Genomic DNA, 57,671 nt, shown 5'->3' on the forward strand with positions numbered 1-57,671 from the left:
GCGCGTATGCAGAGCGATATCGCTGATGTAAATAACTGCGTCACCGGCAGACGTTAAATAATAAGGTACAACCGAACCAAAAGGGTAGCCGGGCATTGATGTTGAATGCGTTCCCAATACACCGCTATGATGGGTCCGGCTTAGCTGTTTTGCTTGAAATGCAATATCTTGCATACTCATGGTTAACTCCGTTCTTGTTTATCGGTTTTCGCTATATTTTCGCTATAGTTAATGTGTGACGAAAACTTGTTTTTGTTCGTTTTTAATTAGGTTTAACTGGGTGTGATAGCACCGAGATAGCATATCGGTAGTGAGCACTTGCGTTGGTGCTCCGTCGGCTAAGCAACGCTTTTCACCCAGTAAAATAAGTCTGTTGCAGTAAGGCGAAATTAAATTCAGATCGTGACTTACGCAAATAATGCAAAGCCCTTTTTCTCGTAACGCGACCAGTTGCTGCATGACCAGTTTCTGGTGACGTAAATCCAGCGCTGAGGTGGGTTCATCTAACAGCAAAAGCTTGCCTTCCAACGTCTCATTCTGATCACTTGGCAATATTTGAAGAACTGCCTTGGCTAAAAAAACCCTTTGCCTTTCTCCGCCAGATAAGGTTTGAATATTTCGAGTAAGTAAGTGCGTAATGTCGAACTGCTCGGCTACAAGATTAATCAGACGACTTTTGTGTTCTAGCGATTCAATATGCTGATACCGCGCCAAATGAAGTAGCTCGTCGGCGATAAATCCAAATGGCGTTGCAGCGCTTTGTGCCATCACTGCACGCTGCTTTGCTAACTGGTTTGCGCTTAGCGAGCTAATCTCTTGCCCGTCAAGGGTTAGCGTTCCACCAGATGGCGTTTCTACACCACTGAGCATACTTAGAAGCGTAGATTTGCCACATCCGTTTTCACCCGCTATCGCTGTAAATTCGCCAGTGTTAAATGACAACGATATTTGCTCTAGCAAGCGCTTTTTACCTCTGGCAATGACAACATTTTTTAATGTAAGCAACTCAGTGTTTAACCGTTTATCGTTATCGCTTTGCTCTAAGCTTTCAATTTTCATAGCAGCTACACCCCACCACTAAATATACGGCGTTGTTGCCACAGTAAGTAAAGGAAAAATGGCGCCCCTACTGCTGATGTAACAATACCAATAGGTATTTCCATAGGCACAAATAAGGTACGAGCCAATGTATCGGCAACCATTAATAGCAACGCGCCCATTAGTGCGCAGGCAGGTATTAGCACCCGGTGGTTTACACCAAAAATTGCCCTGCACATGTGGGGCACCACCAAACCTACAAAGCCAATAATGCCGCACAGCGCCGTCGCTAGTGCCACAGAGAACGCCACCAGCCATAAAACCCCGTGTTTGTATCGGGTAACATTAAGCCCCATATAGGCCGCCTCTTTTTCACCAAGCGCAAGTAAATTAAGCGCATTACGTGACTTCATAAGACCAGTAAAAGCAACAAGCCCAGCTAGCGCAATAAGACCACAAAGCGTCCAGCTTGCTCCGGCAAGGCTACCCATGGTCCAGTAGCTTATTTGGCGAAGTGCATCATCGCTTGCTACATAACTAATAGCCCCTATCACAGTTCCGGTTAAGGCGTTAATGGCAACCCCTGCCAAAATAAGCGCGGCTACTGAAACGCCTTGCGGCCCATTTGAAAACCGAAGCACTGTCCATACAGAAAGTAGTGCACCACCAAAGGCCCACATGGCTACCCATATAGACTCAAGCGCAGGGATGAGGGGAGGTACTATGGTCATACTAAGAGCTGCGGCTGCGGCTGCGCCACCTGCAATACCAATTAAACCAGGGTCGGCAAGAGGATTACGCACTAGCCCCTGCATTGCACAGCCAGATACGGCTAGAAGCGCGCCAATCAGCATTGTCATGATCACCCTCGGCAGCCTTATTTCAGACAACACATACCAATGGGTGCTATTTGCCGCGGTATTTCCGCCGCTAATGAAGTATCTAAGTTGCTGTTCAATATCAATTGGTAAACTGCCGCGGGTTAACCCCACATAAGCACAGAGCAACAGCAATACAACCAATATTCCTATGCCAATACGTTTTCGCTGCGCGCGGGCATTAATAAGCTGAAGTACCACAGACATAGACGCACTATCGCCTAGCTTATCAGCTAGGTTATCACTGTGCTTAGCTGCCGAAGATAACTGCATTATTGACTCGTACTACTGTTAGCCGCGTTTTGCGCTTGCTTAATTTCAATAGCTTTTTCTGCATACTCTGCAACATGCTGAAGCGCTACATCAAAGCGCGGAGAAAGGCCCAAACTTATGCTGCTATCCATGGCTTCAACCAGGCAATGGATACCAGCAAAGGTGGCTGCCAACGCATGGTGCGTACAAAGGGCGTCCTTCGCGCTTTTCCCACGTAGCATGTGCCCAGCGGCAATCACAATATCAGGATTTTGCATCAGCACAGACTCTGCGCTCATCACTTTGTAACCTTCCACTGCTGCACCTATATTAACGATACCCAGCGTATCGAATAGCGCTTGGGGCACAGTATTTTTACCCGCAACCGTTATTCCTCTGTCATTATTCGCCACCACAAAAAGCGCTTTAATTGGCGTATTGAACGCTAAGGTTTTATCTGCGAACTGCGCTTTTTGTTGCTCTACCTTCTTTTCAATATCGTGAACAAGGTTAATGGCGTTATCACTTGCCGATAGTTTTTCGCCAATATCCAGTACTAGGCGCTTAAGGCCACTTAAGTTTTTGTCTACGTTAAAGGTAGTAACCTCTACGCCAGCATGGGCTATTTGTTCAAGCGCAACACTTGGGCCTGTCGCCTCAGCTCCTAGCAGCATTGTGGGCTGTTGGGCCAATACTCCTTCAGTGCTAAGCTGTCGAAAGTACCCAAGCTTAGTTAAACTTGCCGCTTCTTTTGGGTACATACTGGTACTGTCAGTAGCAATTACCCAATCGCCTCGTCCTAACGCGAAAACAATTTCGGTGATACTGCCGCCAGCGGTAACAATTCTAGGAGATGTAGTTTGCGGTTCAACTAAAGGGGCGCTAAACGCCCCTCCCGCAAACAAACTCCACCCCGCCATCACAGTACACATCGCTTTTACGGCAATAGATGAAAGTGAAAGAGCCTTTTGCAACATTGTTTACTCTCCACTTACCGGGTCGGCGCGGAAACTGTACGCACCTGATGTTCCCTCTTCATCGTAATAGCTGGTAATTTGAAGCTTGTAGGTAGTGTCGCCAGACTGAATTAAATAAACCCCAAACTGTGAGTAAAGTAAGTGGCTGGTACTGTCGTAGAAATACCAGTTGTTCGTAGCCATAGCGTACTCGCTAACGGTCTCTTCACTGAAGCCATAAAACTGTGCCGCTTCGGTATCCACTCCATCATAAGTTTCAGCGTCGGTGCGAAGTACGGTTGCATCATCAGCAATAGAAAGGGTAAATTCCCCCGCCCCGTCCGCACACGGAATTGATAAGTCCCAACCGTCCGCTTGTGTAACTACTTGCTGCATATCGAAGTCAATGTAAACGGCGTCGCTACAACCCACTGCATCAACGGTAAGTGCAACTTCTTCAGCAAAGGTGCTTTGCCCGTCAAGAACGCTTTGATGCATAACGCCAAGGGTTATTTCGCCAATACCGCGCCCTTCAGTGACAATGTCGGTAACGTGGAATTTTGTGTAGTTGCTGTCAGAGGACACAATGTAATACGTCTCTTCATTTGGCGTTACTACGTGAGTAGTAAAGTCGTAGTTGTAAAAGGTATCGCCGATTACTTGGGTTTCTGTATCTGTGCTGAACGCTTCAGCTTCTGGTATATCGCTTTGAGTAACAGCTAAGTAGTCGTCTAGTTCGCTATCAGCCGTAGCATTTAAGAACAAGTCAGACACTGGTGCGCCCGTATCATCATAAAAGTCGCTGTTATTTCCGGTAAAGTAAAGGCTAACAGCGGTTTCCTGGTTTGTATTCAAAAACACATTGGTACGCTTAAAGCCAATATCCCACGTGGTATCCGTTGCGGCTTCTTCTTCAGTAAGCGTAAGTTTTGTTTGTGTATCTAAGTCAAAATAAACGGCAACAGGCTCGGATGTAGACCCTGTACTAAAAGGCCCGTAAATTGTTGCCTCTTCGTTTTCGCCGTTACTGCTTCCGTCATCTGAATCTCCACTGCCATCGGTTACTTGATCAGGCGTTTCAACTGAGGTGTCATCGCTACTTGAACCACCACAAGCAGTTAAACCGAATGTCATGGCAAGCAATAGCGCCAAATACGTTTTGTTCATGTGTTTTCCTTTTTTAAAGTTCGCCGAATTAGCCAGCGGTTTTTAGTTGTTGGTTTGGGATCTGCCGTTAGGTATTTTTTGTTTTGATCTCAAACGCTGTTTTCTATGTCGGTGCTTTCGTTTAATGGTTATTTCAATACTGAAAACTCACGCCCAGATACAACCGCCTGGCAGTAATCGGCCTTGCGTCGAAAGTCCCCGCTAGAAGTGCGTCGGTTGAGCGATGCTCATCGGTGAGGTTTTCAAGCCCGAGGCGCGCTTGCCACTGAGGCGTGAACTGGTGCTGTACAACTGCGTTTAGCGTGGTAAAGCTGTCTTTGAAAACTGATGTATAGCCACTGGAAGGAGATACATTTCCCTCATGCACTCCGTAAAGCTGAAGGCTGGTGTCGGTTTGGCTAAACTGATAAGTAACGGATGCTTTAACTAAGTGCGTAGGGCGTTCAGGCAAGCGCTGAGAATTACCATCTTCAGCAATTAAATAACTGTAATTCAGTTGCCACTGCCAATTATCATTCTGCACGCTGGCGCTTAAATCTGCACCGTATAGGGTCGCTTCATCGAGGTTTTGATAAACTGAAATATCTAAACCTGCTTCTTGCGATGCGTCCACATCTACCGCTGTGGTGATAAAGTCATCAGCTTTAGTGTAATGAAGGTTAATATCAAGGTGATATAACCAGTCACTTTGGATCGGTTCTACTCGAAGGTTAGCGCCTAAGTTAGCATTCAACGCGGTTTCAGGGGTAAGTGCGTCGTTGCCAAGCACCATATAACCCAAGTTACTGTGGTCAAATATGTAATAGCGTTCCTTAAGGTTAGGCACGCGATAACTACTGCCAGCCCCTGCGCGAAGTTGCCATGAAGTACTGTCAGCACTAATTGACTGGCTTGCACTTGCTTTAAGTGCAGTGTGCCAACCAAAGTCAGAATCGTTTTGTATTCTTGCGCCAGCTAAAAGCTGGGTGTCGTTTTTCTGCCAGTTTCCTTGTAAATAAAGCTCGGCACTTTCACGACTTACATCGTCAACTTCAACCGTGCCCGTGCTGAGGTTTTGCTGGTCCAGCGTGTCGCCATGTAAAACAAGGCCGCCTACCCACTCGATATCTTCGGTAGAATAAATTTTCTGCGCTTCTAGTTCCGCTAGCTGAATATCGGTTTGACGCAACCCGTTGCTGTTACCACTCTCTTCATCATGTGAAAGATAGCGCGTGTTGATATGCCAATCGTATTGCTGCTCAACGCGAACATCGTGCTGCCACTGAGTAACGTTAGAAAGATAACTAATAATGGTGGCTTGGCCGGGTATTGATGATTGAGGTTTGTCTTTTTTCTCGTCCAGCCATTGCCCTTTATATTGCACGCTAACGCTATTTATCAACGTTGATAAAGACATTTGCACAAAAGATTTGTCTACCGCGCCACCATCTTGTGATGTAGTTTCGCCGTCGTAATCAAAACCCGGGTTAGTAATGTTCTGAGCCGTGATGCCAAGCTGCCAATCGCTTACTGCTTTCGCTGCAGTGACCCTAGACGTGTGCCCGAATTCATCACCGTCAATTGCATCATCGGTAAAATAAGATGCCTCGTAGTCTGCTGAAAGCTGCGAGCCTTCTACCCTTTCGGTGATAATATTGATAACACCACCCATGGCTGAGCTGCCGTAAAGCACAGAAGCAGCACCTCGTACAATTTCAATTTGCTTAATATTGGCAACACTAATTTGGTCAAGATCGACCGAGGAACCTGTAGGTGAAATGATGGGCTGGCCGTTAACTAACACCAATACGTGATCGCCATTGAAGCCATTTAGCTGAACGTTGTACCCGTCTTTTTGACTGCGTCTAACCACAACACCGGGCATCACCTCAAGCACTTGGCGTAAGGTTCCTTTGCTTAATCGAGCAATCTCTTCTTTATCAACTACGTCAACCTTCACTGGTGAAGAAGCCAGTAATTTCGGCGTCCTAGTACCAGTCACCACAACTCGCTCTAGGTCATCTTCGGCTAAAACTGAAAGAGCCAAAGGAAGTGTGGCGGCTATGACAAGTGAAGGTAAAACGTAGGCTCGTTTCATTTATTTTTCTTTTTAACGCAAATGATAATGATTTGCGTTTGATCTTATTTATTTAGAAACGTTTTGCAAGAAGAAAAATGGATATTCAGTATAAATACCCCACATGGCCATTTATGTTTAAACGCTTTTTGCAATAAAAACAGAATGATAGGCAATGATAAAATTTTCAGCCTTGTGCGACAAAAACAGTGGAAAGATGTGGAGTAAACAACATGGAGAAGTGAAAGAAGGAATACCAAAAAGCTGAACTGAAAGAAAAGTTGCCTATTCCTTTCTATTTTTAAAAATAGTATTCCCCTACTAAAGGATAAATTGGAATAAAGAAAATACCACTACACAAGTTGTGTAGTGGTATGTAATTTGTAGCTAGTTAGTCGAGTCGCTTACGTAAAACACATTGTCTGGTATTTCATTTCCAATACCTGTGTTGTTACGAATAACATCAGCTAGCGTCACCCCCTCAATCATGTCTAGCTCTTCATCTGTTAGATAATTTTGGTACCAAAATCTGTCACCATCTCGAAGTGCTTCAAACTGCTCGGTAATCATTGCGCGAAACAAAGGGCCTAACTGGGAACCTTCTTCCGCCACAGGGTCTTCAGCAAGACCGCCCGTGAACAAGTCAATATCGTCAATACTGTCGTAGGTCGCCTCTAGCGCAAGTTGTAACTCAGTATTTGAGGTTACTTCACTAAAGGACTGTCTAGGCTCCAAACCGAATTGGGCACGCATTTCATTGTAAGAAGGTACGCCATGATCTCGCCCTCGTTGAATGTTTAGTGCAACTAGGTCTAGTCCGCCTTGCCCCGGCAAACCGAATAGAAAGTTACGCAGCTCACTGGTTACTTTCACGTCGATGGCTTGGTGCAACTGACTTGCGAGGCCTCTTAAAATAGGCTCAATACTTTGCTCATCGGTAAGAATGCTGGGCGCAGTAAAGAACACTTCTCTTACCGATAAATTCCCTTCGTCAATCGTATTTCCTTGTGCATTAAGTCGCAAAATTTGGTCGTTTATTAGCGAATGACCATGACGAAACGCAGCCACAGAAAATGCATTATAAAGCCCAGGGTCCACTGTGTTGTCATAGCCTTGATAGCGAGACAATGCGTTGTCGCCTATCAGTGCAGGCAAGTATTCGTTGTAAGTAATAGACTGTATTTCAGCTATAACCAGTCGCCGTGCTGCTTGGAAAATTTCTTCACCAGATGCACCTGGCGACTGTTCTTCCAATATAGCCGCAAGTCGATTGTGCTCCCTTACCCACAGAGTGTGCATAACAGTAAGTCCAACCTGCTCATTGGCACGCACTTCACCACCTAGAAACAGCTCGTCGTCTTCCACACCAAACGCGTTACCATTGGTTTGCCCGCTGGTATTGAAAGGCAGTAAGTTACCCTCGCTTGTGTCTAAGTAAGGGCTGTTTTCCCCTACTCTTATCGCCAACGCACGTTCTTCGTCAGACCCATAGACCATGCTTCCATCGATCCACGCAGTGAGCTCATTTTCTTGCTCTCGCGGATTTCGGGTAGATGTGCCCGTATCATGGTCGAAAATAGCTCTTGAGAACAGGATAGTTGCGGTTCCCGTACTTCGAGGGTCAAAAAGCGCATCTCCAACAGGCACCGGAATATCGGCCACTTCTTCTAAGCCATCCGTTAGACCAAAATCATGATCGATAAATTGCCCCCACTGCCAAACAAAATCAGATGTACCGAAAGTGTTTGGGATAACTTCGCCCGTATCTTGATGATGTATATTATTGGAAATCAAACGAGCACTAGGACGATTAGTGCCTGACATTGAAGCAACGCCATCTTCGTAATCAGGATCAACCCAGCGTTTTAATTGAGTAAATGCTGCTCCCCAAAGTGGATTGGCATTATTATTTAAAGAGCCATCAATTGTTCTCACTTCTCTGTTATCAACAAAGTCGCTGTCGTTGTCCCTGTCGTTATTTACTCGTTCACGTCGTTCATTGGCGTCTTCGTCGATACCTTGTGACGAGGCTCTACGGTCGTTCACCACAACGGTTACATCGTCTGAGGCCGTAACCCCTTCACTATCTGTTGCGGTAAGCCGAAACACTAGGGTTTCGTCATCTGAGGTAGACGGTGCTCGAAAACTCGCATTAAGTGAGCTTGCATCTTCGATATCAACCGACTCTCCTGATATTTGCTCCCACTGAACGCTAACGCTACCTTGTGTATCGCTAGCATTACCCTGAAGCACTACCATAGACCTTTCATCTATTGTTTGCCTCTCCCCTGCTTCTACTACAGGGGGTGTATTAACATTGTTTTCATCAGAACTACAGGCACTGATGGCAATAACAACTGCTGTCAGTGACATTCTTACTTTTTTCATATTCAACGCCTTCTTTCACTTCTACAAGAAGTAACTAGGTTTACGAGAACAGATTAAAACGTACTTAATCATGAACTCACTGCTTAGTAATAACTCACTACAACGTGCTAATAGAGCAACACGCGGAGAAACTACTTATAATTTCGACATGGAAAAGCAGCCGTTATCATTAGGTTTAATAGATATCGCTGAACGCAAAACAAGATTAGGAATAATTCAAATAATATAAAAAACTGATAAGCAACGATTTTTGCACAAAACCGTCAGAAAAAAGTTGGCAAGTTTATTGAAGTATTTAGTTGAAAATAACGTTTTTGATAACGCTATACCTTGGAAATTTAGCTTTCACGCTAGAAAACAACGAGATTTTGACACTATGCGCCTACCTACTAAACAACTTATCAATAAAATCGAAAATTTGTCTAATGGCCTAACGCCAGAGCAGTTATCAAGCTTTTTAGATATTATTGACGCTATGACGGCGCTGGTTGAGGAAGCTGGCGAATTTAAGGAAAGTAATAAGGGCAACAAAAAAGTTGAGTCAGCGCCAGTGCCTGTACTTTCTAGCGTTGTTCACTAAATGTTTTCAGTAATGTCCAAACAAGCTATTAGTTGATAAATACTGCCCATTGCAATACTTTAGCGCGCGTCCTACTTAGAAAAAGAGAAACGCGTGCTATACCTTGTTGCAGTTACAGTCCTATGGGCATTATCCTTTTCGCTTATCGGTGAATTTTTGGCGGGCTCGGTAGATAGCTACTTTGCTGTACTAACCCGCATAATTCTTGCTGCAGCGGTGTTCCTTCCGTTTCTAAAAGTATCATTGTTAAACGCAAAGCAAAAAGCGGCGTTGGCGGCTTTAGGTGCTGTGCAGCTGGGGTTAATGTACATTTTCTTCTACCACGCGTTTTTGTATTTAACCGTGCCAGAAGTGTTGCTTTTCACCATTTTTACGCCACTTTATGTCGTTATGTTAAACGACGCCCTGTTTAAGCGGTTTACCCCGTTTTATTTATTGTGCGCACTTATCGCCACCGCTGGGGCAGCAATAATTCGTTTTGATGGCGTGACTGATAATTATTGGTTTGGTTTTGCCATTGTTCAAGGTGCTAACCTTTCCTTTGCGCTAGGGCAAGTGGGTTATAAAAAGCTGACCTCGACTTTTACAGCTCAAGTACCCTATCACAACGTATTCGCGTGGTTTTATTTAGGCGCGTTAGTTGTAGCCTTGCCTGCATTTTTCCTATTCGGCAACACAAGCCAGCTCCCGCAGAATACTGAGCAGTGGGGAGTGCTGCTGTGGTTGGGTATTGTCGCATCGGGGCTTGGCTATTACTTTTGGAATCAAGGCGCGCTAAAAGTCTCTGGTGGTACGTTAGCCATAATGAATAACGCACTGATTCCGGCAGGGCTGATAGTTAATTTAGTGCTTTGGCAAAAAGACACCGATTTTACTCGCCTGTTTCTTGGTGGTGCCATCATCGCTGTTGCGCTTTGGATGTCTCATCAATACGCCAAAAAACAGGGGCGAGCATAAGCCTTACCAAAGCCCACGCTACGCAGGGCTATACTCACTTATCATGGTGTAGTCTTTACGCGGCCCAATCACCTGCCATGTAGAGCGCCACACAGGCCACGCTGTGAAGTCATAGCGCACTACATAATTGTCATCGCCGCATAAGTGCTCAGCGTTTGGGTTGGTCGCACTGAAAGAATGAAAATAACGTTCATCGTCGAACAACACTTCAAATAAACCAGTTTGAGGCTGCTGCCAGAAATACCGACGTTCTGCAGGCATTACACTGCCGTTAGGCGCCGTTACCTCACCTTTTTCGTTATACGCTAAGCTGCACATTTCCTTTTTTGCGCCGACGTTGTCTTCGTGTTTTTTGCCTTTGTATTTTTTGACTATGTCGTCTTTGCCGGTGTGACCGTTACCTACGTAGCCTTCACCTATGTAGCCTTTGTCTTCAAGCCAGCTAAATTCAGCTTTGCCAGAAAAGGTAAATACATCGCCATTTCGCTGGAGAATTTTGCGCGATAGCGTCCATCGTCCAGCAAAATCGTCCAAGGTATTAGGAGAATTAATTGTCATTGCGCCTCCCTTACCAAAAATAGGTTACAGTGGCTGAATATTGGTCGCCTCGGCCCGGCGTTCCTGGGATTTCTTCAAAGCGCTCATCCCACAAATTATCCACGGCCAATACTAGGTTTAACCCTTCAATTTGAGCCGGTGAATACGTAAGGGCAACATGCGAGAAGAATGCTGAGTCGCTGCCGTTTCTAAGCGCATTGGCTTCTTGTTTTCGCCACTCGTTGTCAATGCGAACTTCAACCGTATCGGTTGCAAACCACACCAACCCAAGGGTTGCGCGATGCGGCGGATAGTTAAGCGCGTAAAAGCTCGCGTCTACCTCATCAATTCGATAGTCTTCAGACTTATCTAAATAGGTATAGCTTGCTACCACATCTGCGCTATCAAAGCGTTTAATGGCAATTAACTCAATACCCAGGGTTTCAATATCAACTGGGTTTGCACTGCGTGCTGAAGTAGCGTCGAAGCTATACGTCCAATCTGTCAGACTCGTTATCCCAGCGATAGAATACGGCGGTATCAACTTTGAAAGAGGATTTATCAAATGACGCCCCAAACTCTAGGTTTTTGCTGACTTCTCGCTGTAACTGGTTGTTACTTCTAAACAGACCGCTTGTGGTGCTGCCGCCTACAGCAGTGTAGCCAGCCACCTGCGTCGCCTCTGCATACGAAAGATAGAGTGTACGCGAGGTGTTGCTCCCTGTTTGGGTAAGCCAACTAATATCGCCCACAAAAGACAGTCGGTCGTCGTCGCGATTTGTATCGTCAAACGCCCCACCTAAACGAACGGTAAGTGACTCATTGCTGTTCAACTGAGTTCGATACTCGGGCACTAGGCTTATTTTGTAGTAGTCGCGAGAGGTGAAATTGTTCTCTAGCGTGGTTGATGTGATGTCGTCTGCAGTAAGCTGTGCTGCATAGTTGATACCAAATTCTTGCGATACATTATGAGTACCCGAAAACGCGAATGACTTCACTTGGGTTTCGTGAAATGCCTGAAACGATTCAGGATTTTCACGTGAGAAAACGTAATGGTCGTCATTCTCTCTGTAGTAGGCAGAAACTTCAAAGTTATTTTCTATACCCTTTTCGCCATAGCGCTGTTTATGATTTAGCATAACCAAACGAGTTTGAATGTCTTCTGTTTCGTTGACGTCGAAAGGCGTGTACAAGTTAGGCCAGCCAAAGAACTTTTGCTGGAAGCCATAAAACAAATCAGTTTGTGAATCGTCACTTGCTAGTTGGATACGCCCTGACGCGCGTTCGAAATTATGATCGCCATTGGCAATAGTGCCATCACTTTCAGAACGAGAATACTCGCCTTCAACCCCAACAGACCAACCGGCTTTCAAACCAAGTAAGCCATCAAGCGAGTGCTTTACTGCACCGTGTACACGCTGCAGATTGAAGTTGTTATTACCTACTCCCACTGACACACTGCCTGCTGTTTGGATAGGACGCCAACCGTAAGACACCGTACCTACAGAGCTATTTACGCCGTAAAGTGCATTATCGACGCCCGTAAAAATACTCGGTTTCGTCAACATTTCTGGCGCAATAGGAATTTCAGCGAAATAGTGCCCCGTTTGCGGGTCAATAAGCGTCGCGCTTCCTATGCGAAACCCCGTGTTTTCGAATATACCGCCGCGAATAGTGACATCAGCCTGCGCTTCTGCCATGTTCCTCGATTGCAAATCGACACGCGGGTCGTACTCTAAATTTGAAATAGGTGAATTAAACGTGCCTACTGGCTTGTCATTCGCCGTCGCCGCCCCTTCAATCGTAATTTTCTCCACGCCTTTTTCGTTACTGTTCACGCCAGCGTTAGCGCTTGAAGTATCAACACTTTCAGCGGCCATGACAGAAAAAGGTAGAGTACAAAAGAGTAATGAGAGGGTTGTATGACGCATTTAGGGTCCTAGTTCAAATTTACGGGTAGCCAGCAAGGAGGCGTAACAAAGACGCGAAGTGTATAGCATTGGCAGGCAGAGGAAAACGCCAGATAGTTGAGTTTGGACCAGTATATTCACTTTGCAACAACGCTTTGTAATAACGCTTTGCGCGTTTTCACCTTCCGAATGAAGCGCCCGATATGCAATTAGTCTTCAAGAATCATTAATCTCACCTTTTGGTTCCTAAGCCCTCTTGCGGAAAGAAACGAGATAACATAACATTCGCGACCTCTGAAAAACCTGCCAAAGACACGTAATACCTTGCTTATGCTTGATCTTAAAACACCGTTTATATTTTCTTTAGTTGCATTATCAGTAAGCGCCGCTGCGCAAAGTGATGAAAGCTCCCTTCAAGGTGCTCATGATGAACTTGAACACATTGAGGTAAAAAGACACTTTCAGCCATACCGTGGTAATGTACCGCTAATCGACACCCCACAAGCAATCGACCGAATTACTGCTGATACCTTAGCGAATGAAGGGATCACGCGCTTCATCGATGCGCTAGATTTTGCGCCCACCATTGTTAGACAAAACAACTCTGGCGGCATGTTCGATAGCTTTGCGATCCGAGGTTTTTCTGGCGATGAAAATAACCCATCGGGTTATTTAATAAACGGCTTCAACGTGCGTGGCTATAGCGGTAATAGAAGCACGGTTAACGTTCAAACCATAGAAGTAATGAAGGGTCCGGGATCAGCCTTATATGGTCAAGGGGAACCTGGCGGTACCATTAACGTTATTACCAAAAAACCTCAGTTTGAAGAGCAAGGCTACATTCAAGGCACGGTAGGTAATTTTGATAAAAAACAAGTAGAGTTCGATTACACGAACGGCATTAATTCAGACATGGCGTATCGCGTTAACGGTTCATACGAAGACTCTGATACTTATCGCGATAACGTGTTTTTCAAGAATTTGAACCTTAACCCTTCATTTATTTGGAACATTTCTGATCACACCAGCTTAAGCTACCAGATGGAAATATTGGATCAGGAAAAGCCGCTTGATCGCGGTGTGTTCATATTAAATAACGACTTTGACGCCGTAGATGCCGAAGACTTTTATGGTGATGTTAGAGACGGAGCCCATGAAGTTAAAGCCTTCGGACATCAGCTTAGTGTTAAATCACGAGTTGAATCACAACTGGCATTTACTCAGTGGCTTCGCCTACAGAGACTCTTCTTTTGAAGGGCAGTCTTCAGATACTGAACTGTCAGAAGGTCGTCAGCTTTTGTATACCGACCCATCTATACTTTCAAGGCAACGCAGAACCCGTGACTATCAAGCGCAAGACTTATCACTACGCTTTGAATTAAGTGGCGTGGTAGACGTGGCAGGCTTCGTAAATAACGTCTTGTTTGGTTTGGACTATTACAACTACCACATCGACACAGACTATCGTCGTTGGCGCACTGCGTGGGGTGCGGGTGATACCACTTACAGCATCAACCCTGAAAATCCAGACTACACTATTTTCAGACCTGACGTTACGCCCACTACACTCACGGCTGAAAAGCAAAAAGGGTTAGGTTTCTACGCACAAGATGTTATAGAACTTAGCGAAGCAACCAAGCTTTTAGTTGGCTTTCGCGTGGACAAATTCGAGCAAGACATTCTTAATAAGTTAAGCAATGAAGGGCAAGAACAAGACCAAACGGAAGTGACACCGCGCTTTGGCTTCGTGTATGAAATCAATGATTCTGTAAGCCTTTACACTAGCTATGCAGAAGGTTTCAGACCCAACCCCGGACTTGACTCTGACCGCAACGCGTTTGACCCTGAAGAGACCACCTCTTTTGAGGTAGGAGCTAAGTGGGAAAACATTGCTGATATGTTTTCTGGTAGCGTCGCTATTTTTGATGCTGAAAAGACCAACATGCTTACCGCTGAACCTAACACTGGCTTTTCAGCTACACTCGGTGAAGTTGAAAGCCAAGGGGTAGAATTTCAGTTAACGACTGACCTTACTTCAGACATTCGCCTTGATATGGCCTACGCGTACATAGATGCTAAAACCGCAAACGAAGTCAATAACTTGGATTGGGGCGTGCCTATTCCTAAAGGGTCGCGCTTAATCAATATTGCCAAGCATTCGGGGTATATCTCGCTTAACCATTTCACCAGCGTATTTGAAAAAGAAGCGTTCTTTGGTGTGACCATGCGTTACGTGGGCGATCGCTTAGGACAAACCACCGATCCAACATTCATTTTGCCGTCTTATACCCTTGTGAACTTAGCAGGGTCAGTGAATATCAGCGATGCGCTTTCTATGAGATTTGACGTGAATAATCTGTTCGACAGAGATTATTTTGAGAACTCATACCATCAGCTTTGGACCATGCCGGGCTCACTAACTAACTATACGGTGAGCGTTAAGTACCAGTTCTAGTAATAAAATCAAACAAGCCGGTGGCTTCGATGTTCCGGCTTGTTGGGTATACATTTCTATTCGCCGTTTTGCACTGGCATTTTCCCTGAGTCACGGTTTTCCCACCCGTGCCCGTTGAACGGATCTACACCTAGCTGCTGCATAATGTAGGGGAAGTCAACGTTAACCCAGTTATCTACAATTTTACCGTCTACCACTTTCCAGAAATCCATATAGCGAATTTCGACTTTTTTACCAGTAGGCTCTATTCCCATAAAAGTCCCAGTGTGAACCGCTTCTTGGCGACCAAACGCAGCGCACCACTCACCTTGTGTGACGCGAGCTTCATCTATACAAACTTTATCAGAAAACGCAGCCTGAAACGGTCGCTGCCAGTTGTCTTGAAACTCTTTTAACCCTTGTTTGAAGCCGCAACCTGCATTGCCCATCCAGCGAAAGTTCTCACTGAAGAAACGGCCCATATTGTCGATATCATGATCATTTAATCCATCGACCATAGCGTCAATGGTATCAATGGTTTCTTGCGTTTTTGACAAGTCGTTGTCTTTTGTAAGAATGCCTTGTTCTGGACGTGAACCTTTCATCTCATATCTCCCAAGAAAGTGTTGAGTACTGCATGTTAGAAGCTCTGTTTAAAAAGTGCATATATAGGTTTTTGAAACAGAGCGTAAAGTAGAGATTTAGCGCTAAGAACCAAAACTGGGCTCATCACCCTAGTGATTGCCCAGTTTGTTCAGCGTTTAAAATAGCGCACTGCGCTACACGTGTTAGTCGAACTTGTACTGTAAGCTTACGCCGTATGTACGCGGGTTATTCCAGTTTGCCTGAATGGAGTTGATAGGCAGCCCATTAAGCACTTGAGACTGAACCACTGCACGAGTAAGCACTTCTTCATCTGTCAGGTTATTTGCAAAGAAATCGACGTTTAAGTTTTCATTTACTTCCCAAGAAATGCGAGCCGTTACCATGGCGTGAGCATCTACTTTTGTTTCAGGAATATTGATATCAAACGCGTAGTGATCGTCAACAAAGTTCACATGAAGATAAGGCGTTAAGTAACCGCCATTTGGCAATGAGTACTCATACCTTGCGCTTAGGCCCAGCGTATAATCTGGCGACATAGCTGGAGAGTAACCCGCAAAGCTAAACTGGCTATTTGGATCGTTTATATCCTGACGGCCATCAACATTGCCTAACCCAAGTAGAGGCTGAAGTTGAGAATTACCTACAGCAAAGTCGTCAGCGAACTCGGCATTAAGAAGTGCCAAGGTTGCATTTAACGTTAACTCGCTTAGTGGGCGCCATTCCAAATCAGCTTCTAACCCGTAGGTGTCAACCTGACCACCATTTTCATAGTATTCAAAGGTTGTACTAACGCCAGTAGAAACGCACTGTGCCACGGTTAAGTCAGTTGTTGTGTCGTTACACGAAACTGCAAACAGCTGCGCTTTCACGTCATCGTATTGGTTTGCAAAAGCAGAAACGTTAAACCGAACGGTGTTATCGAATAAAAAGCTCTTCAAGCCAATTTCGTAAGAAATAACTTCTTCATTGTCGTATAGCGGATCGGCACCACGCGCTACCACCCTCGCGTCGTTAGCACCACCAGTACGATAACCTGTTGCTGCACTGGCATAGACCATCATGTCTTTTGCAACATCTAGCTCGTAAGCTAACTTCCACAATACCGCTGAGTCGTCCCAATCGGGAATTGAATCGCCTGTAAATGTCTTCTCGTCTTTGTTGTAGCGAAGGCCAACCAACAAGCGGTTGCTGTCGTTAAGTTGATAACGAGCTTGGCCAAATACTGCTACAGAGTCGACTTCATGCGGGTCGTGATTTGGATTTCCCCACGAAGGAACCGTAATAGAATCTGGCTCACCGTTACCGGTTGTATCCTCACGCCACAGCCATTCCCAATCCGCTTCTTGCGAGAACAAATAAACGCCTGCTATCCAAGAAAACGGGCTATCGCTTTCGACAGACGACAACTGTAGTTCGGTAGAAAACGCTTTTTGATCGTCCTGACGTCCAAAGCCACCAACAAAGTCTAAGCCACCATCACTGTAGTCGTTATCGTAGAATTGCTCGCCTGACAGTTCAGAATAATTGGTGGTCCACTTTGCATTTGCCCAGTCCATCGCCCAGTCTAGCGTCAAGGTTGCCGACCACGCTTCTTGGTTATCGAAAGACACCGCATTTCTGTATACATCGTATGGGCCTTCATCATCTCGCTCAGCATCAGCTGGCTGATAAATGTGGCCAGGCGTTACCGTAGCAACAGGGTTGTAAACGCCCGACCCCGGCGAGGTTTCAGAAATTTGATAACCCGCAATTTGTTGGTAACCCCAAATCGCTTCTGAGTTTGCGTCTTTCTTACTGTAATCAAGGCGAAGCAATGCAGTAACATCGTCTGAGAATTCGTATTTAGTCGTGTTACGTAAGTAGAATTGATTCTTTTCGCGTAAATCGTCTGACGAGCCCGGCAAGAAATGGTTTTCGATCATGCCGTCATGACGGTCGTGGCTCATGACAAAGCGCGTAGCGGCCTTATCACTTAGCGGCAGGTTTAAAATAGCTTCATAGGCCGAACGGTCATAGCTACCATGAGTAAGTTTCACAGAACCACTGGTATAGCCAAGTTCAGGCTGCTTTGAAATAACGTTGATACTACCTGCAAATGTATTTCTTCCATACAATGTTCCCTGCGGCCCGCGCAGTACTTCAATGCGCTCAATATCAACGTAAGCCCCTAAGCCACCGGTGGTCGTTGGCACATAAATACCATCCTGGAAAATACCAACAACTTGTTCAGCAATACCTGTACCGGCCACGCCGACTTCGTTGGTACGAGCACCACGCATAGCGGGACGAACTTCACCACCCGAGCTGCCTATTCTTAATCCGGGAACAACGTTTTCAAGACCACTAATATTTTCAATGCCGTTACGCAAAATATCATCTGCACCTAACGCGCTCACAGAAGACGATACTTCCTGCAAATCTTGAGATTGTCGGTTTGCTGTTACTTCAATACGTTCAACACCCGCTGCTTTAGCTTCGCTGTCAGGGGTTTCTTGTTGGGCGCTAGCGCAAAAACTAACGCTGATTAGAAGTGCACTTTGAATAGCGCGGGAGAGGTATGTTGTATGGTACTTTCGTTGGTCTTGCTTCATCGTGATAGTTCCCGGATTAATAAAACCTTATCTGCAGTAACCTGTTAGTGCCCTGCGTTTATCAAGCCTTTGATGACCCTGCCTGTGACAACATCATACTAGGTTGTTTAATTCTTGGTCTAAACAAACATACAACCCAATTTACTTCGAAGTCAATAAAAATGTTCAAAGATTGTTAATTCATGAATTTTAATTTTTTGTTTAAATATACCAAAAACAAATAAGCTCATGTATTTAATAACTTTATTAACCAATAAAGGGCTTTATCAATGACAATAAAAATAAGATTCCGAAGTATATATTAAGACTTCAAGTCAAAAATGACTGGTAGGATCTGCATAGAAAAATGGCACTTTAAAATATAGAAACCGAATGCTGATGCATGAGTTAAGCATTAGTGGAAATAGATAAGAAAGTGCACTTAAGATAGTTTGGCTTATCAGAAAGCCCACCTAGCAAAAACGGACGTTTTGCTAGGTAGCTTCATGGGAAAATGACGTCAGTCAGTACACCTATTTCAGGTATAAAGCCTTTAATGTTGTTAGCTTAACTGTAGGTGGTAGTGCGCGATAAGATATCTAACCCTTGTTGTTTTAACCAATAAGGCACATCCATCAGCACCCAGTTTTCCAGTAATTTATCCCCTTTGCGATAGTACACATCAACCACTCGCATGTCAGCACGTATACCCGACGCCGGCATGCCGAACAAGCCGCCGCCTGCGGTATTCGATAGGTTCGGCCAACCAAAGAAACAGGCAAAACTGCCTTCACTAAAGCGCGCCACATGACCATTAAAAACTTTATCTTTCAAACCTTTACGAAAAGGAAATTGATGTTGCTGCTGGTAACGCTCGATGGTGTATGTAGCCCCTATTCCCGCTGGCCCGTACCACACCATATCTTCGCTCCAGCATTTGGCGAGAAGCTCTGGAGGACAGTTGTCGTTACCCGATTTATTTAAAGAATCTAGGTCTTTTACCATTTCCTCAACCAGCTCAATGGTCTTTTTAGACTCCTTAGGATCTTGCTCTTCAAACAGTAAACCGTTGTGATCACATGGCCCTGGATAAACAAACGTATGGCCTGTTTCTACGGGCAAAGGATTAAGCCCAACTTGCTGCATTAGTGCAATTAAGTCGAAGAAAATAGCGTGGCTAACTATCTTATTTTCACGTACTTCAAAAAACTCGGCATACCGTAAAAAAGCCAGTTTCCCCGTACTTCTAATACCAAGAAACGGCTTGTCGAACAGTCCAGCAAAGTGACCCATCGACATAACCCACTTGCCTTCGCCGGCGCTGTTATCTCCCGCCATGAATACGTCCTCACGGCGCTTCATACGCGTAAAACTCTGTTTTAACGGCTCCCACAACTCTTTCACTAATTCTGCTGGAGTCGAACATTTATCAAACGGATAGCAGGCATAAATCTTTGCATTTTCATCAACATACGATTTCACTACGCCTTTAACATCACTTGCCTCACCTTTGTCAAAAGCGGCTTGATAGGATCTGACAACGGCTTTTTCGCTATTAAAACTCATGACTTACGCCTCTTTGTTTAAAAAATTGTTAATACTGGCCTGAAATAATTAATGACTTCGAAGTCATTATGTATTAGGTTGAATATTATTGTAAATAGAAAGCGCGCTTATTAAGCAGGCAGAGTAAAGAATATGACTGAAAATTTTGGCGTTTTAAACTGGTCTATCTTAGGCGGGTACATCATTGCGAACCTGTTGCTGGGTTTGGTGATTGGTAAAAATATAAAAAATTCCGACGATTTTTATCTCGGTCAAAAACAAACTCCGTGGTGGGCAATAGGTATTTCGGTTATTGCCACTTACGTTAGCGCTATGACGTTTCTTGGGGCACCAGCCTGGGCTTATTCAGAGGGGCTATCCGTTATAGCACTTCATTTGAACTACCCTCTCGTCATCATGGCTGTAATCATATTCTTTTTCCCATTCTTCTATAACGCGGGTGTCGCGTCCATTTACGATTACCAAGAACGGCGTTTCGGCAAGCGTGCCCGCGCCATGGTATCCAGCATTTTTATGCTAAGCCAAATCATGAGCTCAGCAGCTATTCTTTATGCTACCTCTCTTGTTTTGTCGTTCATTACTGGCGTACCTGTAGTGTGGTCTATAGTTATAGTTACTGCCATAGCGCTTATCTACACCATGATGGGCGGCATTACTGCCGTAATTTGGACTGACGTTATTCAGTCAGTGATCTTATTTGTGGGCGCGGGCATTATTATGTACGCCCTGCTTGAAAGCGGCGACACTACGCTATCTTCATCAATGAGCGAGCTTAAAGCTCAGGGTAAATTAAACCCACTTAATTGGGACTTCGACTTTACTGAAGAAACTACAGTGTGGAGCGGCATTATTGCTATGACGCTGTACCACATCACCGTTTACGGCACCAACCAAATGATGGTGCAGCGAACGCTGGCTGCCAAGAATATTGGTGACGCCAAAAAATCTTATTTATTAATGGGTTTCTGCGCGTTCTTCATCTACTTCTTCTTCATTGTACTTGGCGTGTTGTTTTACGATTTTTATCAAGGCAAAACCTTCGAAAACAGCAACACAATTATTTTGCAGTTCGCAACCGATTACGGCTTGCCGGGTTTAATGGGCATTATTGCAGCCGCGGTTATGGCCGCATCCATGTCTAGCCTAGATTCCTCATTTAACTCGCTATCGACAGTGGCAACTATCGATTTCTACATTAAATACTTCAAGAAAGACGCGTCAGATGCCCATTACCTTAAGGCTTCGCGTATTTTTACCTTGTTCTTCGCCGTACTTATTATTTTTCCAGCAATTGGCTACCACCTATTCAGCGAAGGCTCAATTTTAGAAATTTTGTCTAAAGTAGGCTCCTATTTTGTAGGTGCGCAAATGGGCATGTTCTTCTTAGGGTTCTTTTCTAAGCAGACAACCGAAAATGGCCTGATCATTGGCACATTGAGCGGCTTTATTGTTGTGACCTTGGTGGCCTTGAATACAGATATTGCGTGGCCCTGGTACTGCATCATAGGTGCAAGCGCTAATATTGTGGTGTCTATGATTGCTAGTCGCCTTATTGATGGCGTTCAAACCGAATACAACGCTTATACCATTAAAGGGCAGCAGCAACACTTCGCGCGCGAAGGTCTCGATGAGAAAGAGCAAGGATGGTATCGCGTACCCGGCCGCGTAGACCCAATCAACTACATATTGTTTGGGTTCTTCTTACTCACACTCGTGTTCTTATTTTCAATTCAATTTATGTTTTAAAAGCCAAACTCAGCGCTTTTGAGGGAGATTCTATGAGCGAAACATCCATAGCAAAAACGGTGTATTGGCAGCCTCTGCATGACATGCTGGACCCTGCACGAAGTAAAACGCAAACCTTGGCGGGTTTCGATGAAGAGTTTGTCGACTTAGCAGACTATATTTTGCGCATAACCCATCGTATTTGGGAGCAGAAAAACATTGGTGCTTGCTACGATTATTATGCTGACTACTGCCCAGTACATACGCTTGGCGGTTATGCCGACAGTGTTGATGTGGTAGTTCAAAACACGTTAAAAACCATTGCCGCCTTCCCTGACAGGTCGCTTATAGGTGAAGACGTTATTTACCGTGAAGAAGCCAACGAGGTGTATTATTCGTCGCACCGTATCACCAGTATTATGACCAATAAAGGCCCCTCTGAATTTGGCGCGCCAACAGGCAAAACCGGGCGTGTCACCACCATTGCAGACTGCATGTGCAGAGACAATAAGATTTTTTACGAATGGCTAATGCGAGACAATAGCTTTCTTATCGCTCAGCTTGGTATTGAGCTAGACGATGCTGCAGCGTTTCAAGCCAAGTTTCCTGTTTCGAGCACGTTTACCCAATGGCTAAATGAAGAGTACGCGCGAACATGTGCTAACGAGGCGTCGCGCTGGGAAGCATTGCCAGAGCAAGACAAGCCGTGGGGCGACTTTGCCAAATCATGGGCCGACCAAATCTTCAATAAGCGCATGTTCAATAAGCTGTCTGACTTTTACAGACCCAATGCGTCAGTGCAGTGGCCGGGCGGACGCCAAGCCACTGGCAATGCAGCTATTGGCGGCATGTTCATTAAGTACCTGGCCAGTTGCCCAGACGCCAACATGGTAGTGGATCATATTTGCGTTACCCATTACGACGACAATCGCGTGAACATTGCGCTTAGATGGGGCTTGGCGGGTCATTACAATGCAACACAAAGCAAATATGCGCAGTTTAATCAGCAACCCCATTATATTTTAGGGGCAACTCACTTTGAGATTGAAGACGGTGTTATAGCCAAGGAATTTACGGTGTTTGACGAAGTAGCGGCATTAGCAAACCTTATGCGCAAACTACCACAAGCGACGGAGGCATAAGCATGTTAAGCACAATTCAGCAGTTGCTAGAAAAACAAGACACACAATCACTTACCGCTGCCTTGCTTCATTCAAGCCGCTGGCTTTTAGGAGAAAGGCTGCACTACGGGCCAATTCAGCAACGGGGTTTAATGGCTAATTGGCTTGATATTACAACGCATTTTGAGACCGTTGAGTTATGCGCGAAGGTGCAAAGTGGTGATGTTGAAGCAGGTGTATTTTGTCTTTCATCAGCATCGACCAGCACCTACTTTATTGCACAATGCGAACATCGCAATGGCGCTATCAAGCAATTGCTTCAATGGGTAGACAGTGCTTCGCTTGCGAGGCGCTACAATACAAAAGAAGCCTCTGGCGATGACAACTCGATGTCGCTACCTTTTTGGCCCGAGCCAGACCCATTACAGTTGAGCGAGTTTGACCCTCAACTTCATCTTAAGACAACCCATGCGGGCATTAACGATGTGGTTGCAAGTAACACTAGCGATAAAAGCAAGGCGCTACTATCGCAATGGTGGCAAGTGTGGCAAGGCTTCGACACGGCAGGTATCAAAGAGCTATACAGTGACGCTACCCATATTAGCGTAAATAGCCAAATGTTAAACAAAGAAGGTTTTCCTTCTGTCTCGTCTTGGCTGACTTTACTTGAAAGCAAATTACACCGCCGCTACTGTCAGCTGGAACAAGTAATAGCGGATGAAAGTAACGCGCTAGTCAGATGGCGAATAGATGCAGACCTGAAGACTGATAACGGCCTAATACGCGTGCGCCTGCCCATAGCAACCATGCTTACGTTTAACGAGAATAAGATTACTACTGAGTACTGGGTAGTTGATTCTATCGCGTTTGAAAAACGCTTTGGTGCTCCCCTTCCCTTCTAACCACCCTTTTTAAGCTAACGTATCAGCTTCCAGTCACTAAAATTTGATACGTTAGAATTTTGCGCCTCTCCGTGTGTAGAGGCGTTTTTTTTGGCTTTCTATTAGTGGTGGTTGGGAGGTTAGTTTGTTTTTTCTGAGCCTTTTCACGGAATAGTGAGCTTTTTTAACTAGTTGGTAAAAATCCGTTACAGATAAATTATTCGGACTCTAGGAGTGTAATTTGCTAGCGATGTATATGTAAAAACAACTGACCAAATCTTCTGAGCAACTACGTGAAATAGCGGTTATCTGGACAAAAACTCTATAAGTTTTGTTTGATATTCGTCGATACCATCAGGAGAGTGAGTAATTAGAAACTCAAACACTTCAAACTCTGTTTTAAGCTTATTATGCGCATATTGTTTCAGTAGAGATTTTCCCCGTTTTTTTGGAGAATTCCCTCTAACATTTAATTCTTTATCATAAATTTCGTCATGATGAGCATCCCAATAAAGTCCGAGCTCATGCTCTAAATCTTGGTAAGGCAAAAATAGTACATTTTTTAAATCCACGAGATTACCGACATTCAGTTGATCGCCGTCTAACGCACATAAGACATTTTCAGGACTAGAAAAAAACTCCTGAGCCTCGTTTCTATGTCGTATATCAACTGTATTTTGAGCCCCACCGAAATGAATCACGATGTATTTGGAAAAAATCTGCTCGCCCGTTCTATGGATAAGATACTTTATGAAATTTGCTGATAACTCATCTTCTGCAAGAATATAGCGATCCCAGTTCTTGTGAAATCCAAACAAAATGCTCTTTGCATAATTGTGTGATATCTCCCTTGTAGAAACTTTCCCCGCTAAGTTTTCCATATAGTGCAACTCCCCCTCGTGGAGCGTCTCCATTAAGGCGAGAGAATGGGTCGTGAATATAACATTTACCTCATAAAGCTCGCATAGCCTCCTGAGCTCTTCGATAAGTTTGACTTGCGCTGATGCGTCAAGTGCAATATCAATTTCATCTATAACGATGCATTTACGCTTTTCTTGAATGTATCTGTACAAGTTTATTAAGAAATACTCTCCAGAGCTGAGGTAGTCTTCTCTGATATAAAAACGTTCTACTGGATCTCGCAAAATGGCGTAAAAAGTTTTGCTTTTGATGCTGACTTTTTTGAGATTGTTGAATCGATCATCGCCATATACTCGATTGAGAAATTGAATAAGCTCTTCTGGTTCTTCAAAATCACCATTTGCCATTTTTGAGCGAATATCCGAGTCGTACTTAACAAGCTCCTGAAAGTGACTAAAGCGTTTCCCATGTGGGATTGGGAGCTCAACACCAAACAATTGCCTTATGTCTTTGTCAATAAGCTGCTTAGAGTCGATCGCTTTCAGTTTTTTGTTGAACAAAAAACTATATGTCTTATTTCCTACTTTGTAGGAAATATGACTTGATTCATCAAATATGTAAGGAGCGCCTGTCTGTTGGAATGTATCGTTGATAGGTAGGTTACGAATTGCTCTAACGAGAGTAGTTTTACCGCACCCGTTCTTACCCACCAAACATTGAAGTTGATTTAGCGAAAGATCGACTTCAAAAAAACAGTGCTGTATATGTTGTACGTTCTCTATTAAGACTGAGAGTAGCATTTTGTTACTTTGCCGACTTATGCAAAAACATTTCTATGATCGTGTTGCCGTACTTCTGGCGTAGTTTCAATAGATACTCTGGAGCCATTGCATTTGCTCCAATTAAGCGTCCAGACAACATCGAGATAACATTTTCGCGAGTAAGAACCTTATTATTCTTAGCTCTTTTGTTTTTGAGTACTACTCCGTAGCCTAAGAACTTGTCGTCGTTGGTTAAGTAGTGATGAAGCAATGTTTCAATTTCAATCTTATCGGCTCTATCAATCGAAATCTGTCCATTGGGTAAAACTACTAGTCCTAGCAGTTTTACCTTCTGTCCTTGCTGTAGGTAACGCGTTTTGGCTTCATTTAGCTTGATTTCCGCACCGAGGAACTCTTGCAACAGCCCACCAACCCTAGCTGCAAGCATTCTTAAAACCTCATCATTGTTCGCAGACAAAATGATGTCATCAGCATACCTAGTGTAACTAACATCTAATTCATTCGATTGTATTAATAACTCTTTATCAAAATTTAACAGGCACATATTGCTGATGGCGGGAGACGTAGGAAACCCCAATGGAAGGCAATTTTTATATGAGACAATATTTAAAATGACGTCTGCGTATTCATGGATATCTGCAATGGGAACACTCCCTAACCCGTTACGTATCGACTTACTCACTAGGGGTTTTGTTATACTGCCAAAGAAATTAGCTATATCCGTCTGAAAGAAAAATCTGTTCTTAGAGTGAGGTAATACTGCATCACGAACATTTACGCCCTTTCGATATGAAAAAACCACTTCATTAGCAATATTTCCATAGTCAAACACGTTTTTTGCCAAAAAATGGAGTATACGTTTGAGTCGTTTAGATGGTTGAACAATCTCGCGCTCTTTTACCTGGGTAACTGCAATATTGTTATCGACGGAAAGGTTAAGAAAGTCATCAAACAAGAGAGAGTTATGAAAATTGGAAACAAACACTTCTTGAAACGTCCTATAGCTTTCGTTTGTGTTTGTTTTCATTGCGATAAGCAGTCCTGAAGAGCAATCAAACCATCTTTAAGCCATGATAAAGGAGAAGGGAGCGGATCGCCTCGCCAAATCTCGAATAAACGTTAGTTTGATTCATGAGGTTTACTACTTAACACTGAGGTAACTTAAAAACATTTAAATCACCCCAGTGAAGAGTAACTGAATCATAGCCGGTAGTGACCTCGAATTTTTTGACTGAAGTTACTTCTAGTCACGAGGTATGAACTTAGTATATGGTTTTGAGTTGTTTTTTTCAAATCTCACGAGCCGGTTTGAAGCTAAAAAGAACAGCTCTGCTACCCCTCTTGAGCTCCGTTTAGCTAGTAACTTTTAACCCTAGATGTCATTCCAAACGATGCATCCGCTGATGAACCAAGTGTATTTCTTCCTGACTGACATGCATATAAATATGCGTTGAGCTTAAGCCGTCAGACAAAACATCACATATACGTACCAGATAACTGAATCGTTTTCTAACATAAATGTTGCTGGTGCATGCCTAGATAAGTAAACACGACATGCCATAAAAAAGGCAGCCAAAAGGCTGCCCCAATCAAAAAAAAAGTATAACTCCGTCTTTTTACGCCTTATCAAACGTCTCTCGCAGTGCTTTGGCGCCACTTAACATAAAACCGTGGTCAGAACCTAATAAGAACAGAGAAACGCCTTTTTCTTTCCAGTAGGCGAGCTCTCCTAAATTACCCACGAACATGCCCGTTGCCTTTCCTGCCTTGTGGCTTACTTCAACTAAGTGTTCAACCGCTTGTTTAACTTTTGGGGCGTCTGCACTGGTTTCGCCAAGTGCTACGGTTAAATCCATTCGACCTATAAACAAGCAATCGACACCGTCAACGTGTGCAATGGCTTCTATGTTGTCGATTGCGTCTAAATCTTCAAGCTGGGCAACAATACTAACCTTTTTGCCCGCTTCTAAGTTTTCACTTAATGGCTTTGTTGTGTAGCCTGCAAACCGGCTTGAACCTGCATAGCCTCTTCCACCTGCACCGTAGTGGCAATGCCTGACGATAGCACTTAGCTGTTCCGCCGTTTTCACATGTGGCACAACTACACCGTCTGCGCCCATATCCAGCACATTTAGCAGTGTTTCTGGGGCATCGTTTGGTGTTCTTACTAGAACAGGCATGTTCCCTGCCCTAGCCGCAAGAATACAGGTGTCTAAATCCTGTCTTGAAAATGGTGCATGCTCAGCATCTAAACACAATACGTCCATGCTAGCGTGCGCCAATACTTCAATTACATTGTAGTGAGGCGTTTTTATGAACGTACCCAAAAGGCTTTGCTTGTTTTTAAGCGCTTGTTTAAGCATGTGCTGCACCTCCGAAAAAGTTATACAAATGCAGGTTCACTTTTGCGCTTTGCTCAAGCATTGCGAAATGCCCCGCGTCTTCAATCAGCACCAATTCACTATTCGCTGCCAGGTTATGAATTCTTTGCTGTTCTGAAGGCGGACAAAGCACATCCTTGCAACCGCCAATTATCAGCATTGGATGTGCGCAATTAGCTAACAGTTCGCTAGCATCCGGGCGTGTTGCAAGAATTTCGAGCTGGGCTTTATAGCGCTCTATTCCTGTATCCTGCGCCATCTGAGCAATTAAATTCATTAAAGCTTCATTGGGCTTATGCAGATAGACGGCGCTAAATTTATCGTGAATAAGCGTGTCTAGGCCATGCGAAACGGCATAGTTTAAATGCTCGCTTCTGGCTGATCGCCCTTGGGGTTTGTCTGCATGCGCATTGCTGTCTAGCAATGCTATTTTTTCAATTTGCTCGGGAACGCGCGCTAAAAGTTCAAACGCCACCATACCGCCCATTGAAAAGGCGCAAATGCTGAATGGCTCGCCTTCATCAAAAAGGCGTAACGCGTGACTGGCAAGATCGCTCAGGTTGTCATGCTGGTCATACTCTAAGGTAATGCACTGATGACCAGCATTGGTTAAGGTCGTTATTTGGTTGGTAAAAACGTTTCCGTTACAAAGGGTTCCGGGTATAAATAATAGTTTACTCATTATCTCTTGGCGCAGCGGCCACTGAGTTTCCTTCAATGAGCTTGCCCGGCCAGTAACGTGTCTCTGGCGGTATATCAGGGCTCTCAATTAAGTTAACCAGGGTTTCTACTGCTGCTTTTGTCATAAAATAGGTTGGCTGACTTACGGTAGTCAGACTGGTAGCTGTGCCACGAAGAAGCACTGATACCATCAAACCCAACAACTGAAATATCTTCAGGTACCCGCAAATTCAGGTTTTCCCGTATTTCGTCAATGGCACCAATTGCCATTGTGTCGTTGGCACAAATAATTGCAGTAGGAAGCGCATTTTTCTCGGCATAAGCACTTAAGCACTCTCTCGCCGAGTCATAGCTGTAGTCGCCATAAACCACGTTGGTGTCGGTAAACCCATGAGATAATAAGGCATTCCTTGCTCCACTTAACCTTGCGCGGGCCACATCAGAATCTTTTGGGCCAGCCATAATTAAGAAGTGCTGGTGATGATGGTTAACTAGAATATCCACCAACATGCGAAGGCCTTGGTCATGGTTACAACATACCGAGCTTACACTGTGATCAGGAAGCTCACGGTTATACAACACCACTGGAATATTGTGTTTAGCAAACTGCGTGACACTGTCGGGTTCGAAGTGCGCTGTAAGCGCAACTACGCCGTCGACCTGGTACGCTAATATTTGCTCAATAACCGTTTCTAGCTGTTCTGCGTCATCAAGTGTGAATAACAGCACCCGCTTGTTTTTCTCAGCGATGTGTTTATTTAGCTGTGCCAACACTTCGGGGAAGTTCACATTAGCTCGCGATGAAATAATTACCGCAATCATGCCCGTGCTTTGGTTTATCAACATGCGTGCAATGGCGTTAGGTTTGTAGCCTAACTCTTCTGCGGCTTTTAGCACTTTTTCACGGGTTTTCTTAGATACGCTAACGCCCGGGCGATATACCCGCGACACTGCCGACTGAGAGACTCCTGCTGCATGGGCAACGTCATATGACGTCACCCTATTTTTTTTATTCAATTATTTTTTTCCGTAACGACGTAATCGAATGTCAGCCTGTTCTTTGTGACCTGCAAAACCTTCAATTGCACATAAACGTGAACAATACTCGCCAACCATCACTGAGGCTTCTTCCGTAACACGCTGGTATGTACAGGTTTTTAAGAATTTACCAACCCATAGACCTCCAGTATAACGACCTGCGCCCTTCGTGGGTAGAGTGTGGTTTGTACCAATACATTTGTCGCCGTAAGACACATTGGTTTCAGGGCCTAAAAACAGTGCACCGAAGTTACGCATGTTCTTTTGAAAGTACGGCACGTCTTTCGTCATAATTTGAACGTGCTCAAATGCTAGGTCGTTAGCGACCTCTAACATTTCATCATAGGTGTCGCATACAATGACTTCACCGTAATCTCGCCATGCGACAGAGGCCACATCTGCAGTAGGTAAAATAGTTAACTGGCGCTCTACTTCGGCCATAGTATCTTTACCCAGTTGCTCGCTGTTGGTAAGCAACACGGCTGGAGAATTAAGCCCATGCTCAGCCTGCCCTAGCAAATCCGCCGCACATAATTCGCCATCAACACTGTCGTCAGCAATAACTAACGTTTCTGTTGGACCCGCAAAAAGATCAATACCGATGCGCCCGAACAATTGGCGTTTTGCTTCGGCCACAAAGGCATTGCCCGGCCCAACAATCATACTTACCGGTTCAATAGTATCAGTGCCCACAGCCATAGCGGCAATCGCCTGCACACCACCAAAGGTATATATTTCATCAGCACCGGCTAAGTCCATGGCTACAATTACCGCTGGTGCGGGTTTACCCTGAAACGGAGGAGTAGCAGCAATAACCCGTTTCACACCAGCCACCTTTGCCGTAACAATGCTCATGTGTGCTGAAGCCACCAGCGGATACTTACCACCGGGTACATAACAACCCACACTATCTACCGGAATATTTTTGTGGCCAAGCACTACACCGGGCAGCGTTTCAACTTCAACGTCTTTCATTGACTCACGCTGAATGGTCGCAAAGTTTCGAACTTGTTCCTGCGCCCATTTGATATCGCTAATCTCTTGTTCGGTTAACTGCTCATAACATGCGTCTATTTCTTCACGACTCAACCTAAAAGACTCCGGAGTCCATTTGTCAAACTGACCAGAATATTGCGAAACAGCTTCGTCTCCGCGTTTTTCAATATCGCTAATTATATTTTCAACAATCTCTTTAACTTTCTGATTATCAATTGCTTTTTCTTCAGCCTGCTTGCCTTGCTTCAAGTACTTGATCACGGTCTATTCCTCTACAAAGGTGAATGAGATGTTACATTAATCGAACAAATATTTATCTTGATCTTCACCAAAAATTACATAAGAATGACTTCGAATGCAATTATTATTTTGAGGTGACATGTGGCTTTCTCTCATGACCTATTAAAAGACAAGACAATTTTGGTTACAGGTGCGGGTAAAGGCATTGGTAAAGCATGTGCTTTATTGGCTGACGCATGTGGTGCAAATGTTATTGCTGTGGCGCGTACCGAAAGTGACCTTGTGGCGCTTAAGAACGAGAGTTCAGAACGGCTAAGCTTTTGGGTGGGAGATGTTCAAGAAAAGGCGCTTTATGAGAAGATCCAAGCACTTCCCCTCCTCCATGGGTTAATCAATAACGCCGGAACGAACCGTGTTGCGCCAATGCAAGAACAGAGCGATGAAAATATTGACGATATTTTGAATTTAAATATTCGCTCAGCATACAAAGTTGCGCAGGCGGCCATTACGCCAATGCTTAAAAGTCAGGCACCATCTATTGTTCACATGTCATCGCAAATGGGCTTTGTCGGCTCTCCTGGCCGCACGCTTTATTGCTTAAGTAAACACGCAATTGAAGGCTTAACGAAAGCCATGGCTGTGGAACTGGCGCCGAATAATATTCGCGTCAATAGCGTAGCGCCAACATTTATTAAAACACCAATGACTGAGCCCATGCTTGAAGAGCCAGCGTTTGCTGAAATGGTGATGAACAACATTCCCTTACAACGCTTAGGCAGCGTCGAAGACGTTGCTAACGCGTGCATATTTCTACTTAGTGAATTGTCTATGACCACCACGGGTAGTTGTCTTAAAGTCGATGGCGGTTGGACCGCCCATTAAATACGAGGTATCACTGTGTCAGTATTATCCGAGCGTTTAGTCCGCTATGAAGAATTAATCCCATGCCGCAACGCGTTTATCGATACGCGCTCGCCAGGCAGTGATCAAAAAGAGAACTTCACCATAATTGGTCCAGGTGTCGCCGAAAACCCTGACCAACATGTTCACATTGCTATTCCGCACGGCTTTAACATTGGCGGAGCTCGTCAGCCTCCCGGCTGCCTTAACTCGCAGCATAGCCACCTAACCGAAGAGGTATTTGTTGTGTCTCAAGGTAGCTGGCACTTTACTACGGGTGTTGAAGGCAACGATGCCGTAGTGCGTATGGAAGAAGGCGACATTATTTCTATTCCTATGGATTTGTTTCGCGGTTTTGAAAATGTAGGCGACGGCACGGGATACCTTTACGCAGTATTGGGACAAGACGATCCAGGTCGTGTACTTTGGGCTCCTCAAGTTTTTGATATGGCCAGCGACTACGGGCTTGTCTTGCTCGAAAACGGTGGTTTAGTTGATACTACTCTGGGACAAAAAATTCCTGAAGGCGTTGCGCCTATGCCAAAAACATCGGCAGAACAAATAGCGCAACACCGCGTAATTGATGATGAAGCGTTAGAGCAGTGCGTGGTGCGTTTAGCTGATTTCCCGTTTAGCAACAATACGGCATTAACTCAAGGAACCGACGTATTAGAAGCGCCGCTTATCGGCCCTGCAAGTGCCGATGAAAAGCTTGGTGAAACAAAGCTAAACTGGTCTCATGGATTCTGCGTTCGCGCCCTTAAATTCAAGCCGGGAGCTTTCATTACTACGCATAAACGCTTCGACGAAGAAGTAGTATATGTACAAGACGGTAGCATCAAAATGCTTGTTGACGGCGAAGCGCTCATTCTTAATAAAGGCGATACATTTACCACACCTATTGGCGCAGCCCGCAGTTTTGCCCAGCAAGGTGATGAGGAAGCATTAATTTATGTGACCCGACGTGGTGACACAGCCAAAGCCCCAGAATTTATTGATTAGAGGCAAATGCGATGTCTACTTTTTCAAATATAGCATTGAAAAAAGCGTTTCTTCCTTTTCGAGAAGCACAGTACGACTTTAACCTCGAAAAGCTAAAAGCACTGGGCGATACCCTCTTTTCACGGGATGCCGCCATTAAGTTTTGTGTGCCTTTTGATGACATGACAGGCCACCGCGAAATGCTAGATAAGGTGTATGCGCCACTGCTGGAGTCTGTCCCCGATCTTGAGCGCCGCGATACCATAATTATGGTTGGCGAGGACGACAAACAATTGCGCTGGTTAGGTTGCTGTGGTTATTACACTGGGCGTCTTGAAAAGCCTTGGTTAGACATCCCTGCGACTGGCGATCAAATTCATATGCGCTTTCATGAATTTTATCGTTTTGAAGGCGACACCATAGTGGAAGTTCAAGCCATTTGGGACTTGCCTGAAGTCATGATGCAGGCAAAGTGCTGGCCGTTTAGTCCAAGCTTAGGTACCGAGTGGCATGTGCCAGGGCCAACAACCCAAGACGGAATACACTTGTTTGAAGAAGACAAGTCGCTTACCGCACAGAGCCATCAGCTTGTACTTGATATGCTAAATAGTTTAGGGAAATTCGCCGAAGGCGGTGTTGCTGCCATGAACCTAGACAAATACTGGCATCCTAAATCAAACTGGTATGGCCCATCTGGTATTGGTACAGGGCGCGGTATTCAAGGCTTTCGCAATACCCATCAGGAAGCGTTTTTAAACGGTATGCCTAACCGCGTGGGCGACCCCGCAAACGGCCATTTGTTCTCCGAAAATAATTATGTGGGGTTCACTGGCTGGCCTGGCATGAGCATGACCATTTCAGGCGATGGCTGGCTTGGCATTGTGCCAAACGATAAGCCCATCACTATGCGCAGCTTAGATTTTTGGCGCAATGAGAACGGCATGATACGCGAGAACTGGGTGCTAATAGACTTACTTCACGTTTACCGTCAGCTTGGTGTTGATGTATTCGCCCGAGTTAAACAGTTGACCCGTAACAAGTATCGATAACTCCCGTTAAAGATGCTTTTTGCCCCGTATTACTACTAAGTAATACGGGGCTTTTTTATGGTGTTACCTCAATCCTATAAACTCTCTAAATCAAACGCGCCTTGCTTTGAGAGCTTTTCGTTCAATGGTTTCACTTCTTCGCCAAACAAGGTTTCTAGCTGCACTTTGTATTGCTGCCACTTATCCTCTAAGTCTTCTAACCGTTTTAGTGCACCAGCTTGTGCAGGCGCACCGGTTCTGTCGAAGTTATCCATTAAAAAGCGAACTTGTCTGTCGAGCATATTCGGCCAGTTAATGTCGTCTTCGAAAGTTTGATGTTTTGGCTGAATGACCAACGCTTCCCAGTCGTCGATTGCACTAACAATGCGCTCGATTGAAGCCGACACATCGCTTGCCAGCATAACGTTATCTTCAGACACACCGTTTAATTGCGCTCTAACATCACGGGCTTTTTGCAGGTGTGCAAACAAATCATTCAATAAGGTTTCTGTAGCCTGAATGCTCTTTTCAACTACTTGAAGCTGCGCTTTATCTGCTTCTTCTCTTGGGTCTGGAAGTACTTTAAACGCGCGAGTTTGTGCAAGTTCACCTACTGTGATTTTCGCTTTGTAGTCTCCAGGCATAACACGGGCGCCTTTCCAACCACCAAACAGTTTTACGTTCTCAATACAGTTCAACGGCTCACGTCGAAGGTCCCATACAAATTCGTTGTAACCTGCTTTTGATGCAGGGTGTATAAATTTGATAGGGCTACGAACGTCTTCGTTACCCTTCGCGCATTTTTCAAATGCACTGGGTGCAGATGACAGTGTGCGAACCAGCTCGTTATCGGCATTAAATATATCGATGCGCAGCGTTTGCTCTTCTTCTAGTGCGTCTTTCAGGTAATAACGGAAGGTAGCGCCACGCGGTGGATTCTTCGCTTGAGGCTGGTCAGTCATGCCACCGCCAGATAGCAAGCGAATACCATCTATGGGTTCAAACTGAAACAGTGCTTCGTTATCTAACGACTTATGCACTTCACGTAGCGGGCTAATGTCGTCTAATATCCAAAAGCCTCGTCCTTGGGTTGCTACAACGAGATCATCACCTTTAACCTGCATATCGGTAATTGCCACAGGCGGCAGGTTTAAGTCTAGTTCTTGCCAGTGTTTACCGTCGTCGAAACTAATAAACATGCCGCTTTCTGTACCCGCGAACAGCATACCTTCGCGCTCTGTATCTTCGCGCACTACGCGAACAAAGGCGTCCTCTGGTAGGCCTTCATCAATACGCTTCCAGCGCTTGCCGTAGTTGTCGGTTTTGTAAATATAAGGCGTATAGTCATTTAATTTATAACCCGCAACTGCCACATAAGCTCGGCCTTGTGCGTGAGGGCTAAGTTCTATGGCATTGACCTGCGCTTCTTTTTTGTGAGGAGTAATATCTTTCCAGTTTTCACCCTCATCGCGGGTAATATGTAGCTTGCCGTCATCGGCCCCCACCCAGAGTTCACCTTTGTTAACCGCTGATTCTGCAATATAGAAAACCGTATTGTAGTATTCAGCACCAGCTTGTTCATTGGTGATCGGCCCGCCGTTCAGCCCTTGCTTTTCAGGCTCATTTCGAGTCAAATCCGGGCTTATTTCCTGCCAGTTCACACCGCGATCTGTTGTTTTTAAGATCATCTGCGTGCCATAGTACACGGTGTCAGGATCATGCTTTGACACTACCACTGGGGCATTCCAGTTGGTGCGGTACTTTTGGTCACGTGCATTTCTGCCAAACACATATTCAGGGTAAGGCATGATGGGCCGCGTTAGCCCAGTATCGCGGTTGTATTCGGTTAATGTACCGTTGATGGTAGTGGCGTAAATAAGGGTTGGATCGTCAGGGTTGAACGCAATATGCGCGCTTTCACCACCACCCACAGCAAATTGATCTTCAATTCCTACACCGTCACCCCAAGTTTCAGACGGGGTTGCCATGGTTGTGTTATCTTGCTGCCCGCCATAAACATAGTAAGGGTTTAAGTTGTCAGTAATAACGCGGTAAAACTGCGCCGTTGGCTGATTGTAAATGCTTGACCAGGATTCACCGCCGTCGAAGGTAACGGTTGCGCCACCGTCGTTAGCGTTAATCATATTTAAGCTGTTTTCCGGGTTTATCCACATATCGTGGGTATCACCGTGGGGCAAAGATTTGATTTCGAAGGTTTTACCGCCATCAATGGATTTATGCAGCTGCACATTCATCACATACAGGGTATTTTCGTCATTTGGGTCGACTTTGATGTGGTTGTAGTACCATGCGCGAGCTTTAAGGATATTGTCGCCATTCATTAACGACCAAGACTTGCCCGCATTGTCACTGCGATATAGACCGCCTTCTTCAGCCTCGATAATGGCGTAGAGGCGCTTTGGATTAGACGCGGCAATATCAACACCCACTTTACCGATAAGCTTAGGTAACCCTTTTTCTAGCTTGTCCCAGCTTTCGCCGCCGTCTGTTGACTTATAAAGGCCACCGCCCTCACCGCCCGATTTAATAAACCAAGGCGTTCTGCCGTGATGCCACATGCTGGCATAGAGAATTCTCGGGTTAGTAGGGTCGATAGCTAAGTCGGCAGCGCCCGTATCAGCATTAACTTTCAATACATGCTGCCATGTTTTACCGCCGTCTATCGTTTTGAATATACCGCGTTCTTCATTGGGCCCCCAAATATTACCTTGTACCGCTGCCCAGGCTATATCAGGGTTAGTGGGGTGTATGCGAATTTTTGGTATTTGACCACGTTGTTCTAAACCCACCAGTTTCCAGCTTTCACCGCCATCAGTAGATTTATAAACACCTTTTCCGTGACTAGTGGTTACGCCTCGAATAGGGCCTTCACCCGTACCTACATAAATAACGTTTGGATCTGAAGGCGCAACAGCGATAGAACCTATGCTGCCTACCTTAAATGTTTTATCGGATATGGCTTTCCACGATAAACCCGCGTTTTCGGTTTTCCAAACACCGCCACCTGCGGTGCCCATAAAATAAAGATTGGTATTACCTTCAACCCCAGTAACCGCCACAGAGCGCCCACCGCGATAAGGCCCAATAAAGCGATACTCCATTTTATCGAAAAGTTCGGGGTTAACCGTATCTTCAAGTGCGAATGCAGAATGCGAGAAACTAGAAAGTGCGCTTACGCAAATAGCAAAAGCGGCCACCATTTTCCGAGAAACCAGTCTCTGTGAAACCATAGATAGTGCCTTGTCGTGTTTTTATTTTGAATAAGAAGAGTTTCTTATACTGCTTTGTTACAGACGTTATGGCAAAAGTTTTTGTAGTGGGCAAAACTGTTAGTTGGTGATATGTGACGGAATATAACTCTAAAAATAATCCCTCAACACACACTCGCTGTTGGAAAGCTTAGCGACTATACGCTCACCAAAGCCGGGTAAAAACTCGATGGTAATAGAGACTCCTTCGCCTCGGCTTTCCATTGGATAACCGCTTAGCCACTTAAGGTAGGTTTCTACTTCGCTATCTGTTAGCACCATCGATTCATTCAGAGCATCCTTGGTTGATTGGATAGTCTCTCTGTCAAAGTCACTGCTACCATCATTTTTTTTCTTAGGCTCTGCAGTATCATTGGAATTCATATATAGCTGTTTTTTCATGGCACTTCCTTAAAGTCATCACTACAGACTTGGTGTTTCTTTGTTATGAATATCTAGATTAAACAAAGAAACGTATTGCCTGAATAAGCCGTTGTCTTAGCCCGTACACGATTTCGTTGTTCATCTGTTGCGTCAGCCCTTACAATGAATGCATTCTGTTGTTACAGCGATAGCATTAGTAGCTCACGCTGTGTAATTCGACACCTAATTACTAAAGAGACTTTTTTATGAGATTTCTACTTTCTATAGCTTTCGCTATTGCGCTTGCAGGCTGTGCAACCCTTTCTCAGTTAGCGGTTTATACTGTTTCTAATGCCGAGCTAGAACAAGTACTTGATAGCCAAGTGAGTAAGCTGCAAAAACAAACTTCACTCGCTGGTATTCCTCTTTATTTAGACGTGGAAGATATGACAGCAACCATAGGCCCAGACGGCAGAGACGTGGTTCAGCTAGGCGCTATTGCCACGGCGCGTGTTAGTGCATTTGGGTTGAACTACCCTGCAAAAGTGAGTCTTGCTTTAGAAGGCACGCCTTATTACGACAGTGAAGAAAAAGCGATTTTTGTGCGCTCATTGTCTCTACTTGATAGCACCATTGATGCAGGCGGTTTTAAAGGTAACTTAGCACCTGTAAGCGGCGAATTTATGCAGCTTATCAACGGTTATTTAGCATCGAACCCGGTTTATCGCTTAGACCCTGCAAACAAAGCAGTAAGCATGCTTTCAACCGTGCCCTTACAGCTAACCGTTGAGCAAGGGAAGCTTGCACTTCGACCTAAACAATAATCATTGAAACTCCGTAAGCAGTGTCGAGGTTACTAATTGTTAAAGGTACGAAAGTAACCTGAGCCTCGATGCTCGCAAACAGATTTTCCCATTCAGTGAAATAGGCAGGCATAGTGACAGAACGTATCAAAACGCTAGATGAATTTGCAAAGCACGTAGATTATTCATTACTAAATACCCTTACCCCAGACCCACAGTCGACGTGTGATGGCAACGACCATGATCCACGCCAAGTTTTCTCTGGTCACTATGTGCCGGTTACTCCGACCCCATTATCTTCTCCCAAATATATTGCTCATAGTGAAACTTTGTTTGCCGAATTAGGTTTAGACGACAGCTTGGCAACTTCTAAAGAGTTCACCCAGCTGTTTTCAGGCGACATGTCTGCAGTGCCTGAATCTATGAAGCCGTTCGGCTGGGCAACCGGCTATGCGCTTTCTATTTACGGTACGGAGTACACACAGCAGTGTCCGTTTAGAACGGGTAATGGCTATGGTGACGGTCGCGCTATCTCTATTGTTGAAGGGATATTTAACGGTAAGCGTTGGGAAATGCAGTTAAAAGGCGCGGGTCGCACGCCTTATTGTCGCGGCGCAGATGGTCGAGCCGTATTGCGCTCTAGCGTACGCGAATTTTTAGTGCAAGAGCACATGCATGCGCTTGGCGTACCCACTTCCCGCTCTTTAAGCTTGTTTATGTCTGAATCAGACACGGTAGGCAGACCTTGGTATCGCGAGGGCTCTCACTCCTATGAGCCTGAAGTGATGGTAGAAAATATAACGGCGATATCCACCCGCGTCGCCCCATCGTTTTTGCGCGTAGGACAAATAGAGCTTTTTGCTAGGCGCGCAAGGTGTAATGAACACAGCGAAGCATTAAGCGAGCTAGAAGCCATTGTTAAGCACCTTATTGAGCGAGAGTACGCAAGTGAAATAGACGCAGAAGCGCCATTTGAAGAGCAAGTGGTAACGCTGGCTGAGCTATTTAGAGGCCGATTAACTCGCCTGGTTTCTAATTGGGTTCGCGTAGGTTACTGCCAAGGCAATTTTAATAGCGATAACTGCGCCGCCGGCGGCTTTACGCTGGATTACGGGCCATTCGGCTTTTGTGAGTTTTTTGAAGCAGACTACCAACCTTGGACAGGCGGCGGTCGTCACTTCTCGTTTTTAAACCAGCCCATTGCTGCACAGAAAAACTTTGATATGTTCTGTCGCTCACTGATGACGTTACTTGAAGGCAACAGTGAACAACTCGCTAAGCTAAACGATATTAACGACGGTTTTTCTGGCGTTATGGAACGCGCCATGGAGAGCATGTGGGCAACAAAGCTCGGCCTTGCCAGCTATGACCACGACTTGCTTATCAAGCTGCTGCAATTAATGCTTCGCACTGGCGTTGACTACAATATGTTTTTCAGAGAGCTATCATCAATACCTGAAGATATGGCGAGTTTGACGAAGAGCTTTTACTACCCGCCTAAAGCAGAGGTGATGACAGAATGGGAAGCCTGGCTACAAACCTGGCGTGAGCGTATTGAAAAGGACGCTGAAGCACAAGTTGATGCAGCAAACGCTATTGCTGCTACCGCAGAGAACATGCGCCAAGCTAACCCTAAATTCACATGGCGTGAATGGCTTATTGTGCCTGCCTACAAAGCTGCAGAGAAAGGTGACTTTACCCAAATTCACCAACTACAGAATATACTTACCGCGCCTTATGATGAGCAAGCAGAAGAGGTAGAAAATAAGTACTACCAACTGCGCCCACTTGAGTTTTTCAGTGCTGGCGGTGTTGCACACTATAGCTGCTCTTCTTAGCGAAGAGCAGCGGCGTCTCAGTCTACTTACAGCGAATCGATGGCAGAACTAGGCTCAGTAAACCAAACTGGGCCCTCTTCGGTCATATAAAAGTGATCTTCTAAGCGAATACCGAACTCGTTTGGCACCACTATCATAGGCTCGTTACTGAAACACATGCCAGGTGCTAGCGGGTGAGGATTTTCTTTTACTAGATACGGCCATTCGTGAATATCCATGCCTATGCCATGTCCTGTTCGATGTGGCAAGCCTGGTAGATTATAATCTGGCCCTAAGCCATCTTTTGCTAAGCTGTCTCGGGCGGCTTTATCCACTTCGCCGCAAGGAACACTGACTTTGGCGGCATTAAATGCCGCAAGCTGTGCGCGCTTTTCGCTTTCCCACATTGCCCGTTGTTTATCGGTTGGCTCACCAAAACAATAGGTACGAGTGATATCAGACAGGTAGCCATGAACCTTACAACCAGTATCAATCAATACTAAGTCGTTTTTCTTTAATACTTGAGGGTCTTTAACGCCGTGGGGAAACGAGGTCGCTTTCCCAAAAAGCACGATGCAAAAATAGTTACCGCTGGCGCCTACTTTTTTATGTGCATCATTTATAAATGCTTCAACTTCTGTCGTAGTTATGCCTTCATAAAGCATACTGGCTGTGGCTTTGTGTACAGCAAGGGTCATGTCCATGGCACGCTGAATGAGCGCTATTTCATTGTTCGATTTGTGCATACGACAGTGTGCAGTTACCTCAGCACCATTGATAATTTGCCATGGTTGTTCCAGCAGTTTATTAAAGCCATCTACAATAAAAAATTGCGTAGACTCATCCACACCCAGTTTGCTGCCACCCGCTGTATCCAGCTCGCTTAACATAGAAATGGCAAGCGCGTATGGGCTTTCATGTTCTTGCCAACCGATAATCTCGCCTTCTACTAGTTTAAGCTCGTTTAATGAGTCTATTTCAAACGTAGGGGCAAGATATACAAGATCACCTTTTGCAGGTAAAAGTGCGCCGACCAAGCGTTCGCTGGCGTACCATTGCATGCCTGTGAAATACGCTAAGTTAGTACCCGCGTTAAGATATAACGCGCCAATGCCATGCTGTTGCATGTAATGCTGCGCCTTGGCAATTCGGGCTTTGTATTCTGAAAGTGGGATGGGTGTTAGGTCGCCAGACATGTTGACGAGGCTATCTAAAGCCTGTTGTGGTGTTTTTGTGCCTATTGTTGTGCCCATTTTTTGTCCCTACACTAGCGCAAGGCTGATAATTTATTGGAGTGCGTTCAGCCCGCCTTAACTATAAATTTATTAAAACGGGCACACTGTACAATAATGGGTAGGAAAGTCGAGATAAGCGAGGGTAGTGATGCCTATTAAATGGCGTAACTATTGCTGAACACTCGCTTACTACAACTCAATTTTACAGTGCACTTTTCCACGCAGCTTCTGGAAGTAAGTACAAACCTTTCTCGCTTGTTGCTCCTTCATTCACGATATAGCCGATGCCCGCAGCCATCACGGCAAGGGTTACGTCAAACGCATTGATGCTGTCGCCATAGCCCGCCGTTAAGTTAAACATAGAACCATCAGCGAGAAGATACAGTGTTTTATTGCCCAGCTTATAAGCGTTTACATAAGGCATTGGCTCACTATGGGTAGCGTTGTTTTTAAGGTATGGCACATCAATTTCTTGAGCTACATGGCCTACATTTAAAATAAACGCCCCGTCTTTCATGCTGTCTAAATGGCTTGAATTCACTACGCCATACGCACCAGTCGCAGTGGCGATAACATCAGCTTGGCTAGCAGCTTCGTTTAAATGAACCACTGGCCAACCGTCGTATTTCGCTTGAAGGGCTCTTGCTGGGTCAAGTTCTGCAACTTGAACCTGTGCACCAAACGCCTTTGCCGACGCTGCCACGCCCTGCCCTACCAAACCATAACCAATAACAACCACTACTTTTTCGTGCAGGGTTAAATGGGTGGTTTGGAAAAAGGTTTGCCATGCGCTTAAACCCACCATATGCCTGTTGTGAAGCCCTTCTTTAACTGGCAAATCATCCCAGTTAAATATCGGGTAGTTTGGCGCCATACCGTTTAAGCGGTTAATGCCAGAACCCGTTGCTTCTAAGCCCGATACAATGCTTGGAACTGGCTTGTTTGCTTTTATATTTTCATGCAGTCGAGTAGTAAGGTCCGCCCCCATTTCACATAAGTGAGTGGGTTGCCATGCTAGCGCTTTATCAAATGACTCAGACCAGTCAGCGTCGCTCATGTCTCGCCATGCATGTGCTGTTGCACCTTTATCAACAAGGTAAGACACCACGTCATCTTGAACCGTAGTAGGGTTGCACGTGGTTAAAAAGATATCGCATCCACGTGAAAGTAGCCCCTCTACCAAAGGTGCCATTTTTAAATCTAAATGCATGTTGCAGGCAAGCTTGACGTTAGACAGATCGGGAAGTGATGCTATGGCTTTGCGAGTGCGCGGCATATGCAGGCTGGCCCACGCCAGCTCTGCTTGAAAGTCTTGGTACATGAAAAGGATACTCTGAGAAAACGAAAACAGAATCATACGTGAGAATGCTGTATATATAAAACAGCGAGGTACTTCCTCTTATTTCCAACTACTCCTTTTTAATTTCTCTGGTTCTTGGCTTCTTTCTTTATTCGAGGCCTTCGTTCCACAGCACCACCTTATTGCGCCCTTTCGCTTTTGCTAAATACAAGGCTTGGTCTGACTCTTTAATTAACACATTGATATCATGTTCGCCCGGAGTGGTGCCTGCCACGCCGATACTTACTGTTACACGAAGCAGTTTATTGATGTCATGGGTGAATAGATGTAGGCGCAGGTTTTCGGCTATTTGCTTAGCGTACTGAACGCGGGTATTAGGTAAAAATACTAAAAACTCTTCTCCCCCCCAACGAAAGGTGATGTCAGAGCCTCTAACCTGCCCTTTTATTTCTTCTGCCACTTTTTGCAGCACCTTGTCGCCCATGTCATGACCATACTTATCGTTAACTTTTTTAAACCAGTCGATATCAATAAGCATAACTGACATAAACTTATTACTGCGTTTTCCTAGCTCCCAAATAGGGTACACCAAATCTTCAAAAGCACGCCGGTTATAGAGCGAGGTGAGAGGATCGAGTCTTGCGTCGCGCTCAGCGTTTTTTCGCGCTTGCTGCACTTGCTTGTAGTTAAACGCTAGTGAAATAGACAGTAGAGACATTTCCAATACCATGCCAATTTCAATACCTCTAAATGCCCACTTTGAATAAGGAATAAGCCCCCACGTGGCCAAACTCGACACCGTTGCACCACCTGTTCCACACAAAATAGCGGGGAGAAAAAACTTAGCAAGGGTGTCACCATTGCGATAGGCTAGTATTCCGATACACAGCATCCAAACCGAAATTGATGTCAGTACCACCAGTTGTGACATCACCGCAAAAGAGCGGTTTCCAACTAGCACGATGATTACCGCAAGCCCAACTAGAGCACCGTAAATATACTTCCTTGACCGATAAAGCCTGGGCAGGTAAAGCTGGGTATTAAGAAACTCGATAGTGAATCTTACCGCGCTGAATAAATAAAAAAACATAAGCGCTGGCATTAGCCACTGCTGAAGGAATACCGACTCTGACCATACCCACCAAAAACCGTGACCTGTGTAGGTGAAGTTAAACAACAGAAACGACGAAAGATATAGTGAATAAAGTAGGTAGCGCTGTTCTCTAAGATAAGAGTATAAGACGAGGTTATACAGCAACAGAATGATAAGCGCCCCATATAGAGCACCATAAAAATACGCATTTTCCGTCGATTTATCTTTTGCCGCTCTGGGAGGTCCGACATAAATGGGGATAGTCATCGGGTCTTGGGTCGCAAACCGAAAAATTACCAGCGTTTCTGGCTGAGTAAACCGATAGGAAAGTGATGGCATGCGAGTATCTTCACGACGTGCGCTATGCACCTGGTTGTCGCCAAGACGAACATGGTGTTTTCTTTTACCGCTTTCAAAAAAATAAACGTCGATATCATCGATCCACGCATTGTCTATTTTTATTGTAAGAGGTAAAGGTGAAATCGTTTGTTGCCGGGTTTCATCAACCTGATTGGTAAGTACGCTGTAGTTATTAAGTTCAATCTTTAGCACACCCCAAACGGTGTTATCGGTAAACCCATAACTGACTTGCCTTCCTACATTTTTGACTAAACTATTCTGTTTATATTTTGCTAAAATGTCTTCGGCGGCTGACGCACTACCGCCCTCGAAATACATCCAAAGCTTGTGATTTATCAGCTCCATCTTATCTAATGGCGCTGTTCCTTTAGCATAAGCGAAAGAAAGCCCGCCCCAAAGACTGTAAACTATCACCAAGCCAACAAAGAAAAGAAATGCTCTCATACATCAGTTCTTTCTAATAGGGGTTCAGAGACAGGGTTGGAATTAGAAAAGCTTAACCCTTGTAAACTTAAATATTAACTTACGCTTATCAACAAGGTTTGTGAATAAGTTTATTTAGTAGATCACTATGTAGCCGCTTTTTCTTTCGTAAATTACACATTTACTTTATGCATAAGCTCAGAAGCTTGGCATACTATGGTCCTGTATGCCTATTTGCAAAGCAGCAATCTACTGCTTTGTTTCGCAAATCTACTCAATGGCGTTAGTTCTTTTTATGCTTAGCTTTATTACCAGTACGCTTATTCCTGTATTGATCCTTCTTTTAATGGGTTGGCTTTTCTTTCGTATTAAGTGGTTAAATGAAGGCTTTATAGAGGCTGGATCAAAGCTGGTGTTTAACGTTGCGCTTCCTGCTCTGTTATTTTTGTCGATAGCACGGGCTGACTTTTCTAAAGCCGCGAATCTATCTCTTATGAGCGTGGGAGTGATAGGAACACTTATTGTATTTGCTGCGCTTATGATTATCTCTCACCTGACAGTACACCCGTATAAAGCCAGAGGTGTAGTTGTTCAGGGCGGCTTTCGAGCCAATATGGGTATTATCGGCTTAGCCTATTGTGCTAACACCTATGGGCAAGAAGGGCTTGCTGTAGCGTCTGTCTACATGGGGTGTATTACCATCTTATTTAATGTACTTTCAGTGTTTGTTCTTAACTTTTACCAAGGTACGTCGCGCTCCTTAATGGGCCAAGTTACCGGCATGGCGAAAAACCCATTGATCTTATCGATTGCCGCAGCTCTGCCCTTTTCATACTTCGAATGGCAGCTTCCCGATACCCTAGTGAAAACAGGGGAGTACTTCGCACAGCTTACCCTGCCACTTGCACTTATATGCACCGGCGCATCACTGCAGTTCCGCTCTTTTTCCAGTGACTGGTTTAATATTGTGCTTAGTACAACCAGCAAATGTGTAGTTTACCCATTTGTATTGGTTGCCCTTGCCTATGCTTTTGGTTTTAAAGGAATGGAGCTGGGTATTGTTCTTTTATTAGCCATCTCACCAACCGCTGCAGCAAGCTATGTCATGGTGAGAAACTTAGGAGGCGACTATCGCTTAGCAGCAAGTATTATCGCAGTCAGCACATTAGCGTCTTTACCGATTACCGCCCTCGCCTTTGGGGTACTAAGCAAATTGCACCTTGTGTAACGCATCAAGGCTATTCCTATTTGCATAGAGCTATTTCGCAATTTTCTCGTTCACAGCGTTCCATTTGAGCAAAAAAGCTCCCATAACCTAGCAACAGCTAGCCAAGCACATATTACCAATTTTATTTTTATTTTTTACCAAAAACTAAAATTGGCCTATCCACCACATCTTCTATTCTGTTATTGTGTTTATTACAAATTGTCATTTTTAAATAACAACATGTTTACCCTACAACCGTTGTTGCCTGTTTTGATCAATGGCTATTTGATAACAAGGAAATAAATACAATGAACATCAAGAAATTTAGCCTTACCATGCTAGCTGTTAGTATCAGCCTATCGTCTTTTGCTAGCGAAGCAAAAGGTCACCCCAACCTTATTCTTACCGAACCTGGCGTAGAAAGAATGAGAGACAGCTTGGGTGAAGTTCCTCTGTTTGATAAAAGTTTGGCAACCGTTAAGCAAGAAGTAGATACCGAAATTGCAATGGGTATCGATACGCCTATTCCAAAGGATTTCTCAGGTGGTTATACCCACCAGCGCCATAAACAAAACTTCTTTATTGCGCAAAAAGCTGGCGTGCTTTATCAAGTGTTAGAAGATGAAAAGTACGCCAAATATATTCGTGCCATGTTGTTTCAATATGAAGCCATGTACAAAGACTTACCTTTGCACCCGCAAGAGCGTTCGTACTCTCGTGGCAAACTTTTCTGGCAATGCTTAAACGACAGCAACTGGCTGGTTTACATGAGCCAAGCTTATGATGCTATTTACGATTACCTATCAGCTGATGAACGCAAAACACTAGAGGACAACCTCTTCCGTCCGTTTGCCGATTTCATTTCGTTAGAAAACCCACAATTTTTTAACCGCGTTCACAATCACAGTACCTGGGGCATCGCTGCCGTAGGCATGATTGGCCTTGTTATGAACGATGAAGAGCTTATTCAACGCGCGCTTTATGGTATTGAAGATGATGGCTTAGAAGTGGGTGGTAAAGACAACGATGGCGGCACTATTAAAGTAGAAGGTCAGCGTAAGGGCTTTTTTGCTAATTTAGAGGAGCCCTTCTCTCCTGATGGCTACTATACCGAAGGCCCTTACTATCAACGCTATGCAATGTATCCTTTCCTAATACTTGCGCTGGCTATGGAGAACAATCGTCCAGACTTAAAAGTGCTACAGCATAAAGACAATGTTTTGTTGAAAGGCATTAATGCACTTCTTAACCTTTCTGATGCCGATGGTGAATTTTTCCCGCTTAACGATGCACAAAAAGGCATGTCTTATAAGAAAGCCTCTTTAGTTACTGCAGTGGATCTCGCGTATTTTTACGGAGAGAAAGATCCCCGCTTGTTAAGCGTGGTAGAAAAGCAAGGTGAAGTACTACTACAAGAATCAGGGCTTGAAGCTGCTATTGATATTCGAGATGGAAAAGCGGTTCCTTTTGTAAAGTCTTCCGTAAATTTAAGTGATGGTCCGAACGGTGACCAAGGCGGCGTAGGAGTTTTGCGATATGGCAATGAAGATCTAACCCTGGTATTTAAATATGCCGCGCAGGGTCTGAGTCACGGTCATTACGATAAGTTGTCGTTCTCCTTATACGAAAAAGGCGAGGAAGTTCTGCAAGATTATGGCCTAGCTCGCTTTGTAAATATCGGTCAAAAAGGCGGTGGTAACTATCTAAAAGAAAATACCACGTGGGCTAAGACAACCATTGCACATAATACTTTATCAATAAATGGCACAAAGCATTTTGATGGTGTGTACGACGTTGCCAGCCAGCATCACTCAGAACTTTTCACTTTTAACGCAGAAGATGACAACGTAAAAGTGGTTAGCGCAACAGAAGAAAATGCCTATCCGGGCACGTTAATGCACCGCACTATGGCCGTTATCAAAGACGAAAACTTCGAAAAGCCATTTGTATTAGACATACTACGAGTTGACACTGACAAGAAGAATCAATATGACCTGCCCTTCTATTACATGGGGCAGATAATTGATAAGAACTTTACTCACGAGTCACCCACCACGTTATCACCATTTGGTGAAGACAATGGCTATCAACATTTATTCGTAGAGGGCAAGGGTAACGCGAGTGAAGGCAACACTAAGTTCCAGTGGCTTCAGCATGGCAAGTATTATACGCTGACTACGGTTACCAACGCTGAAGACGAGGTGTATTTGACTCGCATCGGCGCAAACGATCCAGAATTCAACCTACGTCGCGACGCTGCGATTACGCTTAGACGAAATGACACCCAAGACACTTTGTTTGTTTCTGTAGTAGAACCTCATGGTTCATACAGCCCAGTGAGTGAATCTTCGATTAACTCAAGAAGCAGTATCAAAAACCTTGAGGTTGTTTTAGAAAACGACGCGTATACTGGTGTGCGTATTACCGATGTAAAAGGTAACACTCAGCTGTTTATTATCGCTAATAGCAATAATGATAACAGCGCAAAACACAAGGTTGAGATTAACGGTGATAGCTATAGCTGGGTAGGCCCTTACTTTTATATGTAAAAGCCTATAGGTGAAAAGCGCTTCACTCTTATCGCGAAGTAACTTAAAACAAAGCCTCATTAGAGGCTTTGTTCATTTTAAATTCTTACTTTCTACTTTAGCAATGGATATTCCCCCATTTTTCTTATTAATAGCACGCGCTAAAAAGGAGTAGCTGGTGGCGCTATTTCAAGGGAGCCCATTACCTATAAAATTTGCCCGTCACTTTCTTGAGCTGAGCATTTTAACTTTAATAACCCTTCTATAATATTTTTACTATACTACCTTTAGCAACTAACAATTGAGCGCACGTAAAATTTTTTGGAAAGTTGTGGATATCGAAAATCACCGATGTTCTCCAATCTAATCAAGCTTAAATGGATTTAAACAAATTACATGTCACAACTTTTTCAGACTCTACAGGCAAGAGTTATTATTCTGATTTTAATGATTGCCATACCCGGCTTCATTGGCATCTTTTACGATGCATTCGTGGAAAGAGAGCAAGCAATAAAGGCTGCAGTTATCCAAGCAGTAAATACCACAAAAACACACTCGAAGATCCAAGCAAACCTCATTGATAAAACACAACATTTTCTAAAGAACTTGGCGCAATTCGATGCAGTGCAGCAGCCTAGTTCACAACAGTGTAGTCGCTTCCTTGCTAACGTGCTTAAAGTAAACAGTAATTATGTAAATCTAGGTGTACCAAGCGCAGATGGTGAATTGTTATGTAATGCCCGAGAATTAAAACGTTCGGTAAACGTTTACGACCGACCTTATATACAACAAGCCATCGCCACCCGAAAATTTTCAATCAGTGAATTTCAAATAGACCGGGCGACAAATTTAACCAGTATTAACTTTGCCTACCCCGTTATAAATTCAAAACAAGGTAATTTAGTCGGTTTGGTTGTAGCTGTTATATCACTCGAGTGGTGGAACGAAATACTTTCTGAGTCTTACCTGCCTGATGCTACCGTGGCATTTATAACTGATAGTGAAAACAAAATTGTGGCAGCATTCCCTGCTAGACAAGAACTGATTGGCACTCAGCTAGATATTGAAGAAAAGGGTGATAAGAGCGAATATACAGACATAACATTGGATAATACTGTTTTTCTGACCGAAGACCCTTATCAACGGGTTTATGTAACGCACCCACTTTTTGATGATGGGAAGCATATCAACATCACCATTGGTATTCCGCTGAAACATACGTTTGAAGCAATTGATACCAGGTTAACGACAACCACCCTTATATTAGCGTTGATCGTTTTATTTTTCGTCGGTGTTTCAGTATGGCTGATTCGAAAAAACGTTTTGATACCCATAAAAACCCTTTTGAAGTCGACTACAGCGTTGGCCGAAGGTAAAGAGGTCGACGAAACATCGACTAAGGGCAGCATAGAGCTACAAAAACTACAGCAACATTTTGCGCAGATGGCCAGAACGCGCCTAGATGCTGAAAAGCAGCTTATTGATAGTCAAAACTCGCTGCAGGAAAGTCGAGATATCTTAGCGAGTCATATTGAAAACACACCTTTAGGGTGCGTAACCTGGAATATTGACTTCATCTGCACTGATTGGAACAAATCGGCTGAATTGATCTTTGGCTATAGCAAGGAAGAAGCCATAGGTAAGCATGCTTCAGAACTTGTGGTCCCAAGTGAACTACGCCGTGAAATAAATGACGTATTCGAAATACTAGTCGAGGGCAAAAAAACCGTCCGTAGGGTAAACGATAACCTCACTCGACTGCTCGAAACAATCACTTGCGAATGGTACAGCACCCCTATCTTGGACTTCTCTGGCAAAGTAATTAGTGTCGTTTCGTTAGTTCAAGACATTACTGTAAACAAACGCTTAGAAGATAAATTAAAGTTATCAGCCAGTGTTTTCTCTCACGCCAGAGAAGGTATATTTATTACCGATAGTGAATCGAACATTATTGATGTAAACAAAACCTTTGAAGAGATAACCGGCTACTCGCGAAGTGACGTATTAGGCAATAAGCCCAGTATGTTTAAATCTGGAAAGCAGTCTCCGGAATTTTACGAGAACCTGTGGAAGTCAATAATCAATGAAGGCTATTGGGCGGGAGAAGTTTGGAACAAGAGAAAAAACGACGAAATATATGCCCAGCTATTAACGGTTAGTGCAGTAAAAGATGATAGCGGCACAGTAAAAAATTATATTGCTATCTTTAGCGATATTTCCGAAACAAAAGAACAGCAATATCGTCTTGAGCAGATGGCTCACTACGATGTTTTGACTAATTTACCTAACCGCACTTTACTCGCTGAACGTTTGGATAGTGCTCTTAGGCAGTGCCAGACTAATGAACGTTACGCCGCTGTTGTGTTACTTGATTTAGACGGGTTCAAAGAGATAAACGATACGTTCGGACACAGCGTAGGAGACGAGTTACTTATTACATTGGCTCACCGTTTCAAAAGCACGCTAAGCCAGGGAGATACCATTTCCCGTTTTGGTGGAGATGAATTTGTAGCAGTACTTACCGATTTAAAGCAAGCCCAGGACTTTAGGAATACAGTAAAGAACATGCTTAAAGCAGCTTCAACGCCAGTTAAATATGGTGAAAATGAACTCAAAGTTTCAGCAAGTATTGGCGTTACGGTTTACCCTTCCGACGAAACCGATGCAGAGCAACTTATCAGACATGCTGATCAAGCCATGTACTTAGCAAAACAGAAAGGGAAGAACTGTTTCCACCTTTTTGACATTGAATCAGAAGATGCAATTAAAACTCGCCATGAAACAGTTAAAAATATAAGCAAGGCGCTTCAAAATAATGAGTTTGAACTTCACTACCAACCTAAAGTGAATATGCGTACAGGAGAGATTGTTGGTGTAGAAGCGCTGATTCGCTGGCAACACCCACTACGTGGACTACTTTCTCCGGCAGAGTTCTTACCCTTTATCGAAAATCACCCGCTGAGTATCGACGTTGGCGAATGGGTTATTGAACAATCGTTACGGCAATACCACCAATGGAAGCAATTGGGCATAGATATCAAAATTAGCGTGAATATTTCTGCATTGCAGATACAACAAAGAAACTTTCCGACTCGCCTTGCACATTTGCTTTCAAAAGTGCCAGAGACTCCACCTTACGCAATTCAGCTAGAAGTGCTTGAAACCAGCAAGCTATCTAACATCAAAACAGTTTCTGAAATTATGAAAGGTTGCGTAAAGCTTGGCGTTACCTTTGCCATTGATGATTTTGGAACGGGTTATTCGTCTTTAACTTACTTAAGACGCCTGCCCGCTGAGGTGATAAAAATAGACCAATCATTTGTTCGCGATATGCTTGTAGACTCAGAAGATAAAACGATTGTTACTGGTGTAATAGCGCTGGCTAATTCATTTAACCGCAGTGTTATCGCTGAAGGTGTAGAAACTGTTGCCCATGGAGCATCTTTGTTAGCACTAGGTTGTGAGCTTGCTCAGGGTTTCGGCATAGCTCGCCCTATGCCCCCCAGAGCCCTACCTATCTGGTTGCAGCAATGGGAGACAAGGGAAAAGTGGAGATAAGCTCGAGAAGTATCTTCTCTACTTTGTGGTATTAATATTGAGCTTAGTTAGATGATTCAAACAGCGTTGGATAAAGATCAGGGAGCTCGCGCCAGTGCTCGATCACCGGTACGCCTTCAAATGCACTCGATACTCCCCCTTCAATATGACTCGCCCCCGTGTATTTCACTACCGACATTCCGGCACTTAACGCACCCTTAATGCCTGCATCAGAATCTTCTATAACTAGGCATTTTTCAGGTAATACGCCCATCTTTTCTGCCGCCAACAGAAAAATATCAGGCGCAGGTTTCCCTCTTGTAACTTCAGCACTTGTGGTTACATCGCCATTAAAAATACTGTCTAATGCCGTCGTTTTTAAAGAAAAGGTGACTCGTTCAGGATGACTACTGGTCGCAATACATTTTCTAACCAAAAGACGCTGTAAAATAGCCTCTAAGCCAGGTGTGGGGATAAGTTCTTCGGCAAACACAGCCAATAGTGCAGTTAGATAATCGTCCTTAAAAGCCACGGGTAGGTTGATGTTAAAGTCTTCGGCTATCTGCGCTTTTGCAGACTCATAACTCTTGCCTAAAAAGTGCCTATCGAAGTAATCACCATCTATTCTAACGCCAAGGTCGTAAAGCATAGAAATAAGCACGCGTTTACACAAAATTTCACTGTCAATAAGTACGCCATCACAGTCGAAAATAACCAACTCGATATCGGTGTTAAGTGCTGTTGGCTTTTTCTGCTCCATAATAATTCCTTGCTTATTTTGCCCGTTGTTTGCCAGATATGCCTTCCATACCTTGCTACGGTTACTGACTAAATCTTGGTTTAAAACATGCTATCTATGTTCTGTCTTTCCGGTGAGCGCTAATGTCCTAACGGCAAAGAAGTACACTATTAACTAATGTTGAGAACCTAATAGTGTACTTGCTATGCGCTCATTGATACCTTGTGTTCAACGCGTCAACAATGCAACTAAGCCGCAGAAGACGACGTTTTTTCTCCCCAAGACAACTCGGGGATGGTTACGCCATCTTTGTCGAAGTGCATAATTTTTTCCTCGGCAGCCGTTAGGTTAATTGTGTCTCCGTAAGCCACTTTACAATCCCCATCAGCTTTCACTGTTAATGTACCGGCACCGTCAACATGAACATGCAAAAAGGTTTCAGACCCTAAGTGCTCAATCACGCCAACTCTACCAGTCCACAGCCCTTTTTCTTCGGTAATTCTGAAGTGCTCTGGGCGCACGCCCAAGCTGCACGTTGGGTCGCCCGCTTTTGCATCAACGCTTATAAAGTTCATTTTTGGCGAACCGATAAAGCCTGCCACGAATTGATTTACTGGCTTTTGATAAAGCTCTAAAGGCGTACCCACTTGTTCAATAATACCGCCATTAAATACCGCAATACGGTCGGCCATGGTCATGGCTTCAACTTGATCGTGAGTAACATAAATCATGGTGGTATCTAAGCTTTTATGAAGTTCAGATATTTCTAGGCGCATATTAACGCGAAGTGATGCATCTAAGTTCGACAGCGGCTCATCAAACAAGAACGCTGAAGGCTGGCGTACTATAGCACGTCCGATAGCAACGCGCTGGCGCTGTCCGCCCGACAGCTGACCCGGTTTACGGTCAAGGTAATCGGTAAGGTTTAGCATTTTCGCCGCTTTTTCAATTTTCTGTTCAATAATTGCAGGCTCTACTTTCGCTTGTTTTAGCGGAAACGCTATGTTGTTTCTTACCGACATATGAGGGTAAAGGGCGTAAGACTGAAACACCATTGCTAAACCACGCTGGGCGGGTGGCATGTCTGTCGCGTCTTGATTATCGATTTCGATAGTACCACTTGTGGTATCTTCAAGGCCGGCAATCATACGCAGTAAAGTTGACTTGCCGCAACCCGACGGCCCAACAAACACAATGAATTCACCATCTCGAATTTCTAAATCCAGCGGCTTAATCACGTTAACGTCGCCGAAGCTCTTTGTTACTTGTTTTAAGGTAATACTTCCCATTTTGAAGCTCTCCTATTTAACTGCGCCGAAGCTTAAGCCGCGCACTAACTGTTTCTGACTAAACCAACCAAGAATAAGAATGGGCACTACGGCCATTACTGAGGCGGCTGATAATTTTGCGTAAAATAAACCCTCTGGACTTGAGTAACTGGCAATAAACGCGGTGAGGGGCGCTGCGTTAGCTGCTGTAAGAATGAGTGTCCAAAATGCCTCATTCCACGCCAAGATAACGTTCAACAGTAATGTTGATGCGATGCCTGGCAGCGCTATCGGCAGCAGCACTTGGAAGATCTCTTGCTTTATTCCAGCGCCATCCATGCGTGCCGCTTCTAATATTTCATTAGGGATTTCTCTAAAATAGGTATAAAGCATCCACACCATGATAGGCAGGTTGATAAGCGTCATTACAATGACCAAACCAATACGTGTATCTAATAATCCAAAATCGCGAAATAGCAGGTAAATAGGAATTAACACGCCTACCGGTGGAAGCATCTTGGTAGAAAGCATCCACATAAGTAGGTTCTTTGTGCGCTTAGTTTGCACAAACGCCATGGACCAAGCAGCTGGAATAGCAATAAGCAACCCAAGGAGGCTAGCCCCAAGCGAAATCACAACCGAGTTCATAAAATGGTCGAAATAAGAAGAGCGAGAAAGCACCTCTGCATAGTTCTCTAAGGTCCAATCGAACATAAACAAACTAGGCGAAGCAGAAATGGCCTCTGACTCTGTTTTGAAGCTTGTAATAATTGTCCAAAGAATGGGGAAGAAAATCATCCCGCTTACTGTCCACGCCGCAAGGGTGTAGATAAGTTTTGATTTATTCGTATCTTTAATCGCCATTACTTATCCCTCTAAGTTCTTGCCAATTAGGCGCATTAGGAAAATAGCGACTATGTTGGCAATAACCACTGCCACGATGCCGCCTGCCGAACCACCGCCTACATCAAACTGCAAAAGCGATTGGGTATAAATAAGGTAAGTAATGTTGGTCGATGAATATCCAGGACCACCGCTGGTCGTTACTAGGATTTCAGCGAAAATCGACAGTAAGAAGATCGTTTCAATTAGAATTACTGCCGTGACCGCACGAGAAAGGTGAGGCAACACAATATAAACGAACTTGCTCCACGGGCCTGCACCGTCAAGATCTGCCGCTTCTAGCTGCTCACGGTCAAGCGATTGAATAGCCGTAAGTAAAATCAGTGCAGCAAACGGTAGCCACTGCCACGACACAATGATGATGATTGACAGTAAAGGCAGTTCCGCAAAAAAGTCGATAGGCGTTACGCCAATAAACTCAGCGAAGTGGGCAAACAGTCCATTCACTGGGTTCATAAACATGTTTTTCCATACCAGCGCAGATACCGTAGGCATAACGAAAAATGGCGCTAGCACCATAATACGTACGTAGTTTCGTCCCCATATTGCCTGGTCTAATAACACCGCTAAGCCAATTCCGCCGCAAATGGTAATAAACAACACACCGCCTACTAGCAATAGGGTGTTAAAAAATGACTCAATAAATGCGGGATCAGTTAAAAAGAACTCGTAGTTGAGAAAGCCGATAAATTCGTTATCGCCCGGCATCAGCAAGTTGTAGTCTAAAACCGAGAAATAAAGGGTCATGCATAAAGGCACGATCATCCATGCTAAAAGCAAAGAGACCGAAGGAAAAAGCATGATTTTGGCTAAAGTACGAGATTGTGTGGTCGCCATGACTAGCCCTCTTATAATTATTAAATGGGAAAGTGCAATAAAGCACTTCCCCTGTGGTTAACGCTGTTTATTTCGGGTAGCGCGCTTTGCGCATAGCGCGTTCAACTAAACGCTGTGAGCTTTGCAGTGCTTGGTCTACCGTCATTCGGCCGGTTAGTGCGGCGCTAAACTGCTGACCTACTGCGGTACCAATACCTTGGAACTCAGGGATTGCGACAAACTGAATACCTACGTAAGGCACAGGCTCTACTGTTGGTTTTTTCGGGTCTGCTGAATTAATAGAATCTAGGGTTATTTGCGCAAATGGCGCGGCTTCTAGATAAGCGTCATTTTCGTAAAGTGAGGTACGTGTGCCCGGAGGTACATTCGCCCACCCTTTTTTATCTGCAACTAAGTTTGAATAACCCTTTGATGTTGCCCAACTGATGAACTTCATTGCCGCATCGGTTTTCTTACTACTTGATGGAATAGCTAAAGTCCAAGCCCATAGCCAATTACCACGTTTACCTAGACCGTTATCAGGAGCAAGCGCGAAACCTACTTTGTCGGCAACTTCAGAGTCTTTTTCATTAGTAACAAAGCCACCCGCTACGGTAGCGTCAATCCACATGCCGCATTTACCGGTTTGGAACAGTGCTAAGTTTTCGTTAAAACCATTGGCTGAAGAACCTGGAGGACCGTATTTTTCCATCACATCTACGTAGTACTCTAAAGTGTCTTTCCACGCTTTAGAGTCGAACTGCGGCTTCCAGTTTTCGTCAAACCAGCGAGCACCAAAAGAGTTAGACATTGACGTTAATAGCGCAATGTTTTCGCCCCATCCGGCTTTCCCGCGCAGACACATACCGTATACCCCGGCGTCTTTATCTGTCATTGCTGCAGCAGCTTCTTTGATAAAGCTCCACGTTGGCGCTTTTGGCATTTCTAAGCCCGCTTTTTCCATTAGGTCAGTGCGGTACATCACCATTGAACTTTCACCATAAAACGGTGCAGCATAAAGCTTGTCGTTTACGGAAAGGCCACTGCGAATGGCAGGTAACAAGTCGTCAATATCGTAATCGTCACCTAGCCCGTTAAGTTCAGTAAGCCAGCCTTGCTTGCCCCAAATTGGTACTTCATAAGTGCCAATTGTCATTACATCGTACTGCCCACCGCTAGTAGCAACGTCGGTAGTTACGCGCTGACGAAGAATGTTTTCTTCTAACGTTACCCATTTGAGGTCGATATCAGGATGCTGCTTTTCAAACTCGCTGCTAAGCGACTTCATGGTGATCATGTCGCCATTATTTACGGTAGCAATAGTGATAGTTTCTGCTTGCGCCGCCGAATTAATGGTTAGTGCGCTGGCTACAATTAAAGATAGTTTTTTTAACATCGGGTCTCTCCCCTTTGTACTCTTATCAGATATGACTTTCCCCTCCCCGCCCAAATTTGGTTAATGCGGGGATAAGAAAATCAGAGGTATTAAAGTAAGTTAGGTGGTTAGGCAGCGAAGCAACTCAGTGCCTAACCTTTTGTGTTAAAACGTGGTTAGCGATTAAAACTTAACTGAAATTTCAGACGTTAGACCGTCGAAACCTGCGCCAATCTGGCCACCAGAGTTAACGCCTTCGTCTTGGTCTACATATTCCACTTTCCAAAGAGTACGGTCGTTGATCCAATATCCCGCTGATACCTGTAGACGCGTTACGTCGTTGTCTGTTTGTTCAATAAGGTCTGACGTATTTTCAGATTCTGCATAACGTGCAGCAACATAGAGCTTCTCTGGAATAATGTACTGCTGCGCTTCTACTACCCAGTATTCAACTGACGAATCAGCCTCAATTACTTGGTTAGAATCGAACGTAGTACCTGTTGGGTCTAACACGCCTTCATTACCGAAGTAAGTGATACCTGCAACAGCATTACCTTCTACGTCTGCAAAGGTATAATCATCAGTTGCTTTACCTAACATTAAAATAACGCTGGTTTGGTCACTTGGCTGATACGCCAAGTTAAGCTGCATAATTGATTGATTAAGCCCTGGTAGTGCACCTACGTGAGTATCACGTTCACTAGAAGCAGACGCAGAAAAGTTATAGTTTTCACCGTCACCAAAACGATAGTTGGTAGTGGTAACGCCATCTAAGCTGGCAAGACCGTTTTCGAATACAAGTTGCTCGCCTTGATTAGCATTGAAGAAGTTAAGACCGGCTTTAAAGCCACCTTCAAATTCCAAGGTACCTTGCAAACGGTAGTTGTAGCCGCGATCTTCCTGAAAAGCTTCACCAAAGCTTGACGTAGTCATGTGACCAGCCACATTGTATGAGCGAAGAATGCCGCTATCGAAGGTTTCGGTGTAGCTTAGCTGAATACCGTTTTCGGCAGTGGCGTAGTCGTTAATGCCGTTACCGATAAGTGCGTTACCTTGGTTGTCCGCACCGTCTTGGAAACCTTTAAACTGGAAAGGAGAGGCACCTATGTTGCCCACACGCAGAAT

At 44.5% G+C, this 57,671-nt stretch carries 40 protein-coding genes and 3 pseudogenes (2 of these 43 running past the window's edge); 14 read left to right on the top strand and 29 right to left on the bottom strand.

Going from position 1 to position 57,671, the window contains the following annotated elements; all coding sequences use genetic code 11:
* The 7 genes from ACYX4W_RS19135 to ACYX4W_RS19165 all read right to left on the bottom strand — a co-directional run.
* Nucleotides 1–180, bottom strand: the 5' portion of a protein-coding gene (locus ACYX4W_RS19135; protein ID WP_474854676.1) for a HugZ family pyridoxamine 5'-phosphate oxidase. Its footprint begins 552 nt before the window's first position; 180 of the gene's 732 nt are visible here — the first part of the coding sequence; its start codon is at nucleotides 178–180; its stop codon lies off the left edge, out of view.
* 48 nt (nucleotides 181–228) lie between these two features.
* Nucleotides 229–1,059 carry an ABC transporter ATP-binding protein gene (locus ACYX4W_RS19140; protein WP_474805083.1) on the bottom strand — a complete coding sequence of 277 codons (831 nt, stop codon included), beginning with the start codon at nucleotides 1,057–1,059 and terminating at the stop codon, nucleotides 229–231.
* 5 nt (nucleotides 1,060–1,064) lie between these two features.
* Entirely contained in the window at nucleotides 1,065–2,189 is a 1,125-nt protein-coding gene (locus ACYX4W_RS19145) for a FecCD family ABC transporter permease (RefSeq protein WP_476074219.1), read from the bottom strand.
* Entirely contained in the window at nucleotides 2,189–3,145 is a 957-nt protein-coding gene (locus tag ACYX4W_RS19150; protein ID WP_476074220.1) for a heme/hemin ABC transporter substrate-binding protein, read from the bottom strand. Before ACYX4W_RS19150 ends, ACYX4W_RS19145 begins: the two co-directional genes overlap by 1 nt.
* Before the next feature lie 3 nt (nucleotides 3,146–3,148).
* Nucleotides 3,149–4,291 carry an HmuY family protein gene (locus tag ACYX4W_RS19155; protein WP_476074221.1) on the bottom strand — a complete coding sequence of 381 codons (1,143 nt, stop codon included), beginning with the start codon at nucleotides 4,289–4,291 and terminating at the stop codon, nucleotides 3,149–3,151.
* A gap of 133 nt (nucleotides 4,292–4,424) precedes the next feature.
* Nucleotides 4,425–6,368 carry a TonB-dependent receptor plug domain-containing protein gene (locus ACYX4W_RS19160; protein ID WP_476074222.1) on the bottom strand — a complete coding sequence of 648 codons (1,944 nt, stop codon included), beginning with the start codon at nucleotides 6,366–6,368 and terminating at the stop codon, nucleotides 4,425–4,427.
* A gap of 366 nt (nucleotides 6,369–6,734) precedes the next feature.
* Complete coding sequence (locus ACYX4W_RS19165) at nucleotides 6,735–8,735, bottom strand: peroxidase family protein (protein ID WP_476074223.1); 2,001 nt, start codon at nucleotides 8,733–8,735, stop codon at nucleotides 6,735–6,737.
* A gap of 286 nt (nucleotides 8,736–9,021) precedes the next feature.
* Between ACYX4W_RS19165 and ACYX4W_RS19170 the strand changes: the two genes are divergently transcribed.
* Together ACYX4W_RS19170 and ACYX4W_RS19175 are read left to right on the top strand one after the other, a co-directional pair.
* Nucleotides 9,022–9,315, top strand: coding sequence for a hypothetical protein (locus tag ACYX4W_RS19170; RefSeq protein WP_476074224.1), 294 nt, complete (start codon nucleotides 9,022–9,024; stop codon nucleotides 9,313–9,315).
* 93 nt (nucleotides 9,316–9,408) lie between these two features.
* Nucleotides 9,409–10,272 carry a DMT family transporter gene (locus tag ACYX4W_RS19175; RefSeq protein ID WP_476074225.1) on the top strand — a complete coding sequence of 288 codons (864 nt, stop codon included), beginning with the start codon at nucleotides 9,409–9,411 and terminating at the stop codon, nucleotides 10,270–10,272.
* Between the two features lie 18 nt (nucleotides 10,273–10,290).
* Here the strand turns inward: ACYX4W_RS19175 and ACYX4W_RS19180 are convergent, their stop codons facing one another.
* Together ACYX4W_RS19180 and ACYX4W_RS19185 are read right to left on the bottom strand one after the other, a co-directional pair.
* On the bottom strand, nucleotides 10,291–10,830 hold the full coding sequence (locus tag ACYX4W_RS19180; RefSeq protein WP_476074226.1) for a DUF6314 family protein: 540 nt from the start codon (nucleotides 10,828–10,830) through the stop codon (nucleotides 10,291–10,293).
* Nucleotides 10,831–10,840: 10 nt separating this feature from the next.
* Nucleotides 10,841–12,740, bottom strand: a pseudogene (locus ACYX4W_RS19185) (TonB-dependent receptor domain-containing protein).
* A gap of 309 nt (nucleotides 12,741–13,049) precedes the next feature.
* Here ACYX4W_RS19185 and ACYX4W_RS19190 point away from each other — a divergent pair.
* Nucleotides 13,050–15,174: pseudogene (locus ACYX4W_RS19190) on the top strand (TonB-dependent siderophore receptor).
* Nucleotides 15,175–15,230: 56 nt separating this feature from the next.
* Here ACYX4W_RS19190 and ACYX4W_RS19195 read toward each other — a convergent pair.
* From ACYX4W_RS19195 to ACYX4W_RS19205, 3 genes are all read right to left on the bottom strand, one after another.
* Nucleotides 15,231–15,758: an ester cyclase gene (locus ACYX4W_RS19195; protein ID WP_025256356.1), complete on the bottom strand. Its 528-nt coding sequence runs from the start codon at nucleotides 15,756–15,758 to the stop codon at nucleotides 15,231–15,233.
* Nucleotides 15,759–15,941: 183 nt separating this feature from the next.
* The gene (locus tag ACYX4W_RS19200) at nucleotides 15,942–18,350 is read right to left on the bottom strand and encodes a TonB-dependent receptor (RefSeq protein ID WP_039235428.1); all 2,409 of its coding nucleotides are present in this window, start codon (nucleotides 18,348–18,350) and stop codon (nucleotides 15,942–15,944) included.
* 546 nt (nucleotides 18,351–18,896) lie between these two features.
* The gene (locus tag ACYX4W_RS19205; RefSeq protein WP_476074227.1) at nucleotides 18,897–19,895 is read right to left on the bottom strand and encodes an ester cyclase; all 999 of its coding nucleotides are present in this window, start codon (nucleotides 19,893–19,895) and stop codon (nucleotides 18,897–18,899) included.
* 132 nt (nucleotides 19,896–20,027) lie between these two features.
* Between ACYX4W_RS19205 and ACYX4W_RS19210 the strand changes: the two genes are divergently transcribed.
* Genes ACYX4W_RS19210 through ACYX4W_RS19220 form a run of 3 tightly spaced genes read left to right on the top strand, consistent with a single transcriptional unit; the run spans nucleotide 20,028 to nucleotide 23,643 of the window.
* Nucleotides 20,028–21,641, top strand: a complete 1,614-nt coding sequence (locus tag ACYX4W_RS19210; RefSeq protein WP_014950641.1) for a sodium:solute symporter family protein — start codon at nucleotides 20,028–20,030, stop codon at nucleotides 21,639–21,641.
* 32 nt (nucleotides 21,642–21,673) lie between these two features.
* On the top strand, nucleotides 21,674–22,762 hold the full coding sequence (locus ACYX4W_RS19215; RefSeq protein ID WP_476074228.1) for a nuclear transport factor 2 family protein: 1,089 nt from the start codon (nucleotides 21,674–21,676) through the stop codon (nucleotides 22,760–22,762).
* A gap of 2 nt (nucleotides 22,763–22,764) precedes the next feature.
* Complete coding sequence (locus ACYX4W_RS19220) at nucleotides 22,765–23,643, top strand: nuclear transport factor 2 family protein (RefSeq protein ID WP_476074229.1); 879 nt, start codon at nucleotides 22,765–22,767, stop codon at nucleotides 23,641–23,643.
* A 284-nt stretch (nucleotides 23,644–23,927) separates the two neighbouring features.
* On the opposite strand, the gene ACYX4W_RS19225 is transcribed toward ACYX4W_RS19220, so the two are convergent.
* The 6 genes and pseudogenes from ACYX4W_RS19225 to hisD form a co-directional block, all read right to left on the bottom strand.
* The gene (locus ACYX4W_RS19225; protein WP_476074230.1) at nucleotides 23,928–25,283 is read right to left on the bottom strand and encodes an ATP-binding cassette domain-containing protein; all 1,356 of its coding nucleotides are present in this window, start codon (nucleotides 25,281–25,283) and stop codon (nucleotides 23,928–23,930) included.
* 4 nt (nucleotides 25,284–25,287) lie between these two features.
* The gene (locus tag ACYX4W_RS19230; RefSeq protein WP_476074231.1) at nucleotides 25,288–26,292 is read right to left on the bottom strand and encodes a reverse transcriptase domain-containing protein; all 1,005 of its coding nucleotides are present in this window, start codon (nucleotides 26,290–26,292) and stop codon (nucleotides 25,288–25,290) included.
* Nucleotides 26,293–26,881: 589 nt separating this feature from the next.
* A complete protein-coding gene (locus tag ACYX4W_RS19235; protein WP_014980224.1) occupies nucleotides 26,882–27,628 on the bottom strand; it encodes an HpcH/HpaI aldolase family protein in 747 nt (248 codons plus the stop codon).
* Nucleotides 27,621–28,328, bottom strand: a complete 708-nt coding sequence (locus ACYX4W_RS19240) for an alpha/beta fold hydrolase (RefSeq protein WP_476074232.1) — start codon at nucleotides 28,326–28,328, stop codon at nucleotides 27,621–27,623. Before ACYX4W_RS19240 ends, ACYX4W_RS19235 begins: the two co-directional genes overlap by 8 nt.
* A pseudogene (locus tag ACYX4W_RS19245) lies at nucleotides 28,321–29,344 on the bottom strand (LacI family DNA-binding transcriptional regulator). The gene ACYX4W_RS19240 and the pseudogene ACYX4W_RS19245 overlap by 8 nt, the downstream one beginning before the upstream one ends.
* The gene (gene hisD / locus ACYX4W_RS19250; RefSeq protein ID WP_039235455.1) at nucleotides 29,345–30,622 is read right to left on the bottom strand and encodes a histidinol dehydrogenase; all 1,278 of its coding nucleotides are present in this window, start codon (nucleotides 30,620–30,622) and stop codon (nucleotides 29,345–29,347) included. It lies immediately after the preceding pseudogene.
* Between the two features lie 120 nt (nucleotides 30,623–30,742).
* On the opposite strand from hisD, the gene ACYX4W_RS19255 reads away from it, so the two are divergent.
* Genes ACYX4W_RS19255 through ACYX4W_RS19265 form a run of 3 tightly spaced genes read left to right on the top strand, consistent with a single transcriptional unit; the run spans nucleotide 30,743 to nucleotide 33,531 of the window.
* On the top strand, nucleotides 30,743–31,483 hold the full coding sequence (locus ACYX4W_RS19255) for an SDR family NAD(P)-dependent oxidoreductase (RefSeq protein ID WP_476074233.1): 741 nt from the start codon (nucleotides 30,743–30,745) through the stop codon (nucleotides 31,481–31,483).
* Between the two features lie 15 nt (nucleotides 31,484–31,498).
* On the top strand, nucleotides 31,499–32,503 hold the full coding sequence (locus ACYX4W_RS19260) for a cupin domain-containing protein (RefSeq protein WP_476074234.1): 1,005 nt from the start codon (nucleotides 31,499–31,501) through the stop codon (nucleotides 32,501–32,503).
* Between the two features lie 11 nt (nucleotides 32,504–32,514).
* A complete protein-coding gene (locus ACYX4W_RS19265) occupies nucleotides 32,515–33,531 on the top strand; it encodes an ester cyclase (protein ID WP_476074235.1) in 1,017 nt (338 codons plus the stop codon).
* 74 nt (nucleotides 33,532–33,605) lie between these two features.
* Here the strand turns inward: ACYX4W_RS19265 and ACYX4W_RS19270 are convergent, their stop codons facing one another.
* Together ACYX4W_RS19270 and ACYX4W_RS19275 are read right to left on the bottom strand one after the other, a co-directional pair.
* Nucleotides 33,606–36,761 carry a WD40/YVTN/BNR-like repeat-containing protein gene (locus ACYX4W_RS19270; RefSeq protein WP_476074236.1) on the bottom strand — a complete coding sequence of 1,052 codons (3,156 nt, stop codon included), beginning with the start codon at nucleotides 36,759–36,761 and terminating at the stop codon, nucleotides 33,606–33,608.
* Between the two features lie 129 nt (nucleotides 36,762–36,890).
* Nucleotides 36,891–37,181 carry a hypothetical protein gene (locus tag ACYX4W_RS19275; protein WP_476074237.1) on the bottom strand — a complete coding sequence of 97 codons (291 nt, stop codon included), beginning with the start codon at nucleotides 37,179–37,181 and terminating at the stop codon, nucleotides 36,891–36,893.
* Nucleotides 37,182–37,408: 227 nt separating this feature from the next.
* On the opposite strand from ACYX4W_RS19275, the gene ACYX4W_RS19280 reads away from it, so the two are divergent.
* Together ACYX4W_RS19280 and ACYX4W_RS19285 are read left to right on the top strand one after the other, a co-directional pair.
* Nucleotides 37,409–37,966 carry a YceB family lipoprotein gene (locus ACYX4W_RS19280; RefSeq protein WP_476074238.1) on the top strand — a complete coding sequence of 186 codons (558 nt, stop codon included), beginning with the start codon at nucleotides 37,409–37,411 and terminating at the stop codon, nucleotides 37,964–37,966.
* A 113-nt stretch (nucleotides 37,967–38,079) separates the two neighbouring features.
* Entirely contained in the window at nucleotides 38,080–39,783 is a 1,704-nt protein-coding gene (locus ACYX4W_RS19285; RefSeq protein WP_476074239.1) for a protein adenylyltransferase SelO, read from the top strand.
* 26 nt (nucleotides 39,784–39,809) lie between these two features.
* On the opposite strand, the gene ACYX4W_RS19290 is transcribed toward ACYX4W_RS19285, so the two are convergent.
* From ACYX4W_RS19290 to ACYX4W_RS19300, 3 genes are all read right to left on the bottom strand, one after another.
* Nucleotides 39,810–41,015, bottom strand: a complete 1,206-nt coding sequence (locus ACYX4W_RS19290) for a M24 family metallopeptidase (protein ID WP_476074240.1) — start codon at nucleotides 41,013–41,015, stop codon at nucleotides 39,810–39,812.
* Nucleotides 41,016–41,199: 184 nt separating this feature from the next.
* Complete coding sequence (locus ACYX4W_RS19295; protein WP_476074241.1) at nucleotides 41,200–42,318, bottom strand: adenosylhomocysteinase; 1,119 nt, start codon at nucleotides 42,316–42,318, stop codon at nucleotides 41,200–41,202.
* Between the two features lie 127 nt (nucleotides 42,319–42,445).
* Complete coding sequence (locus ACYX4W_RS19300) at nucleotides 42,446–44,194, bottom strand: sensor domain-containing diguanylate cyclase (RefSeq protein WP_476074242.1); 1,749 nt, start codon at nucleotides 44,192–44,194, stop codon at nucleotides 42,446–42,448.
* A 274-nt stretch (nucleotides 44,195–44,468) separates the two neighbouring features.
* Between ACYX4W_RS19300 and ACYX4W_RS19305 the strand changes: the two genes are divergently transcribed.
* The 3 genes from ACYX4W_RS19305 to ACYX4W_RS19315 all read left to right on the top strand — a co-directional run bounded on the left by ACYX4W_RS19305 (nucleotide 44,469) and on the right by ACYX4W_RS19315 (nucleotide 51,466).
* Nucleotides 44,469–45,401 (top strand): AEC family transporter, encoded by a 933-nt coding sequence (locus ACYX4W_RS19305; RefSeq protein WP_476075504.1) that lies wholly within the window; start codon nucleotides 44,469–44,471, stop codon nucleotides 45,399–45,401.
* Between the two features lie 287 nt (nucleotides 45,402–45,688).
* A complete protein-coding gene (locus ACYX4W_RS19310) occupies nucleotides 45,689–47,929 on the top strand; it encodes an alginate lyase family protein (protein WP_476074243.1) in 2,241 nt (746 codons plus the stop codon).
* A 375-nt stretch (nucleotides 47,930–48,304) separates the two neighbouring features.
* On the top strand, nucleotides 48,305–51,466 hold the full coding sequence (locus ACYX4W_RS19315; protein WP_476074244.1) for a bifunctional diguanylate cyclase/phosphodiesterase: 3,162 nt from the start codon (nucleotides 48,305–48,307) through the stop codon (nucleotides 51,464–51,466).
* A 43-nt stretch (nucleotides 51,467–51,509) separates the two neighbouring features.
* Here ACYX4W_RS19315 and ACYX4W_RS19320 read toward each other — a convergent pair whose 3' ends face one another.
* From ACYX4W_RS19320 to ACYX4W_RS19345, 6 genes are all read right to left on the bottom strand, one after another.
* Nucleotides 51,510–52,205 (bottom strand): HAD family hydrolase, encoded by a 696-nt coding sequence (locus tag ACYX4W_RS19320; protein WP_474854642.1) that lies wholly within the window; start codon nucleotides 52,203–52,205, stop codon nucleotides 51,510–51,512.
* 227 nt (nucleotides 52,206–52,432) lie between these two features.
* Nucleotides 52,433–53,473, bottom strand: a complete 1,041-nt coding sequence (locus tag ACYX4W_RS19325; RefSeq protein ID WP_476074245.1) for an ABC transporter ATP-binding protein — start codon at nucleotides 53,471–53,473, stop codon at nucleotides 52,433–52,435.
* Nucleotides 53,474–53,485: 12 nt separating this feature from the next.
* Complete coding sequence (locus ACYX4W_RS19330; RefSeq protein WP_476074246.1) at nucleotides 53,486–54,316, bottom strand: carbohydrate ABC transporter permease; 831 nt, start codon at nucleotides 54,314–54,316, stop codon at nucleotides 53,486–53,488.
* Nucleotides 54,317–54,319: 3 nt separating this feature from the next.
* Nucleotides 54,320–55,192, bottom strand: coding sequence for a carbohydrate ABC transporter permease (locus ACYX4W_RS19335; protein WP_071952603.1), 873 nt, complete (start codon nucleotides 55,190–55,192; stop codon nucleotides 54,320–54,322).
* Between the two features lie 67 nt (nucleotides 55,193–55,259).
* Entirely contained in the window at nucleotides 55,260–56,567 is a 1,308-nt protein-coding gene (locus ACYX4W_RS19340; RefSeq protein WP_476074247.1) for an ABC transporter substrate-binding protein, read from the bottom strand.
* Nucleotides 56,568–56,729: 162 nt separating this feature from the next.
* Nucleotides 56,730–57,671 carry the 3' portion of a hypothetical protein gene (locus tag ACYX4W_RS19345; RefSeq protein ID WP_476056419.1) on the bottom strand. The gene runs 333 nt beyond the window's last position, so 942 of the gene's 1,275 nt are visible here — the last part of the coding sequence; its start codon lies beyond the right edge, outside the window — the gene reads right to left on this strand; its stop codon occupies nucleotides 56,730–56,732.

Source organism: Alteromonas sp. ABH4_454 (genome assembly GCF_056311775.1).

What these genes read in the sequence shown, in the direction of transcription:
- ACYX4W_RS19225 (WP_476074230.1), bottom strand. Translation starts at nt 25,283, where the DNA reads ATGCTACTCTCAGTCTTAATAGAGAACGTACAACATATACAGCACTGT.
- ACYX4W_RS19270 (WP_476074236.1), bottom strand. Translation starts at nt 36,761, where the DNA reads ATGGTTTCACAGAGACTGGTTTCTCGGAAAATGGTGGCCGCTTTTGCT.
- ACYX4W_RS19160 (WP_476074222.1), bottom strand. Translation starts at nt 6,368, where the DNA reads ATGAAACGAGCCTACGTTTTACCTTCACTTGTCATAGCCGCCACACTT.
- ACYX4W_RS19215 (WP_476074228.1), top strand. Translation starts at nt 21,674, where the DNA reads ATGAGCGAAACATCCATAGCAAAAACGGTGTATTGGCAGCCTCTGCAT.
- ACYX4W_RS19240 (WP_476074232.1), bottom strand. Translation starts at nt 28,328, where the DNA reads ATGAGTAAACTATTATTTATACCCGGAACCCTTTGTAACGGAAACGTT.
- ACYX4W_RS19195 (WP_025256356.1), bottom strand. Translation starts at nt 15,758, where the DNA reads ATGAAAGGTTCACGTCCAGAACAAGGCATTCTTACAAAAGACAACGAC.
- ACYX4W_RS19155 (WP_476074221.1), bottom strand. Translation starts at nt 4,291, where the DNA reads ATGAACAAAACGTATTTGGCGCTATTGCTTGCCATGACATTCGGTTTA.
- ACYX4W_RS19340 (WP_476074247.1), bottom strand. Translation starts at nt 56,567, where the DNA reads ATGTTAAAAAAACTATCTTTAATTGTAGCCAGCGCACTAACCATTAAT.
- ACYX4W_RS19320 (WP_474854642.1), bottom strand. Translation starts at nt 52,205, where the DNA reads ATGGAGCAGAAAAAGCCAACAGCACTTAACACCGATATCGAGTTGGTT.
- ACYX4W_RS19230 (WP_476074231.1), bottom strand. Translation starts at nt 26,292, where the DNA reads ATGAAAACAAACACAAACGAAAGCTATAGGACGTTTCAAGAAGTGTTT.
- ACYX4W_RS19325 (WP_476074245.1), bottom strand. Translation starts at nt 53,473, where the DNA reads ATGGGAAGTATTACCTTAAAACAAGTAACAAAGAGCTTCGGCGACGTT.
- ACYX4W_RS19280 (WP_476074238.1), top strand. Translation starts at nt 37,409, where the DNA reads ATGAGATTTCTACTTTCTATAGCTTTCGCTATTGCGCTTGCAGGCTGT.
- ACYX4W_RS19210 (WP_014950641.1), top strand. Translation starts at nt 20,028, where the DNA reads ATGACTGAAAATTTTGGCGTTTTAAACTGGTCTATCTTAGGCGGGTAC.
- ACYX4W_RS19265 (WP_476074235.1), top strand. Translation starts at nt 32,515, where the DNA reads ATGTCTACTTTTTCAAATATAGCATTGAAAAAAGCGTTTCTTCCTTTT.
- ACYX4W_RS19200 (WP_039235428.1), bottom strand. Translation starts at nt 18,350, where the DNA reads ATGAAGCAAGACCAACGAAAGTACCATACAACATACCTCTCCCGCGCT.
- ACYX4W_RS19150 (WP_476074220.1), bottom strand. Translation starts at nt 3,145, where the DNA reads ATGTTGCAAAAGGCTCTTTCACTTTCATCTATTGCCGTAAAAGCGATG.
- ACYX4W_RS19310 (WP_476074243.1), top strand. Translation starts at nt 45,689, where the DNA reads ATGAACATCAAGAAATTTAGCCTTACCATGCTAGCTGTTAGTATCAGC.
- ACYX4W_RS19305 (WP_476075504.1), top strand. Translation starts at nt 44,469, where the DNA reads ATGCTTAGCTTTATTACCAGTACGCTTATTCCTGTATTGATCCTTCTT.
- ACYX4W_RS19220 (WP_476074229.1), top strand. Translation starts at nt 22,765, where the DNA reads ATGTTAAGCACAATTCAGCAGTTGCTAGAAAAACAAGACACACAATCA.
- ACYX4W_RS19330 (WP_476074246.1), bottom strand. Translation starts at nt 54,316, where the DNA reads ATGGCGATTAAAGATACGAATAAATCAAAACTTATCTACACCCTTGCG.
- ACYX4W_RS19235 (WP_014980224.1), bottom strand. Translation starts at nt 27,628, where the DNA reads ATGCTTAAACAAGCGCTTAAAAACAAGCAAAGCCTTTTGGGTACGTTC.
- ACYX4W_RS19165 (WP_476074223.1), bottom strand. Translation starts at nt 8,735, where the DNA reads ATGAAAAAAGTAAGAATGTCACTGACAGCAGTTGTTATTGCCATCAGT.
- ACYX4W_RS19180 (WP_476074226.1), bottom strand. Translation starts at nt 10,830, where the DNA reads ATGACAATTAATTCTCCTAATACCTTGGACGATTTTGCTGGACGATGG.
- ACYX4W_RS19315 (WP_476074244.1), top strand. Translation starts at nt 48,305, where the DNA reads ATGTCACAACTTTTTCAGACTCTACAGGCAAGAGTTATTATTCTGATT.
- ACYX4W_RS19295 (WP_476074241.1), bottom strand. Translation starts at nt 42,318, where the DNA reads ATGTACCAAGACTTTCAAGCAGAGCTGGCGTGGGCCAGCCTGCATATG.
- ACYX4W_RS19140 (WP_474805083.1), bottom strand. Translation starts at nt 1,059, where the DNA reads ATGAAAATTGAAAGCTTAGAGCAAAGCGATAACGATAAACGGTTAAAC.
- ACYX4W_RS19145 (WP_476074219.1), bottom strand. Translation starts at nt 2,189, where the DNA reads ATGCAGTTATCTTCGGCAGCTAAGCACAGTGATAACCTAGCTGATAAG.
- ACYX4W_RS19275 (WP_476074237.1), bottom strand. Translation starts at nt 37,181, where the DNA reads ATGAAAAAACAGCTATATATGAATTCCAATGATACTGCAGAGCCTAAG.
- ACYX4W_RS19335 (WP_071952603.1), bottom strand. Translation starts at nt 55,192, where the DNA reads ATGGCGACCACACAATCTCGTACTTTAGCCAAAATCATGCTTTTTCCT.
- ACYX4W_RS19300 (WP_476074242.1), bottom strand. Translation starts at nt 44,194, where the DNA reads ATGAGAGCATTTCTTTTCTTTGTTGGCTTGGTGATAGTTTACAGTCTT.
- ACYX4W_RS19205 (WP_476074227.1), bottom strand. Translation starts at nt 19,895, where the DNA reads ATGAGTTTTAATAGCGAAAAAGCCGTTGTCAGATCCTATCAAGCCGCT.
- ACYX4W_RS19290 (WP_476074240.1), bottom strand. Translation starts at nt 41,015, where the DNA reads ATGGGCACAACAATAGGCACAAAAACACCACAACAGGCTTTAGATAGC.